The organism is Candidatus Margulisiibacteriota bacterium, from assembly GCA_041661965.1.
GTDB lineage: Bacteria > Margulisbacteria > WOR-1 > O2-12-FULL-45-9 > XYB2-FULL-48-7 > XYB2-FULL-45-9.
Map to the genome: position 1 here is coordinate 143,162 of JBAZTH010000003.1, position 57,671 is coordinate 200,832.

Annotated in this window: 48 protein-coding genes and 1 tRNA gene (1 of these 49 cut by a window edge); 41 read left to right on the forward strand and 8 right to left on the reverse strand. The window is 52.0% G+C overall.

Annotation, left to right across the window (positions count from 1 at the left end; translation table 11 throughout):
* From WC772_06520 to serA, 4 genes are all read left to right on the forward strand, one after another.
* On the forward strand, positions 1-4,037 hold a 4,037-nt coding region (locus WC772_06520; GenBank protein ID MFA6170407.1), incomplete at its 5' end, for a tail fiber domain-containing protein.
* Between the two features lies 1 nt (position 4,038).
* A complete protein-coding gene (locus WC772_06525; protein MFA6170408.1) occupies positions 4,039-6,570 on the forward strand; it encodes a tail fiber domain-containing protein in 2,532 nt (843 codons plus the stop codon).
* Positions 6,571-6,573: 3 nt separating this feature from the next.
* Positions 6,574-7,503 carry a hypothetical protein gene (locus tag WC772_06530; protein MFA6170409.1) on the forward strand — a complete coding sequence of 310 codons (930 nt, stop codon included), beginning with the start codon at positions 6,574-6,576 and terminating at the stop codon, positions 7,501-7,503.
* A 94-nt stretch (positions 7,504-7,597) separates the two neighbouring features.
* Positions 7,598-9,175 (forward strand): phosphoglycerate dehydrogenase, encoded by a 1,578-nt coding sequence (gene serA / locus WC772_06535; protein ID MFA6170410.1) that lies wholly within the window; start codon positions 7,598-7,600, stop codon positions 9,173-9,175.
* Between the two features lie 87 nt (positions 9,176-9,262).
* On the opposite strand, the gene WC772_06540 is transcribed toward serA, so the two are convergent.
* On the reverse strand, positions 9,263-9,730 hold the full coding sequence (locus WC772_06540) for a transposase (GenBank protein ID MFA6170411.1): 468 nt from the start codon (positions 9,728-9,730) through the stop codon (positions 9,263-9,265).
* A gap of 54 nt (positions 9,731-9,784) precedes the next feature.
* Complete coding sequence (locus WC772_06545) at positions 9,785-11,137, reverse strand: sigma-54 dependent transcriptional regulator (protein ID MFA6170412.1); 1,353 nt, start codon at positions 11,135-11,137, stop codon at positions 9,785-9,787.
* A gap of 272 nt (positions 11,138-11,409) precedes the next feature.
* Between WC772_06545 and WC772_06550 the strand changes: the two genes are divergently transcribed.
* Genes WC772_06550 through WC772_06580 form a run of 7 tightly spaced genes read left to right on the forward strand, consistent with a single transcriptional unit; the run spans position 11,410 to position 17,893 of the window.
* Complete coding sequence (locus WC772_06550; protein ID MFA6170413.1) at positions 11,410-13,053, forward strand: ATP-binding protein; 1,644 nt, start codon at positions 11,410-11,412, stop codon at positions 13,051-13,053.
* The gene (gene recO, locus WC772_06555) at positions 13,020-13,526 is read left to right on the forward strand and encodes a DNA repair protein RecO (GenBank protein MFA6170414.1); all 507 of its coding nucleotides are present in this window, start codon (positions 13,020-13,022) and stop codon (positions 13,524-13,526) included. The genes WC772_06550 and recO overlap by 34 nt, the downstream gene beginning before the upstream one ends.
* Positions 13,520-14,719 (forward strand): MFS transporter, encoded by a 1,200-nt coding sequence (locus WC772_06560; GenBank protein MFA6170415.1) that lies wholly within the window; start codon positions 13,520-13,522, stop codon positions 14,717-14,719. Before recO ends, WC772_06560 begins: the two co-directional genes overlap by 7 nt.
* On the forward strand, positions 14,719-14,952 hold the full coding sequence (locus WC772_06565) for a hypothetical protein (GenBank protein ID MFA6170416.1): 234 nt from the start codon (positions 14,719-14,721) through the stop codon (positions 14,950-14,952). The genes WC772_06560 and WC772_06565 overlap by 1 nt, the downstream gene beginning before the upstream one ends.
* Complete coding sequence (locus tag WC772_06570) at positions 14,949-15,818, forward strand: radical SAM protein (protein ID MFA6170417.1); 870 nt, start codon at positions 14,949-14,951, stop codon at positions 15,816-15,818. Before WC772_06565 ends, WC772_06570 begins: the two co-directional genes overlap by 4 nt.
* Complete coding sequence (locus WC772_06575) at positions 15,815-16,981, forward strand: glycosyltransferase family 4 protein (GenBank protein MFA6170418.1); 1,167 nt, start codon at positions 15,815-15,817, stop codon at positions 16,979-16,981. Before WC772_06570 ends, WC772_06575 begins: the two co-directional genes overlap by 4 nt.
* A complete protein-coding gene (locus tag WC772_06580) occupies positions 16,982-17,893 on the forward strand; it encodes an SDR family oxidoreductase (GenBank protein MFA6170419.1) in 912 nt (303 codons plus the stop codon). It abuts the gene before it with no gap.
* On the opposite strand, the gene WC772_06585 is transcribed toward WC772_06580, so the two are convergent.
* From WC772_06585 to WC772_06595, 3 genes are all read right to left on the reverse strand, one after another.
* Positions 17,890-20,364: an ATP-binding protein gene (locus tag WC772_06585; GenBank protein ID MFA6170420.1), complete on the reverse strand. Its 2,475-nt coding sequence runs from the start codon at positions 20,362-20,364 to the stop codon at positions 17,890-17,892. The genes WC772_06580 and WC772_06585 overlap by 4 nt on opposite strands.
* Before the next feature lie 4 nt (positions 20,365-20,368).
* Positions 20,369-21,625 carry a beta-ketoacyl-ACP synthase II gene (fabF, locus tag WC772_06590; protein MFA6170421.1) on the reverse strand — a complete coding sequence of 419 codons (1,257 nt, stop codon included), beginning with the start codon at positions 21,623-21,625 and terminating at the stop codon, positions 20,369-20,371.
* Positions 21,626-21,886: 261 nt separating this feature from the next.
* Complete coding sequence (locus WC772_06595) at positions 21,887-23,398, reverse strand: HAMP domain-containing sensor histidine kinase (protein ID MFA6170422.1); 1,512 nt, start codon at positions 23,396-23,398, stop codon at positions 21,887-21,889.
* Between the two features lie 76 nt (positions 23,399-23,474).
* Here WC772_06595 and WC772_06600 point away from each other — a divergent pair, with 76 nt between their 5' ends.
* The 11 genes from WC772_06600 (at position 23,475) to aroF (ending at position 36,116) form a co-directional block, all read left to right on the forward strand.
* On the forward strand, positions 23,475-24,569 hold the full coding sequence (locus tag WC772_06600; protein MFA6170423.1) for a glycosyltransferase: 1,095 nt from the start codon (positions 23,475-23,477) through the stop codon (positions 24,567-24,569).
* A 19-nt stretch (positions 24,570-24,588) separates the two neighbouring features.
* Complete coding sequence (locus tag WC772_06605) at positions 24,589-25,860, forward strand: S-layer homology domain-containing protein (protein ID MFA6170424.1); 1,272 nt, start codon at positions 24,589-24,591, stop codon at positions 25,858-25,860.
* A 52-nt stretch (positions 25,861-25,912) separates the two neighbouring features.
* Entirely contained in the window at positions 25,913-27,331 is a 1,419-nt protein-coding gene (locus tag WC772_06610; protein MFA6170425.1) for an S-layer homology domain-containing protein, read from the forward strand.
* Positions 27,332-27,461: 130 nt separating this feature from the next.
* Positions 27,462-28,322 (forward strand): hypothetical protein, encoded by an 861-nt coding sequence (locus tag WC772_06615; protein MFA6170426.1) that lies wholly within the window; start codon positions 27,462-27,464, stop codon positions 28,320-28,322.
* Positions 28,319-30,562, forward strand: coding sequence for a hypothetical protein (locus WC772_06620; protein MFA6170427.1), 2,244 nt, complete (start codon positions 28,319-28,321; stop codon positions 30,560-30,562). The genes WC772_06615 and WC772_06620 overlap by 4 nt, the downstream gene beginning before the upstream one ends.
* Positions 30,563-30,822: 260 nt before the next feature.
* Positions 30,823-31,698, forward strand: a complete 876-nt coding sequence (locus WC772_06625; GenBank protein ID MFA6170428.1) for a hypothetical protein — start codon at positions 30,823-30,825, stop codon at positions 31,696-31,698.
* Positions 31,673-32,368 carry a hypothetical protein gene (locus WC772_06630; GenBank protein ID MFA6170429.1) on the forward strand — a complete coding sequence of 232 codons (696 nt, stop codon included), beginning with the start codon at positions 31,673-31,675 and terminating at the stop codon, positions 32,366-32,368. The genes WC772_06625 and WC772_06630 overlap by 26 nt, the downstream gene beginning before the upstream one ends.
* A 1-nt stretch (position 32,369) precedes the next feature.
* Positions 32,370-32,918: a biotin--[acetyl-CoA-carboxylase] ligase gene (locus tag WC772_06635; GenBank protein ID MFA6170430.1), complete on the forward strand. Its 549-nt coding sequence runs from the start codon at positions 32,370-32,372 to the stop codon at positions 32,916-32,918.
* A complete protein-coding gene (locus WC772_06640) occupies positions 32,902-34,689 on the forward strand; it encodes a tetratricopeptide repeat protein (GenBank protein MFA6170431.1) in 1,788 nt (595 codons plus the stop codon). Before WC772_06635 ends, WC772_06640 begins: the two co-directional genes overlap by 17 nt.
* Positions 34,690-34,748: 59 nt before the next feature.
* Entirely contained in the window at positions 34,749-35,093 is a 345-nt protein-coding gene (gene aroH, locus WC772_06645) for a chorismate mutase (GenBank protein ID MFA6170432.1), read from the forward strand.
* 3 nt (positions 35,094-35,096) lie between these two features.
* On the forward strand, positions 35,097-36,116 hold the full coding sequence (gene aroF, locus WC772_06650) for a 3-deoxy-7-phosphoheptulonate synthase (GenBank protein MFA6170433.1): 1,020 nt from the start codon (positions 35,097-35,099) through the stop codon (positions 36,114-36,116).
* On the opposite strand, the gene hflX is transcribed toward aroF, so the two are convergent.
* The gene (gene hflX / locus WC772_06655) at positions 36,058-37,194 is read right to left on the reverse strand and encodes a GTPase HflX (protein ID MFA6170434.1); all 1,137 of its coding nucleotides are present in this window, start codon (positions 37,192-37,194) and stop codon (positions 36,058-36,060) included. The genes aroF and hflX overlap by 59 nt on opposite strands.
* A gap of 40 nt (positions 37,195-37,234) precedes the next feature.
* Here hflX and WC772_06660 point away from each other — a divergent pair, with 40 nt between their 5' ends.
* From WC772_06660 to WC772_06710, 11 genes are all read left to right on the forward strand, one after another.
* Positions 37,235-37,630 (forward strand): response regulator, encoded by a 396-nt coding sequence (locus WC772_06660; GenBank protein MFA6170435.1) that lies wholly within the window; start codon positions 37,235-37,237, stop codon positions 37,628-37,630.
* A 20-nt stretch (positions 37,631-37,650) separates the two neighbouring features.
* A complete protein-coding gene (locus WC772_06665; GenBank protein MFA6170436.1) occupies positions 37,651-39,318 on the forward strand; it encodes an ATPase, T2SS/T4P/T4SS family in 1,668 nt (555 codons plus the stop codon).
* Entirely contained in the window at positions 39,311-40,537 is a 1,227-nt protein-coding gene (locus WC772_06670) for a type II secretion system F family protein (protein ID MFA6170437.1), read from the forward strand. Before WC772_06665 ends, WC772_06670 begins: the two co-directional genes overlap by 8 nt.
* A gap of 100 nt (positions 40,538-40,637) precedes the next feature.
* Positions 40,638-41,063 (forward strand): hypothetical protein, encoded by a 426-nt coding sequence (locus WC772_06675; protein MFA6170438.1) that lies wholly within the window; start codon positions 40,638-40,640, stop codon positions 41,061-41,063.
* A gap of 46 nt (positions 41,064-41,109) precedes the next feature.
* On the forward strand, positions 41,110-41,487 hold the full coding sequence (locus WC772_06680; GenBank protein MFA6170439.1) for a prepilin-type N-terminal cleavage/methylation domain-containing protein: 378 nt from the start codon (positions 41,110-41,112) through the stop codon (positions 41,485-41,487).
* Between the two features lie 117 nt (positions 41,488-41,604).
* A complete protein-coding gene (gene recJ, locus WC772_06685; GenBank protein MFA6170440.1) occupies positions 41,605-43,293 on the forward strand; it encodes a single-stranded-DNA-specific exonuclease RecJ in 1,689 nt (562 codons plus the stop codon).
* Positions 43,294-43,464: 171 nt separating this feature from the next.
* Positions 43,465-44,742 carry a phosphoribosylamine--glycine ligase gene (gene purD, locus WC772_06690; protein MFA6170441.1) on the forward strand — a complete coding sequence of 426 codons (1,278 nt, stop codon included), beginning with the start codon at positions 43,465-43,467 and terminating at the stop codon, positions 44,740-44,742.
* Positions 44,732-45,304, forward strand: coding sequence for an RdgB/HAM1 family non-canonical purine NTP pyrophosphatase (rdgB, locus tag WC772_06695; GenBank protein ID MFA6170442.1), 573 nt, complete (start codon positions 44,732-44,734; stop codon positions 45,302-45,304). Before purD ends, rdgB begins: the two co-directional genes overlap by 11 nt.
* A gap of 98 nt (positions 45,305-45,402) precedes the next feature.
* Positions 45,403-46,860, forward strand: coding sequence for a saccharopine dehydrogenase C-terminal domain-containing protein (locus WC772_06700; protein ID MFA6170443.1), 1,458 nt, complete (start codon positions 45,403-45,405; stop codon positions 46,858-46,860).
* On the forward strand, positions 46,861-48,003 hold the full coding sequence (locus tag WC772_06705; GenBank protein ID MFA6170444.1) for a type III PLP-dependent enzyme: 1,143 nt from the start codon (positions 46,861-46,863) through the stop codon (positions 48,001-48,003).
* Between the two features lie 4 nt (positions 48,004-48,007).
* Positions 48,008-48,081: transfer RNA gene (locus WC772_06710), tRNA-Arg, on the forward strand.
* A gap of 67 nt (positions 48,082-48,148) precedes the next feature.
* Here WC772_06710 and WC772_06715 read toward each other — a convergent pair.
* Complete coding sequence (locus WC772_06715; protein MFA6170445.1) at positions 48,149-48,850, reverse strand: response regulator; 702 nt, start codon at positions 48,848-48,850, stop codon at positions 48,149-48,151.
* A gap of 160 nt (positions 48,851-49,010) precedes the next feature.
* Here WC772_06715 and WC772_06720 point away from each other — a divergent pair, with 160 nt between their 5' ends.
* From WC772_06720 to WC772_06750, 7 genes are read left to right on the forward strand one after another with little or no spacing between them, the layout of a single operon-like run.
* A complete protein-coding gene (locus tag WC772_06720) occupies positions 49,011-50,717 on the forward strand; it encodes a proline--tRNA ligase (protein MFA6170446.1) in 1,707 nt (568 codons plus the stop codon).
* A 1-nt stretch (position 50,718) separates the two neighbouring features.
* A complete protein-coding gene (gene purF, locus WC772_06725; protein ID MFA6170447.1) occupies positions 50,719-52,095 on the forward strand; it encodes an amidophosphoribosyltransferase in 1,377 nt (458 codons plus the stop codon).
* 22 nt (positions 52,096-52,117) lie between these two features.
* Entirely contained in the window at positions 52,118-52,306 is a 189-nt protein-coding gene (locus WC772_06730) for a hypothetical protein (GenBank protein ID MFA6170448.1), read from the forward strand.
* Between the two features lie 11 nt (positions 52,307-52,317).
* Positions 52,318-53,301, forward strand: a complete 984-nt coding sequence (gene purM / locus WC772_06735; GenBank protein ID MFA6170449.1) for a phosphoribosylformylglycinamidine cyclo-ligase — start codon at positions 52,318-52,320, stop codon at positions 53,299-53,301.
* 3 nt (positions 53,302-53,304) lie between these two features.
* Positions 53,305-53,907: a phosphoribosylglycinamide formyltransferase gene (gene purN / locus WC772_06740; protein MFA6170450.1), complete on the forward strand. Its 603-nt coding sequence runs from the start codon at positions 53,305-53,307 to the stop codon at positions 53,905-53,907.
* Positions 53,904-55,484, forward strand: coding sequence for a bifunctional phosphoribosylaminoimidazolecarboxamide formyltransferase/IMP cyclohydrolase (gene purH, locus WC772_06745; GenBank protein MFA6170451.1), 1,581 nt, complete (start codon positions 53,904-53,906; stop codon positions 55,482-55,484). Before purN ends, purH begins: the two co-directional genes overlap by 4 nt.
* A gap of 11 nt (positions 55,485-55,495) precedes the next feature.
* Positions 55,496-56,734 carry a hypothetical protein gene (locus WC772_06750; protein ID MFA6170452.1) on the forward strand — a complete coding sequence of 413 codons (1,239 nt, stop codon included), beginning with the start codon at positions 55,496-55,498 and terminating at the stop codon, positions 56,732-56,734.
* Here the strand turns inward: WC772_06750 and WC772_06755 are convergent, their stop codons facing one another.
* Entirely contained in the window at positions 56,735-57,247 is a 513-nt protein-coding gene (locus tag WC772_06755) for an L-threonylcarbamoyladenylate synthase (GenBank protein ID MFA6170453.1), read from the reverse strand. It abuts the gene before it with no gap.
* Between the two features lie 35 nt (positions 57,248-57,282).
* Between WC772_06755 and WC772_06760 the strand changes: the two genes are divergently transcribed.
* Positions 57,283-57,671, forward strand: the 5' portion of a protein-coding gene (locus tag WC772_06760) for a polysaccharide deacetylase family protein (GenBank protein MFA6170454.1). It continues 358 nt past the right edge of the window; only the first 389 of its 747 coding nucleotides appear in the window; the start codon lies at positions 57,283-57,285; its stop codon lies off the right edge, out of view.

Below are 57,671 nucleotides of genomic sequence, written 5' to 3' on the forward strand. Positions count from 1 at the left end.
ACGATTATCTTTTAACTTACACGGCGACCGGTTTGGCCTGGGGTTCGCCGGGCGGGACCGGGACGGTGACGCAGGTTGATACCGGGAGCGGTTTGACCGGCGGGCCGATCAACACGACCGGAACGGTTTCGATCGCGGCTGGCGGAATTACCGCGGCTCATTTAGGGACGGGGGTTGTGACGGCGGGGGCGATTGCCGCCGACGCGGTGGTGACGGCTGGGGTCTCGGACAGCGCGATCACCGAACCGAAGCTAAATGTCGCGAACGCGGCGGTCAACGATTATCTTTTAACTTACACGGCGACCGGTTTGGCCTGGGGTTCGCCGGGCGGGACCGGGACGGTGACGCAGGTTGATACCGGGAGCGGTTTGACCGGCGGGCCGATCAACACGACCGGAACGGTCTCGATCGCGGCCGGGGGGATTACCGCGGCTCATTTAGGGACGGGGGTTGTGACGGCGGGGGCGATTGCCAATACAGCGGTTACCCCGGGAACCTACACCAATTCCAACATTACCGTCGACCAACAAGGCCGATTGACCGCGGCCGGCAGTGGAACGGCCGGTACGGTTTCCGGTTCCGGTAGCGCCACCAGATTGGCTTTTTGGACTGACACTACGACCTTGGGTTCGGATGCCGATCTGTACTGGGACAATGCGGCCAAAAGGTTGGGAGTGGGGACCAGCGCACCGGGCCACAAGTTAACGGTCAGCGGCGATGTTTCATTTGAGGGGCAAATTATCGGCGGCAATGTTGACGGCGGTAATCCGCGGATTGCCTACGGCTATCTGGCAAACGCGAGCGGCGGTTGGGGTACGATCGCGATGGGTTATAGGCCAACCGCTTCCGGTTTGACCTCGGTGGCGATCGGGCAAATGCCTATTGCCGGCGGCTACAGCGGGGTAGCTATCGGGTTTGCTGTTTCTGCCGGAGCCGATTATTCGACCGTTTTGGGGAGTCGGATTGAGACCATCACCGGAGCCGATTACTCTATGGGCATAGGACTGGATAATACTCTCGGCCGACAGATAACCACTCCGAATACTATGGCGATCATGGGGGGGAAGGTTGGGATTGGAACTTTAACTCCCGGGGCGGTTCTTTCTGTTGCCGGGACAATTGAATCAACTACTAATGGTTTTAAATTCCCGGACGGAACAATTCAAACTACAGCCGCAACCAGCGGGAGCAGCCCCGATCTGTCCGGCTACGTTCAACTTGGACCGGCGACCGGGCAAACAACAAACGGAGTATACGCGATCCAAGTGAAGACGACCAATGCGAGCGGGATCGGTATTTCTGTCGAAACGACTGCCAATACTAGATATGGAATATATGGACGGAATAATTCAACTTCCAATGGCGGCGTAGGAGGGCTTTTTAAAGGGGGGACGATTTCAGCTGGAGGGGTAAAATCTATCGGGGCCAAAGGCGAATCCGGCAGTGGTAATAATTATGGTGAGATTGGTCGAGAGCCGCCGACTATGGTCGAAGGAGATGACGCTTTTAGCGCTGGCGTTCATGGTTTTTCTTCGACTATTGCGGGGCGTGGGGTTAGCGGGAAAGCTGATGGTTCATCAGGCATGGGTGTTTACGCTCTTGCCCAGGACGCGAGCGGCGCCAATTATGGTCTTCGCGCGAAAACCAATAGCAGTAATGGTTATGCCGTTTACGCTGAAGGCGGCCGCAACTATTTTCAGGGGAACACCGGGATCGGGACCGATAATCCGCAGGCTTTGCTTCACGTGCAAGGGAACCTAAAAGTGACCGGAACAATTGAAGGAGCTAGTCCGGTGAAGTTTGCCGGTGGAATCAGATTGGCCAACGAAGCTGATGCGACTGCCGGCAATATCCGTTGGGACGGTTCGAACTTCCAGGGGCATAACGGCAGCAGCTGGCTAAATTTGGATAGCGGAGCGGATTTAAGCGGCTATGTCCAACTCGGCCCGCCTACGGTTCAATCAACGACTGGCGCCACCGCGGTTTACGTGGAATCAACCAACGGCGGAGGAATCGGAGTCAATGCGAACGTTACCCAGCTTAATAGCGCCGGGATTTGGGGGACGGCAAATAATAGCGGCATTGGGACAAGTTACGGCGGCTATTTCAGCTCGGCGGCCTCGACCGGTTACGGCGTTTATTCTGCCGTTTCGCACGCGACCGGAGTTAACTATGGTCTTTACGGCGCGTCCGCCAGCGCCAATGGGTTTGGATCTTCCGGAACCAACAGTAGTTCGGGGACAAGCGGGTATTTAGCCGGACCGAGCTATGGCGCTTACGGCTCTTATAACGCGACCAATTACGGTTATCTTGGCAGTAGCGTTTATGGGGTTTACGGAACAAGCTCGATTTACGGAGTCTACGGCAATGGGACCGATCGGGGTGTTTACGGCAACACCGGCACCGGCTATGGAGTATATGGCGACGCGACCACGACCGGAGCGGTTTTAAATTACGGCGGCAGATTTGTCGCCGCCGGCGATCTCGGCTTGGGGATCAGCGGTTACGCGTCCTCGACGGCCAATAGTACCAACTACGGCGGTTACTTCCAGGCGAACGGCCAGACCGGCCGTGGAGTCTATGGTTTGGCTAATAATGCGACCGGTGCTAATTATGGCGTTTACGGGACAACTAACAGCGGCAGCGGTTTTGGTGTTTACGGGGTTTCTAGTACCAGTACGATCCGTGGCGGCTTGGGGGTTGAAGCAGGAAAAGGGGCGATGGGAGAGACCACAAGAGTACGGGGCTTTTTGGGCGACAGCGCGCCGAATGGGGATACTTATCATGCCGGGGTGACCGGGATAGTGCTGGGAACTTATTTAAACAGTGACGTGGCGGTCGCGGCGTACAATGAAAATGTTAGCTCCTACGCTTCGTTGGGTGGGGTTCATAGCGGTGTTTACGGTTCGCATCAATTGAAGGGGGTCAGCGGTGAAGCCTGGGATACGACCGGAACAAATTACGGCGGTATTTTTACCAGCTATAGCGCCAGCGGTTACGGTGTTTATGGTCGGGCGACGGCAACCAGCGGGACCAATTATGGCGCTCATGGCGTTACCAGCAGTCCCAGCGGTTATGGGGTCTATGGTTATAATGCCAGTACCGCTAATGGCGGAACTGCCGGTTATTTTAAAGCGGGGTATTATACTCCAAACTCCACTGACCTGGCGAGAGGGTTGCTGGTTGAAAGCCGCTCCAACAGCATGACGGTTGAAGTGGTTAGAGAATACACCATTATGGATGGGTCCGGCGATCACATCGCTGTGAGGGCGCTGAATGCCAGGGCGGCGACCTCGGGCATTGTTACCGCCGGGGGGTACTTTAATGCGATTGGTGGTGGAGCCGGGTCTTCCTACGGGGTGATAGCCGGTTCTTCCGGCCTGACCGGGGCGGGGGTATACGGAGGAACAACAAGCAGTAACCTTGCGGCTTACGGGGTTTATGGTGAATGGTCGAACTCTTCCCGCTATGGGATCCTGGGCGCTAGTTTATACGGCGTCGGCGGAACATATGATGGGGCGACCGGTCCCTATGGCTGGCTGGGAACCGCTAATTCCGGTCTCTATGCTTATGCCGCGGCTCCAAAATGGGCGATTAATTCTGACGGCCGGGTGCACATGGCGAACCTTAGTCCAGCCGGGGCGGGGACGGTCCTGGTCATTTCCGCCACCGGTGAAGTCTATCCGCAATCGTCCAGTCAGCGCTATAAAAAAGATATCGTCGAGTATCGGATCGACGTCAAAAAAGTTGGCCGGCTCCGGCCGGTCCGTTTTCGCTGGAAAGAAACCACCGCTACTCCGAATGTTCTTGATTTTGGTTTGATCGCTGAAGAAGTAGCGGAAGTCTATCCGGAATTAGTGGGCAGGAATCAATACGGGTCCCCGGAATCGGTCGCTTATGAAAAGATCGGCGTGATCCTGATCAAAGCGCTGCAGGAAAAAGACCGGGAGATCGAGGCGATCGCGGCTAAGAACCAAATGTTGGAGGCTAGATTGAAAACTTTGGAAGAAAAAATAAATAAAAATGGAGGAAATTGAAATGTTAAAGCGAAGTCTGATGATCGGGCTAATAAGTTTAGCGATAATAAGCGCCGCGGCGGCGGTCCCGCAAAAAATGAACTTCCAGGGGCGGTTGACCGATCCCAGCGGCAATCCGGTCACTGCCGCGATCGACGTGAAATTTTCGATCTTCGACGCCGCGTCGGGCGGGACGGAACTTTGGACCGAGACGATCTCCAGCCTGACCCCCGACCAGGGCTTGGTCAATCAGGAGCTTGGCTTAACCAGCCCGATCGCCGCGTCGGTCTTTAGCGGTGAGACGAGGTACCTGGCCGTCAAGGTTGGGGCCGACGCTGAAATGGCTCCCCGCATTCCGCTGGCGACCGTTCCCTTTGCTTTTCGGGCGGCGACCGTGGATACGATCCCTTCGGGACAGGCGGTGACCAGCCTTGCTTCCAGCGGCGCGACCGCCTTGCGTGACGCCGTAACTTTATCGGGCGGTTCCGGGATCAGCTTGATCCAGGCCGGACAAAATATTCAGATCACGGCGGTTTCCACCGCCGGCGGAACGGTAACCCAGATCGATACCGGGACTGGCTTGACCGGCGGGCCGATTACCGCCAGCGGCACGGTTTCAATTGCCAACGGCGGCGTGGCCGCCGCCCAGCTGGCAACCGGGGCGGTTACGGCGGATGCGATTGCCGACGACACGATTACCGAGCAGAAAATAAACATGATGAATGGCCCAACCAATAACTATCTCCTGACCTACACGGCGACCGGCCTGGCCTGGGGTTCGCCGGGCGGGACGGGGACGGTGACGCAGGTTAACACGACCGCGCCGATTACCGGCGGGCCGATCAACACGACTGGGACGATTGCCATCAACCAGGCCGGAGCGGGGCAAGACGGCTATCTTTCCAGCGTTGATTGGAATACATTCAATAATAAGCTTGATTCGGCTGATTTGAGCGGGTACGTCCAGCTTGGTCCGGCGACCCAGCAATCGACGACGGCGGCTTACGCGATCAATGTTAAAACGACCAACGCTAGCGGGGTGGGAATTTCTGCTGAAGTTAATACTGCTTCCGGCAGAGCGATCTCCGGCATTAATAATTATTCTACCGGTGGAATGGGTGGATATTTCCAAAGTGGTCAGATATCGGATGGTACTTTATCGATCGGGGTAAGAGGTGCGATCCCTGGGAGCACGACTTATGGTGAATTGGCCCACTATATTAATATTGTCGATAGCGGGACGACGAAAACCGGGGTTTACGGGTATACCTCCGACAGCGGGAGCGGGGTTTATGGGAATGGCGACACTGTTGGTGTTCTTGGTAAAGCGAGAAATACGACCGGCAGAGGGGTTACCGGAAACGCGGACACGACAACCGGCACAAATTACGGGGGGTATTTTACTTCCGCTTCTAACGCCGGCTATGCCCTCTATGCCAACGCGCAAGCGGTCTCCGGCGTTAATTATGGATTGTTTGGACAAACCAGTAGCGCGGCCGGTTACGCGTTATATACGCAGGGAGGGATGAATTCTTTATGGGGGAATACTTCGATCGGGACCGATAATCCGCAAGCGACCTTGCATGTTCAAGGCAATGTGAAAGTGGTCGGGACGATAGTCGGCGTTTCCGTTGAGACCGACAGCCGGGACGGGGCGACGATCACGGCCAGGAATAATTCAACTTCCGGGACCAGCGATTTTGGCCTGGCCATAATCGGGAAAACCAGCCTCGCCGACACCTACGGGGCGCTTGGTTATGAGGACGTTGGGGTTCCGGTTTACGCGGGTGTTTATGCCCAAGCGGTTGATAGCGATAGCTACGCCATTTACGCGAAATCCTCTAGCACTGCTTCCGCCGCCGGTTATTTTAGGAATCTTGCGAACAATCGCCGGGCGATCTTTGCGATAACGGAAGCGGGTACAGGGACGAATTACGCGGTGAGCGCTCAATGTCAAAACGCGAGTGATTACGCGATCTATGGGACCGGCGGCAATGGCGGAACTGCTTTATACGGCACAACCACGAGCCTTGGCTATGCTTTGAAGACCGGGACCGGGATGGTCCATTTGGCCGGCTTAACCGGGGTCGGGACCGATAATCCGCTGGCCCAGCTTCACGTTATGGCCTCAAGCGGGCCTCTGGCCGTATATACTAACGGACGGGTGAAAATGACCAACTTATCACCGGCCGGAGCGGGAACGACGCTGGTTGTTACCAGCACGGGCGAAGTTGTGCCGCAATCTTCGAGCCGCCGGTACAAAAAAGAGATCGTCGACTACCGGCTCGATCTTTCAAAGTTAAATGAATTAAGGCCGGTTCGCTTCAAATGGAACGACGTTTCCGCGACCCCCAATCAGCCCGATTTCGGTTTGATCGCGGAAGAGGTGGCGCAGATTTATCCGGAATTAGTCGCTTTGAACCAAAATGGTTCGCCGGAATCGGTTGCTTACGATAAGATCGGCGTGATCCTGATCAAGGCTTTGCAGGAAAAAAACCGGGAGATCGAGGAGTTAAAGGTCAGGCTTAAAGCCCTTGAGGAGAAAGTTAAATAAGCAATGCGCAAAGCGTTTGGCATCCTTATGGTTCTTATAGTGTCGGCGGTTTCTCTTTTTGCCGTCCAAAGCGACAACTATAAACTGCCGCAGAACATTATTGATTCCGGCGGCCGAAAAAGCAGTTCAAGCGCCTATGTATTGCAGTCTAAAGCGGCGATCGTCAGCCAGTCGGGCGCCGTTGGGGCGACCGTGGTTTTTTACCCCGGATTTTTCTTTCCCTTGACCTTTACGGTCCCCAATCCACCCGCTTTCGTTAGGACCGGAGAATTTTCTTTGGCGATCCTGACTTATAACCGGGAAAGCGGCGTGGTTCTCACCCAGACCGATAAGATCTCCGCCCGGCCGAAGTTCAAACTGGTAGTCACCGACAATCTGGGGATCGATCTTAATTCGATTGCCGTGACCTTCAATAATAAAGTCGTTATTAGCAATAATAATCGCGCTTCTTTTGTCGATTCGGCCTCTTCCGAATCGACCCTAATCTCGACCCTGCTCTACGACCCGGCCGAATTGTCTCCCGGAACCTATACTTTGCAGGTTGACGCCCGTGATGACCAGGACCGCCGGCTTTCGAAAAGCTACGAACTGACCGTTGACACTGGTCCGGCCAAAGTTGAATCGCTGATCGTGACCCCGGGGACTTTTTCACCCGCTTATCCGCCGGTCGCCGGCAAAGGGGTGATGGTCGCCTTTAGTGTTTCCAAGGACAGTGATGTCAACGTCGTGATCTACGGACCGTCCGGCCGCGGGGCCGATTGGAACCGCCGGATGGTCGCCCATGCCGGTTATAATCAGATCGAATTCAGCGGGATCTCCGACCTCTCCGGCCAGCCGCTGGCGAACGGCGTTTACGTTATTAAGATCATTAGCGAAGGCAAGGAGCTTGGTAAACAATACCTGGTTGTTTTTGACGAACGCAAGCGGAAATGATTAATTGCGCGGTTAAATAATGCGGGAATACCGCGGATTTTCATATGTTATAATATTTCAAAAGATCGTTTTTCTATGAATGGAGGGCTCCTTTATGAAGGTATTAGCAGCGGATAAGTTGGAAGAGATCGGTTTGAAAATGTTCCGCGACGCCGGGATCGAGGCCGAGATGAAGACCGGTCTCCCGGAAGATGAATTGGTGAAGATCATCCCCGAATACGACGCTCTCGTTGTCCGTTCCGAGACCAAAGTCACCCCTAAAATAATCGAAGCCGGAAAAAAACTGAAGATCATCGGCCGGGCCGGGGTCGGGGTCGACAATATCGACCTGCCGACCGCGACCAAAAACGGCGTGATCGTCGTCAATTCCCCGGAAGGGAACACCGTGGCCGCCGCCGAACACACTTTCGCGATGTTGCTTTCCATGGCGCGGCTGATCCCGCAGGCGCACGGCAAGCTGAAGAGTTGCGTTTGGGACAAGAAGTCGTTCAAAGGGGTTGAGGTCCTAAACAAAACTTTGGGGGTCGTCGGGCTCGGGAAGATCGGCCGCCGGGTCGCTTCTTACGCTCTCGGTATGGGGATGAAGGTTGTCGCTTCCGATCCGTTCGTGACCGAAGAATATGCCAAAGGGTTGGGGGTCGAGCTGAAAAGTTTTGACCAGGTCATCAAAGAGGCCGACTTCATCACTTTTCATATTCCGAAGACCAAGGAGACCGCCGGCCTGGTCAACGCCGAGCTGATCGCCAAGATGAAAAAAGGGGTCCGGCTGGTCAACGTCGCCCGGGGCGGGATCATTAACGAAAAAGACCTCTACGACGCGCTCAAGAGCAAACAGGTCGCCGCCGCCGCGCTCGACGTTTTCGAAAAAGAGCCGTGCGAATCGAGCCCGCTTTTTGAATTGGATAACATTATCGTCACCCCTCACCTTGGCGCTTCGACCGTTGAAGCCCAGATCAACGTTTCGGTCGACGTTGTCGAACAGATCATTGAGGTCCTAAAAGGGGGGGCGGCCCGTTCGGCGGTCAATATTCCGTCGATGAAGCCGGAGCTTCTGGCGCCGGTTAAACCCTTTATGAGCATTGCCGAAAAGCTCGGCGGCCTGGCGGCCCAGCTGGCCGATGGTCCGATCTCCAAAGTGACGGTTGAATATTCCGGCGAAGTGGCCGAAAATAATGTTTCGCCGTTAACTACGGTTGTTTTGAAAGGGCTTCTTTCGCCGATCCTGGAAGTGGTCGTCAATTTTGTCAACGCCCCGCTGGTCGCTAAAGAACGGGGGATCGAAATTGTTGAAAGTAAAAGCAAGGAAGCTAAGGATTTTGCCAGTCTGATCAAAGTTAAGGTCGCTACTCCCAAAGGGGAGCGCTCCGTCAGCGGCACGATCTTTGTCGGCGCTGGCGATCGGCTGGTTGAGATCGACAACTACCGGGTTGACGCCGTTCCCGAGGGGTACCTGCTGATCCTCTCCAATATCGATAAACCGGGGATGATCGGCAAGATCGGGACTTTCCTCGGTCAGCAGAACATCAATATCGCGGCGATGGATGTCGGCCGGGTCAAGGTCGGGGAAAAGGCGGTCATGGTCATTAACGTTGACAGTGCCGTTCCGGACAAAGTTTTGGCGGAGATCACCAAGCTTGAAGGGATCTTCGGCGCGAAAATGGTCAAGATTTAGCTGTTTTGCAAAGAGGCTAGTATTATAATCGGTAAAAATTATTAGAAAATGTAGGGCAACGGCTTGTCCGTTGCCGGTAATAAGCAATTACCAGCTATCAGGCATCCCAAGAAACTCATAGTCTTGCCACTTAGATACTAATGTTTGCTTAACAGGGTTATTCAATATGTATTGTCCGATAATCTCTAAATCTTCTCTCTTTCTTACTATGTGATCATAAAACCGTTTTTGCCATAATTTTCCGGAAATTCCGAAATTCCAAGCAAGCCTAGACGTTTTACTTTTAAAAGCACCGACAAAATTTGAAATTGATATCCTTTCCACCGTTGGGGCTAATAACAAATGAAGATGGTTTGGCATTAGGCAATAAACAAAAATTTTAAAATTTGCCGTTTTCTTTTGTTCTAATAGCTGTTTAATAATTAAATGGTTTAAATTCCTATTAAGAAAATATGGCTCTTTGTCTTTGGCGCAGATAGTTATGAAGTAAGGTCTCTCGGTACTATAATCAAAGCCTTTTACTCGGATCATTTTACGTTGTGGGTTGTTTTCCATAATTACGCTTTGCGGCAAGGGATAAACCCTTGCCCTACATTGGCGCGAAAATGGTCAAGATTTAGCGATCCCGAGCGAATCGATCCTCGAATTCAGGGTTGAACGAGGGATCCCCAGAAGCCTGGCCGCTTTGGAGCGGACATTGCCGCTTTCTTGCAGCGCTTTTTCGATCATTTCTTTTTCGTACTGATCGAGCGATTCGATCAGGTTGGCTCCCGGCGCCAGGGTGGGGATGATCCTTTCCATGGTGATCGGCAGATCGAGTTCCTCGATCTGCTTGCCGGAAGAGAGGACGACCGCCCGCTCGATAATGTTCTGCAGTTCGCGGACATTCCCTGGCCAGTCGTATTTTTGCAGATTATTAAGGGCTGCTTCAGTCAAGCCTTTGATCTCCTTCTTGACCTCTTTGTTGAACTTCAGGACGAAGTATTCAGCCAATAGTTTGATGTCCTCTTTTCTTTCCCGGAGCGGGGGGAGCGGTAAGGGAATTACGTTCAAGCGATAAAAAAGATCGCTTCGAAATTGCCCCTCTTCGATCGCTTTTTGAAAGTCGATATTGGTCGCTGAAATTATCCGAACGTCGACCTCGACCCCTTTCTCGCTGCCCAGCCGTTCGATGAGCTTGTTTTCCAGGACTCGAAGCAATTTGGATTGCATGGCGGGGGACATACAGCCGATCTCATCGAGAAAAAGAGTCCCTTCGTCGGCCAGTTCGAACTTGCCGAGTTTTCGCTCATGGGCGCCGGTAAACGATCCTCGTTCGTGGCCAAAAAGTTCCGATTCAAGAAGATTTTCCGGGATGGCGGCGCAGTTGACGGCGACGAACGGTTTGGCCGCGCGCCGGCTTTTCTGATGGATCGCCCGGGCGACCAGCTCTTTGCCGGTCCCCGACTCGCCGTTGATCAGGATCGTGCTGTCGGTCGGGGCGACCTTTTCGATCGTGGCGAAAACTTTTTTCATCGCCTGGCTCCGGCCGATCAGGTTGCAATAGGAGGTCGTCTCCTTAAGCATTTCTTTAAGATAAATGTTTTCCTTCATCAGGGCGTGTTTCTCCAGCGCCTTTTCGATCGTGATCAAGAGCTCATTGACTTCAAAAGGCTTGGGGATGTAATCGAGGGCGCCGAGTTTCATCGCCTCAACGGCATCGGCGATATCGCGGGAAGCGGAGACAACGATAATTTCGGTTTCCGGAAAAAGAGGCCGGACTTTTTTCAGGAATTCCAGGCCGTCCATCCCCGGCATTCGCAGGTCGAGCAGGAGCAGGTTTGGGTTAAGTTCAGCCAGGAGTCTTTCTCCTTGTTCGGTCGATTCGGCCATGGTCAACGTGTACTTTTTTTTCAGGATCGACTCATAAGTCTTGAGCATGTCTTTTTCGTCATCGATTGCCAGGATTGAATAGGCCTTCATTGGTTAAACTCCTTTTTGTAAGCTTAACATGGATAAAGCAATTTTATTGCCAGCCTGGATCCCTCCCACGGCTGTATATATAATGATAAGGGAGTGACGAGAAGTCGTCAATCTGCATATTTGAATGGGCAAGAAGCTGAAGCCCAGCGATCCTTTACTTAACCGTGCAATTCCCTCCTCCGGCGGGCCGCAGCAATATTGCCGCGGTTTCCTGGTTTTTTTTAACCGCCCCGATCCGATCGGGGCGGTTAAATGGGAGTTGCCGCGTATTTGTGAACGGATATGCTAAAATAACTACCATGGACTTTAATACTTGTTCTATTTTGTTGGTTGCGATCGCTTCTTTTTTTCTGGGAATTGCCGCTTTCATTTTAAGCAAAGAGAAGGCTAAGCTCCCTTTGACCTGGTTGTCGCTCTCGATCGCCGCTTGGTGTTTCGCGCAATTTATGGGGGCGGTCGTGATCGGTCGGGAAGCGGTTCTTTTTTGGACCAGGTTTAATGTCGGCGCGGCGGTCTTGATCCCGGTCTGCTTTCTCTGGTTTGTTTTGGTCTTTACCGATAAACAGGATAAGCGGCTAATGACGGCGGCCTTGCTGGCCGCGCTTCTTTTGCTCGGGTTTGACCTGACCGCTTGGTTTGTCAGGGATGTCGCGCCGGTTTTTAACCTTCGTTATTACCCGGTCCCGGGGCCGGTCTATCCGTACTTCGGTTTTTATCTTCTCTTGTTCTTTTCACTCGGGTTTGTCAAGCTTATTAAGTACCTGGCAATCTGCGGGGAGGCAAAAAAGAACCAGGTTAAATATGTCTTGCTCGCTTCGATCATTGGCTTTACCGGCGGGATGACCGCCTTCTTTCCGATCCTTAATCTTGATCTTCCCGTCATCAGTCATTATTTTATGCCGCTCTACCTGGCGTTGATCCTCTACGCGATCGTTAAACATAATCTGCTCGATATCAAGGTCGTCATTTTTCAAGGCTTGGTCTATTCTTTTCTGACCGTTTTTTTCACGATCTTTTATGTTTTGGGCCTGGTTATATTCAGCCAATATTTTTCCCGGGTCGCTCACGCCGATAATTGGATTGCCCTGCTGGCGGTTGTTTTTACTTCGGTCCTTATTTTCCAGCCGCTGCGCGATCTGGTCCAGAAAGCCATCGACCGGATATTTTTCCGGGGCGAATTCTTTTATCGTCAGAAGATCTCCGACCTCTCGGCCGAGAACAAGAACCTGTTCCAGCGGCTCCAGCAAGCCGATAAACTGGCCTCGCTGGGGACGATCGCCGCCGGAATGGCCCACGAGATCAAAAACCCTCTGGCGGCGATCAAAGGACTAACCCAGGTCCTGCCGGAAAACCTTCAAGACCGCCAGTTCATCTTGGATTACGCCGAGATCGTGCCGCGCCAGCTTGACCGGATCAATAAATTGGTCGACGATTTGCTGGCTTTCGGCCGGCCGGCGAAAATGACTTTTCGCGAGATCGATCTGGCCAAACTGCTGCGCGATACCTTTAAGCTCTTGGCCGAAGAATGCCGGCAAAAGGGGATAACGGTGCGGCTCGAACTTTTGCCGACGCCAATCGAAGCTGACGCCGGCCATCTTGGGCAGGCGGTCCTTAATGTCCTCCTTAACGCGATCCAGGCGATGGCTGAAGGAGGAGAACTTTTCGCGCGCTTGACCGTCGGCGGAGAAAAAGCGACGATCGAAATAGCCGATACCGGGGAGGGAATAGCGGCGGATAAGCTGGCCCATGTTTTTGATCCGTTTTTTACGACCAAAGGGACGGGGACCGGAATGGGCTTGGCGGTTACCTATCGAATCATCAAAGACCACGGCGGCGAGATCACGGTCGACAGCCGCCTGGGGGAAGGAACGACTTTTAAAATATGCCTGCCTATAAAGCAAAAGCGATCAGCATAAGGAACAAGCCGTTCGCCGAGGCGGACAAGCTGGTCACAATCTTTACCCGTGAACACGGCAAGATCAGGGTGCTGGCCAAAGGGGCCAGGCGGGTTCCCTCCCGTTTCGGCGGGCCGGTCGAAACCTTCAGTTATGCCGACTATTTGCTGGCCAAAGGACGATCGCTCGATATCGTTTCGCAGTGCGAGGTCCTGGAGTCGTTCCAGATGGTGCGGGATGATCCGGCCGGGCTGAAAGCGGGGATCTATTTTCTCCGGATCATCGACGCGGCGACGGCGGAAGGCCAGCCGAACGAAGAATTGTTCGATCTTCTGCTGACCGGCCTTTGCCGTTTAAAAGAAAAGGCCGATCCGCAGCGGGTTGTGGTAGAATTTGAAAAAGCCTTTATGCGGATCGAAGGGATCTACCGCGAAGGTTTTGATCCGAAGTACTGCATCAGCGATCACGTAGGGAGAGATATCAGGGAATGGTAAATAAAACCGGTTTTGGCGTGATCTTTTCCAACTTCGGCTTCATGCTGTTGTGGGTGGGGCAGTTAACTTCCCAGCTGGCCGACCGGATCTTCGTTTATGTCCTGATGATCATCATTTATCAGCAGACCCGTTCCAATCTCGGCGTTTCTCTGCCGCTTCTGGCTTTTGGTATTCCGTCGGTCATAGTCGGCCCTTGGGCCGGAGTGCTGGTCGACCGTCTCGACCGCAAGGGGATCCTCATCGTGACCGCGGTGCTGCGCGGTCTTTTGACCCTCTTGATCATTCCGTTCCTGGCGGCGCCGCTCCAGCTGATATTTTTGATCAGTTTGCTCCTCTATACCATGGCGCAATTTTTCGCGCCGGCCGAAACTTCCTCGATTCCGGAGCTGGTCGATAAGCCTAACCTGATCATCGCCAATGCGCTTTTCATGATGACCTGGATGGCTTCGTCGGTCGTCGGCTTCGGTCTCGGCGCGCCGATCGTCAACCTTTTTGCCGAAAAGAATACCCTGATCGCTTCGGCCGGCCTGTATTTTATCTCCGCTGCGGCGATCCTGATGATCCCCATCAAGGCCCGGCCGGTCGCCGCTAAAAGCCATGTTTGGAAGGACCTGGTGGTCGGTTTTGAGTTTATTCGCCGGAACGGGGTGGTCCGGTTTTCCCTGATCCAGCTTTTTACCGCCGCTTCGGCGATTGCCACTTTGTCGCTATTGGCGATCTCTTACGCCGGCGACGTTCTGAAGATCGGCGAACGAAATTTCGGTTATTTGATCATCGCCGTCGGCGTCGGAATGCTGATCGGGATGTTCACCCTGGAGCGGATCAGGCACTATCTTAAAATGGGGACGATCGTCACCTTGAGCTTTCTTTTTTCCGGGGGCTTGATCGTTTGGCTGGCAATGGCCAGGAACCTGCACCTGGCTTTTGTGCTGATCACTTTGCTCGGGGTCGGCAATATTTACATCACTTCGACGATCCAGACGATCCTCCAGCACAAGATTCCCCGACAGATCCGGGGGAGGGTCTTCGGCGTTCAAAACATGCTGGTCAATTCCGCTTTTACCCTGCCGGTCGTTCTGTTCGGCTGGATCGCCGATCTTTCCGGGATCACCTTTTCAATGGCGGTCCTGGGCTGGGTCCTGCTGGCGGTTGGGGTTGTTGGGATCCTGATCCCCAAAGTGAGGCGGGTTTGATGGGGATAGTCGAGCTGGAGTTCTCCTTCGAGTGTCTGCGCCGCAATGTCATTACCAAGATCAAGACCGCCAAGGAACGCTGGCAGGAAGCTTGGGATAAATACCGGGGGGACGCAGCGGCCGAAGCGGAGCTGGTTGCCATCAAGCTGGAGATCCAGCTGCAGGAAAAAGAAGCCGCGACCGAACTGCTCAAGATCAGGAACGAGATCGAACGCCAAAAGAAGCTTGCATGAAAACTTGCCATTATTACGTGACTTTGAACTGCAACGACGCTTGTGAGTTCTGCCGGGTCTGGACCGAAAAGGAACAATTCCAAGAGACGGCCGACCACGCCCTGGTTTTTAAAGAACTGCGGATCCGCGGCGGCAAAAAACTCTTCATTACCGGCGGCGAGCCGCTCCTCCGGGCCGATCTTCCCGATATTCTCCGCCAGGCGCGCCGGCAAAATTTCTGGGTCGGCCTGATGACCAACGGGATCCTCTATCAGGAGCGGGGAAAAGAGCTCAAGGGCTTGGCCGACGCTGTTTTTTTTGCCTTGGATTATCCGACCATGGAAGAGCATGACCGGAGCCGGGGAGTGGAGTGTTACAGCCAGGTTATCCCGGCGATCGAGTTTGCCCGGGGACTGGGAGAAAACGTTATCATTCAGTTTACCATGACGAGAGATAGTGTCCGTTTCCTGCCGGAAATGGTCGATCTGGCCCAAAAAATGGATGTTTATCTTAACCTGTCGCCGGTCTATGATTTTTACGGGACTCAAGGGTTCAAGTCCGAAACGCTCGACTACATATTATATTACGCGAAACGGAAGAAGGTCCTGGTTAATCGGGCGGCGATCGAATTTGTCAAACAAGGCGGGAACAATTTGCTGCTGCCGCGCTGCCGGGCGGAGGAGTCGACCCTGACCGTCATGCCGGACGGGGAATTTGTCGCTCCCTGTTTTTATAATCGCGGCGGCAGGCAGGGGCGGGAAGCGGTCTGTTCGTCTTGCATGCGCTGGCCGTATATGTTACCATCGTTTAGCCAGAGAGTCGATCGCTACTACTGGCTGGGTCTTTATTCCAGGTTTGACGCTTGGAGAAAAGGAGTTAACTTATGAAGATCGTGATGCTTTCCCCTTATTTTTATCCTCACACCGGCGGGACCGAAAAATATGTCAGGGATCTATCGACCGCTCTTATTAAAGAAGGGCACGAAGTGACGGTCATCACCAACAATCTGCCGAAGGCAAAAAACGCCCCAACCCATGAAACCTTGCCGGAAGGGATCAAGGTCATCCGGCTTGATGCGATCGATATGTTCAGTTATTTGCCGGTCAGCACCCAGTTCAACCTTAAAATGCTGGAAGGGTTTGATATTGTCCATGTCCACGTGCCGGCTTTCAGCTTTCTCCGCTCGGTCGCCGGTAAAATTAAACAGCCGCTGGTCGTAACCTACCATTGCGACGTCACCGTTTCCGAAAAGTATTTCGGCGTTCCCGTTCCGCAATGGCTTGTGCCGTTATTCGAAGGGGCCAACAATGCTTACGCCAGAATGCTGTTGGCCAAAGCGGGGACGATCTACAATACGACCGAAACATATGCCGAGACTTCGCCGGTCATGAAACATGTCCCGCACCGGGTCATTCCGATCGGGATCTTTTCCGACAAGATCGACGAGATCCAGAAAAAGCTCAACTTGACGCCGGACAAGAAAAATCCCCGGCAGATCCTTTTCCTTGGCCGCCTGGCGGGAAATAAAGGGTGCGACTACCTAGTCAAAGCGATGCCCAAGGTCCTGGCGAAATATCCGGACACCAAACTGGTCATCTGCGGGGATGGGGAAGAAAAGGCCCACATCCTGGACCTGGTCACCCAGCTGAATGTCGGTCCGGCGATCACCTTTCTCGGAACCGCGACCTTCGAAAAGCTGGTCGAATTGTACTATACTTCCATCGCCTATATTTTCCCGTCGATCAACCGGTTGGAAGCGTTCGGCATTGTTCAGTTGGAAGCAATGGCCAATTACACCGCGATCGTCGCTTCCGATATTCCGGGCCCGAACGCCGTCATGGACGTCGGCCAGTCCGGCTTACTGGTGCCGAAACAGAACCCCGACGCCCTGGCCGACGCGATCTGCCAGATCCTGGCCGATCCCGAAAAGGCCAAAGCGATGGGGCGCCACGGTCGTCAGCAAGTCGAAACCAAATATAGCTGGAAGACCATTGTTCAGCAGGTCATAGGGATCTATCAGGAGCTATTGACCAAGAAACGAGCCGGGTAAATGCGGATCCTGGTTACCGGCGGAGCCGGCTTCATCGGTTCCAACATAGTCGATCGCTACCTTGAAGCGGGGCACGAAGTCGCCGTCCTCGACGATTTATCCACCGGCAAAGAAGCAAACTTAAATCCCCAAGCGGTTTTTTTCCGGAAGGACCTGCGCGACCGAGACCTGGCCGCCGCGGTCTTGGATTTTAAGCCCGATATCGTTAACCATCTGGCGGCGCAAATCGATGTCCGCAAATCGGTCATTGATCCGATTCATAATGCCGACATTAACGAACTGGGGACCTTAAACCTGCTGAACGCCGCCCGCGATGCTAAAATTAAGAAGATTATTTTTTCTTCGACCGGCGGCGCGCTGTACGGTGAGGTCTCGGAACCGGCCGGGGCGGCGGAGGAGCACCCGATCGAACCGATCTCCCCCTATGCCATCACTAAGCGCTCCGTTGAGCTCTATCTGCACGCTTATTCCCAGCTCTACGGTTTAAAATATACCGTTCTGCGTTACGGGAATGTCTATGGGCCGCGCCAGGACCCGCTGGGTGAAGCAGGGGTCATCGCCATCTTTTGCGGTAAAATGCTCAAAGGGGAGACGCCGGTCATCTACGGTGACGGGAACCAGTTGCGCGATTATGTTTACGTCAGCGACGTGGCGGATGCCAACCTGCTGGCTTTGAATAAAGGGGATAATCAGATCTTTAACGTTGGGACCGGACAGGGAACTTCGGTCAATCAGCTTTTTGCTTTCCTTAAAGAGATCTTGAAATTCGACCGGCCGATTGGTTATGAACCGCCCAGAGCCGGTGAACTTTTCCGCAGTGTTCTTGATTGCCGCAAGATCGGCCGGGAACTCGGCTGGACCCCTAAGTTTGACATGAAAGAGGGCTTGAAAAAAACCGTTGCCTGGTATTAGATTAGCGGTAAAGTGAAAGTAAACCGCGAACCGTGCCCGATCCCATCCGATTCCGCCCAGATCCGCCCATTATGCGCTTCGATAATTTCTTTGGCGATCGCCAGCCCCATACCGATCCCGCCGGTCGCCCTGGTGTAAGAGCTGTCGACCTGATAGAAGCGTTCGAAGATCTTGTAATAATGGCTTTTTTCCAGACCGATGCCGGTATCGCTGATTGAGATCTTGACCAGCTTGTCTTGCCGCTGCAGGCTGACCGCCACTTCCCCGCCTTTGGGGGTGAACTTCAGGGCGTTTCCCAGCAGGTTGTCCATGACCCGGATGATCTTTTTCCGGTCGCCGAGGATCGCCAGATCGCCGTCGGAATAATTAAAGGCAAACGCGATCCCCTTGGCGGAGAAGGACGCGGCCGAATTATCGACGCTTTCTTTGATCGTTTTTTCCAGGAAAAACGGCTCTTTTTCGATTTCCAACGGCTTGCCCGCCTCAATGCGCGAAATGTCGATGATCGATTCGATCAGATCGTGGAGATGATTGGTGTTCTTCAGCACTGTTTCCAGTACTTCTTTTTGCTTCGGATCGAGCGAGCCGATGTTCCCTTGCAACAGGAGCGAGACGTAACCCTTGATTGGGGTCAGGGGGGTCCGCAATTCATGGCTGACGGTCGAAAGAAATTCTTTTTTGGTTTCGTCGACTTTCTTGAGTTCGGAAATATCCTTAAGAATGAGCGACAGGCCGATTATCTGCTCGCCTCCTTTGATCGGCGAACAGGTCAATAAAAGAGGGTAATTTTCAATGTTCTTGACTTTTTTATAGATCTCCATTGCCCGGACAGTTTCTCCGTTCAGGATCCGGCCGACGAAATCGCGGGTTTCGCCTTCGGTCAGGAAGGAGGGATAGCCATTAAGCGTTTCTTTGGGAGTCAAGCCGAAGATCTTTTCGGCCCCGGCGTTCCAGGAAAGCACGCGCCCGTCAAGGTCAAGGGTAATGACCGCGTCGTCGGTGTTTTGGATGATCGAGTTGAGATAGTCCTTGGTCTCGATGACGTCCCGGTAAAGTTTCGCGTTTTCGATGGCGATCCCGGCTTCGGAGGCCATGGTCGCGATCAGCTCGATATCTTCCGCCGTGTAGGGCTCTCCCGAAAGTTTTTCTCCGAGGGTCAAAATCCCGACCAGTTTGTTTTTGACGAAGGAGGGGACGGCGAGCGCGGCCGAAAGCCGTTCCATTTCCGCGGCAATAGCGGCATATTTTTCCATCTCTTCTTTGTTTTGGGTCGCGTTGAAATTTTCCCTGATGTCGTCGATCGTGACTTGCTCCTTGGTTTCGATTAGATAAGCGACCAGGGGGTTGGTCCCCGGCAGGGCCAGCCCGTCGAGCGACTTGGGCAGACCGTTTGTCTTTTCCAGCAGATAGTGATCTTGTTTGTCTTCAAGCAGGAGGACGGCGGCGGTCTTGATGCACATTACCTTGATGACGGTTTGATCGATCAGGCGGAAGAGGACCTTTAGGTCGGTCACGGAAGAAAGGGCGTGGGTCACTTCACGCAGGACCTTGCGGTATTCGATGGTCCGGCGGAAAAACAGCTGGTCGGTGATGTTCTGAAGATAGTCGCGCAACGGAATAAAGGTCAGGGCGATGATCAGGGCGGCGGGGAGGGCGGTCGTGATCGAATAGTGCCCGTTAAAGATCTCCCGGAAGAGGAGCTCAAAGCTCAAAATGATCGCCAGGTAGATAAAAGTGATGCCGGTGGTGACGAGCGAATAAGCGGTGGTCTTTTTGATCGCCAGGGAAAGGTCCATCAGGCGGTACTTTAATATGGCATAAGCGAGGATCAGAGCGTAAAAAGCGTTCGTTATCGTCCAGAGCGGATATGTTTTAATCCCTATAAAATTGGGGAAAGACGAAATCCCGCCGAGCGTAGCAACAAACGAAGCCAGTAAAATATATTTGATTTGGTTTTTTTTGTGAGTTGTGGTGTGGGTGGCCCGATAGGCCATGATCAATCGTATATGCCCGCCGATGACCAGAATCACAAAAAAGGCCAGCCAGATAGGGAAAACCGGACCGGGGATCGAAAAATAGCCAAAATCAAATAACCGCAAGTCCTTGGTAAAATAAGCGGTTGGAGAAAGAAGCAAAAAGATCGCAGAGACGGCATAAGCCGCTCCCAAATAAAAATGATCGAATTTTGTCACGCCGACCGTCATAATTACGACCTGGATGAACAGGATTGGAATGGAAATTATAGCGAGATTAAGGACTCGGACCCAGATAAAAGCGGTCTCGACGTTTTGCGGGATCCCAAGCCCGAAGACGCACAAACTCCATAGGCCAAGACTTAAGATGTAAAGGGCCAGTGAAAAAACAGTCGGGTTGCGTTTGGTTTGGTCCTCGATCGCGATCGCGATGATTACGGAAACCAGCAGCGTGTTGAAGATGGTAGCTAAAAGGGCCGAGACCATGACAAAATTCATAATATTATTCCTGATATTTTTTTACTATCGTTGATGCGTTCTTGGACCCGAAGCCGATGGAATTCACCAGCGCGTAATTAACGGTCAGACTTTTTCCTTTGTTCGGCGTATAGTCCAGATCGCACTCCGGGTCCGGATTCTCAAAGTTGATGGTGGGCGGGATATAGTTTTCTTTGGCGGCCATGACCGCAGCCACAAAGTTTCCCGCCGCCGCGGCGCCAACCGCGTGTCCGATCATTGATTTGATCGAGCTGATCGACAGTTTCTTGGCGTGATCGCCGAACGCGATCTTGATTGCCTTGGTTTCGTTTTTGTCGTTCAGCGGGGTGGACGTGCCATGGGCGACGATATAATCGATTTTACCGGGAACCAGTCCGGCGGTCTTTAGCGCGACCTGCATGGCCCGGGCGGTTTGTTCGGAATCCGGGGCGGGGGCGGTCATATGGTAAGCGTCACAGGTTGACCCGTAGCCAACCATCTCCGCGTAGATCTTGGCGCCTCTTTTCAGCGCCGATTGAAGTTCTTCGAAAACAAAAAGCCAAGCTCCTTCGCTCATGACAAATCCGTCGCGATCAAGGTTGAACGGCCGGGAAGCTTTTTTGGGATCATGGTTCCTTTTGGTGGAGAGAGCGTTTATCCGGCAGAACGATCCGACGATTGCCGGCGTTACGCAAGCATCGACCCCGCCAGTTAAAACAGCATCGACCGTTCCGGCCTTGACGGTGTTGTACGCCAGGCCGATCGCGTCGTTCGAACTGGTACAGCCGTTGGAAACCGCGATGTTTGGGCCTTTGATCCCAAGCTGAATCGCAATTTCTGACGGTATCGCGCCGCAAAAAACCGAGATTGCCGCGTAAGGATTGACCTTTTTTAGCCCTTCTTTGAAATAGACCGACATTTCATGTTCCGCAAAACCCATGCCGCCGGCGCCGGTTCCAATAATACAGCCGATGTTGGTGGCGGTTTTATCGTTTATCGGTAACCGGCTATCGGCCATTGCTTCTAAACCGGCCGCGATCCCCATATGGGTGGAACGGTCCATTTTTTTGATCTTTTTCAGCGGAACATAGTTTTCCGCCTTAAAATTTCTAATCTCTGCGGCAACCTTCGAAGGATGTTCGGAGGTGTCAAAAAAGCTGATATTATCGACACAATTGAGACCGGTTTTCAATCCTTGCCAGAAGGCTTCTCTGCCGATACCATTAGGGGCGACTACTCCGATTCCAGTGACGACAACTCGGCGCTCATTAGGCAAACTCATAATTTTCCTTTCTATTGACCAAACATCTGTGCAAGCATAAATGATATTTGGCCTGATTTCAAGCTATTTCTATCATTAATATTGGGACTGCTGAAAAAGTCTATTCTGGAAGCCTGAGACCTGCCTACCGGCAGGCAATATCCCGCCACGGCGGGCAGGCGTCTCGGCTTCCAATTTAACCGCGCAATTAATTGCGCGGTTAAAAAACCGCTACCCGCAGGTTTCCGTTTCTCATTGACAGCCTTTTTCAGCAGTCCCATATCATAACGTATTGATCGGCAGGGTGAAGGTTACCTTGGTCCCCTTGCCCAATCCTTCCGAGTCGGCGGTGATCTTGCCGCCGTGAAGCTCGATCAGTTCTTTGGAAATTGCCAGCCCCATTCCCATTCCTCCGGCATTCCTGGTAATTGAGCTGTCGACCTGAAAAAACTTCTCGAAGATCTTGGCCAGATTTTCCCGGCTTATCCCGATCCCGTTATCGACGACTTCGACTTTTACTTCAGAGTCGCTGATGAAAGCGTTGACGAAGATCTTGCCGTCTTCCGGGGTGAATTTCATGGCGTTGCCGAGCAGATTGGTCAGGACCCGTTTGATCTTGATCTCATCGCCGACGATCGTCGGCAGGAAGTCGGAGATGTTGGAAATGATTTCGATATTTTTTTCCTTGGCCTGGATCTTCAGCGCTTCGATCGTTTTTTCCACGGCGCTTTTGAAAGACATCGGCGCCCGGTTGAGCGGGATCGGCTTGCCGATCTCGAGCCGCGAAATATCGAGGATGCTGTCGATCATGGAATGGAGGTGATCGCTCTGGCGGGCGACGATCTCAATGGTTTTATTCTGTTCGGGGGAGAGAGGGCCGATCTTTCCCGCTTGCAACAGCGCGACGTACCCTTTGATCAGGGTCAGGGGGGTCCGCAGTTCGTGCGAGATCATCGAAAGAAATTCGGTTTTCATCGAATCGACCTCGCGCATTTTTTTGATGTCTTCTTTGAGATCTTTCATCATGTGCAGGATCGCCTTGCGGCTGTTTTCCAGCTCACCGGTCCGCTCCTTAATCTTTGATTCCAGCCCCGTCTTGGCTTCTTCCAGTTCGGCGGTCCGTTCCCTGACCCTTTTTTCCAGATCTTTTTTGGCGTTTTCCAGGTCGCCGGCGATGTTCATCAGCGCCTTGCGCGCGTTTTCCGATTGGACCTGGGAAGCGCGGGAATCAAGGATGCTTTTTTCGATCTGGATGTTCAAAAAAGCGCCGGCGCCGGCGGAAAAATAGTAAAGCGCGGCCAAACTGCCGAAATTATCAAAATAAAACCTGGAATCGTGAAACATCCCCTTCATCACGTGCGGGTTGAACAGGTCGGGAACGATCATGGAGTATTCCAGTAAAAAGAAAGCCGCCACCAAGATAAAGGCCAGGGTGGCGTAGCCCAGGGCGAGGGGCAGGTTCAGCATTCCGCCGGCAAAGAAGATCGTGATCATCGGAAGAAAAACCCAGCGGCTTTCGATCCCGCCGAGAAAGTAAACGACGTAACCGGAGACCGCGATGTCGATCAGCAGGGAAAGCATGATTTGTTTGGCCGGGGTTGTTTTGGCCGCGATAAAGCGCTGCAAGTATAAATTGGTCCCGGCGCCGACCAGAAACAGCAGGCCCCAGGCCGCGAGCTCGGGCGAAGAAATGATCCGGAAGAAAAAAAGCGAAAGAAAAATCGGCGCGGCCAAGGAGATTAGGCCCCATTTGACGCGAACGTAAGCTTGCAGCTTTTCGGTTTGATTATTCATTACAATACGACTAAAAGTGATTCTACTCTGCGGCCGATATTATTTCAAGTCGTCATATGTTATAATGCCTCCGGTCATGAAAAAGAAAATCCTGTATATTTTTTCCGACACCGGGGGCGGCCACCGCTCCGCCGCTAACGCGATCATCAAGTCGGTCGATTGCCTCCGCCCCGGAAAGTATAACCAGGAAATGGTCGACGCTTTTGCCCAATGTTCCGGCTTCCTCAATGTTTTCGCCAAGCTTTACTCGCCGGTGATCAAGTATTCCCCCGAATTGTGGGGACGGCTTTATTACTGGCTTGACGACCAGAAAAAGCTGGCCCAGTTGGAAAAGCTTTCCCGGCCTTTCATCTTAAAAGAACTGACGAAACTGATTGCTGTTCGCAAGCCTGACCTTATCGTTTCTGTTCACCCGATGGTTAACCATCTGACGGTCCAGGCGATCTTGGGCAGCGGCCTGAAAGTTCCTTTTATCGTGGTCATAACCGATCCGGTGACCCTGCACCGGGCCTGGATCAAGCCGGACGTCGATCTGGTCATCGTTGCATCCAAGGAAGCGAAACGAAACGCCATTAACTACGGCATGCCGGAGAAAAAAATAAAAGTGATCGGCATGCCGATCGACCCGAAATTTATCCTGTCCCAGAAAGCCGCCGTTAAAGCTGCCAAGTTCACCATTTTGCTGATGGGGGGCGGGGAAGGGGCCGGTAAGATGGGTGATATCATTAAAGAATTCGACCGGGCGAAGTTTGACGGTAAATTGATCGTGATCTGCGGCCGGAACAAGAACCTGGAAGAAAAACTGAAGAAACAGGCTTCCGGCTTCAGTTTTGAGCTTGAAGTTATCGGTTTTACCGATCAGGTTCCGGAAGTGATGGGCCGTTCCGACCTGATCATTACCAAGGCCGGGCCGGGAACGATCGCCGAAGCGCTGGCCAAAAATCTGCCGATCATTATTACCTCCTGGCTTCCCGGGCAGGAAGAGGGGAACGTGGAGTTCGTGGTCAAAGGGAAAGTCGGCCAGGTCAGCCGGGACCCGAAAAAGGTCGTCGAGCTGGTCCGGCAGATCAGAGAGAGCGGCGAATACGAGGCCATGAAACGGAATATAAAAAAGATCAGTCGGCCCGACGCGGCGCTTAAGATCGCGCAAGAGATTTTTAAATTTCTTTAACGGCCGGCGGGAGATGGAAATGAGATTAAACTGGCTGATCGCGGGGCTCCTGGTTTTCGGCTGGGCCGCGCCGGTTATGGCGGCCGGCGGGACCGATGATGATTTCTACCTTCGCGACGTGCCGCTGGGACACTACGCTTACGAATCGGTCTACGATCTGGTCAGGTTAGGTGTGACCAAAGGGTTCCCGGACTCGACTTACCGGGGCGGCAAACCGATCTCCCGCTTTGAGCTTGCTTCTTTCCTCTCTAAATATAATTATTCCGAAGATAAGGTCCAGGCGGAGCATGAAAAACTATTGGCGGAACTGCGCGCCGAGGTCAATCTCTTGAAACAGCCGGAAAAAAAGGACGGCCGCCTGGTCGTTAACGGCGAAATTACCGGCGGTTTTAAGTCCGGTCAGGCCAACGGGGCGGAACGGAGCCTCTTTGACTACCGGTTAAAGCTTGATCTGGAGCGGCAACTTGATGAAAATGCCCGGATCCGGGTCGGTCTTGATACGATGGACAACGGGTTTAACGGCGGGAACCGCGATTTGGTCAGGGATTTGCTGGAGATCGAAGGGGTTTACAAATTCGACGCCTCGGCCCTGATCTTCACTTCCGGACCCGGCGACGTTCTTCATTTGAGCGCGTTCCCCTCCGAGAACGGCGAGGTCTATCGCCGAATAAAGCGGGGCGTTAAATACCTCTCCAGTTACCGTAATACCGGCTTCGGCATCGAATACCTGGCCCGCGGCAACGATCCGGCCGGGACGATCGCCGATGAGGAGCTGGCCCTGCCGCTGGTCCAGAATTTTCGCGGCGTAAAAGTCGGCCTTAATCCCCGTTTCTTTTCAAACAGCGGAGATAAAGCGGTCCATCTTGATCTGACCCTTCGGGCGGGGCCGACCCCGAACCTGCGTTACAGTCTGCTTTTGGGGATCGGCCGTTTGGCCGGGATCGATCAGGGGTTGTACGTCAAAGGCGAATTATTGCTCTGGAACAAATTGACCCTTGGCGCCCAAAAGATCGGCGCCGGCCATCGGGAAAAAGGTTTTTATCCGATCTATGATTCTTTTAATCGGTTGTTGAGCGACGGCGCGTATGATGTTAGTTTCCGGTTCGACAACGATTTTCCGGCCTGGTACCTGGCGCTGGCCGGGGATCATATCGGTCCCGGTTCAAATCGGATCGCGGAACTGACGCTGGGGCGGAAAACCCCGGCGGGCGCGCTGGAATTTAAATACCGCCTTGCTTATGAAGCGGTTGATTCCACTCTGTTGCAACTAGGGTTGAGAAGTGTTTTTTAGCGTTGTTTTGCTTGACTTAACGGGAATAATTGATATACTGAAAAATTAACCAATGAAGCATAAAATTGCGATAATTATAGTTGTTTTAGGGTTTCTAGCCGGATCGTCATCGGCACAAACCAGTGAGGTCAAGATCTTGGATCTCCCCAATTATCATTGGGGCTACGCCGCGGTCTACGATCTGATCAGGCTGGGGGTAACCAAAGGTTATCCGGATGGGACTTACCGGGGGAATAAACCGATGACCCGCTATGAAGCCGCCCTCTTTCTTTCCAAGCTGTCGGAATCGTTTGCCGGGAAAGACTTTTCCGCCGACCTGAAAAATCTGCGCGATCAGATCGTCGCGCTCAAGCGGAAGCCGAAGGTCAAGGACGAGTTGGAAGTGACCGGCAAATACGTCAGTAAGTGGGAAACCGGCAACCTTCTGGCGACCAATGGGGCAAAGCCCGGGACCCTGGGGAACTATCGGCTGGTGGTGACGGCGTCGCGCGAGTTCAGTTCCGATGCCGCGGTCAAGGTTAATCTCGACACCATGGATTACGGCTATTATGACGACGGGACCGGCGCGGCCGGCCACGGCAAGCTGGCGCCGGAGCTTATGGACATTGAATCGCGTTTCGCGGTCGCCCTGGCGCCCGATTCTTCTCCCTTGGAGGTCAAGGTGACTTACGGCCCCGGGCCGAAAAGGCATCTGGCCGATCCGACCGGCGCCATTCCGAGCGAGATCGGCATGACCTATATCCGGCCCGACAGCGGGGTGCTGGCTTCCACCAAAGTCCACGGCGCTGAACTAAAAGGGGGCTTTTATTCCCGCCAGATCGCCGGCGGCGACTATTTTCAGAACGATAACAGCGGGAAGGCGACCTCCAGCTTGTTGACCGGAACGGTCGGATTCGATCTGAACAGCGTTAAGCTTGATTTTACCGGCGATTACATGTCGCTCGGCAGTTTGTCGACCGATAACCGGACCATGCGGGCGAAGATCGCCGTCACCGCGCCGCTCGGCGAAAAAGTTTCGGCCAGCGGCACGATCGGTTTCGGCTCGGAAAAGAAAAAAATGATGGTTGCCGGGAGCGTTTCGCTGAACGACCCCTGGGATACCGGCACTGTTTTTACCGTCCAGGCGGCGAAGATCGGTTCGGAATACATCAGCCCGGCCTTTACCGCCGATCGTTTTGATTTCGCCGGCTACGACGGGTTCAACCGTCCGCTGGAGAACGGGACCGTCAACGTCGGCGGAAAGTTGGTACAGCTGGTTGCCGATAACGCTAAACTTTTCGGCCGCGGCGATATCCGAATGGGGAGCGACCTGAAATATGCCGGGGACCGGGCCCGGTTCACCGCCGAAGGGGGAATCATTTACAGCCTGTCGCCGAACGTCGATTTTGACGCCGCTTACCGCGTTCACCAGGATATGGAACTTAATGATGCCTCTGATCTCGCTTCAGTTGGTTTGATGTATCGCTTTTAACCCACCTGATTCCTACTGACGAAATCTCGCCACCTTATAAGAAAAATTGGTTGCAATTTCAAGCGGAAACAGGCGATAATATCTTGTGGAGAATAGATTGCTTATAAGGAAGGAAAGGAAGGGAGAAGAAATGACGATAAAAAAAGTGACGGGGTTGGTAATCTTGGGAGCGACTCTTTTTGGATTGGCGCTGGTTATGGGTGGGTGTGGGAGTAGTTATTGGGATGAAGTCATTTATACCAAGCCTAATTGGACCCCGGAAGGATTGATTTATGCGACAAAGACCGTTTATCATCACAGGGAATATGGCATGGGGACGAATGAATATTTGGGCGAAGATACTTACTATGTAACCATGGATACCGATGGTAACAATGAGACAGCGACCGCCTATGATAGTTACCCATATTATTCTCCCAAAGGCACTTATGTCGCTTTTATTAGTGGTGAAACAATAAAAATTGTTAGAAGGACAGATAATCAGCAAATTTATGTATTCTCTCCAGTTACAGAAAATATATCTCAATTGGATTGGGGGCCGGATGAGGATAAATTGGTTTATGTAACGTCTAATAATAATACCTTCTCAATAAGAATTGACGGAACGAATAATACACATATATATGATAATTCATTGAGCGCTATTTGGGTAAATACGAATACAATTGCATTCGAAGATAAATCAAGTACTGAGGGAATATCTCTTTCTGTTATTAGTGAAAATGGTGCGAATTATAAAAAACTTAGGATTGGCTATAGTTTGCAGAAACACTCAGAAAATCAGATATTTTATAATTTCGGAGAAGATATTAGAGTTATTAACTTAGATGGCACAAATGACTTACTGCTGTTTTCTTCATATAAAAAAAGCGAACCTAAATTGTCTCCGGATAAACTATTTGTTGTGGGAGGGAAGGGGTATGACACTACGGGGAATGGTGGTATTTGGATTATTAATATTGATGGGACAAATTTAAAACAGCTTAAATGAAAATAAGGTTCTTTGTTCTTCTCTTTATATTTTTAACGTTATTCCATAGCTCAGGAAAAGCAATAGAGCAGCAAAATGTTTTATACGCGAAAAACTATCTATTAATTCTTGTGCATGGGGTTGGCGATGACTATGCATGCTTAGCGAAGATTAGAGATCATCTGATTTCAAACGGATTGGATGGATATGTTCATATATATCAATTTTCTGATCCCTTTTTAAATATTGAAAAAGAAGGCAGGGAGTTTGGAGATAGAAATTACAAGGAAAGACCCGAAGTATGCGTTAATAGGCCTGATGATAAAAAGAATGACGTTATTGATCAAGAAACAAAAAATAGTGATTATGAAAAGCATTATTGGAAATTAACCAAGCGACCAGACAAAACGGTTAACAGTTGGTTGGAACAAGGGAAAAATGATTTTATTGAATGGTTTAAGGACCCAAAAAGAAATAAAAACAATCCCAGCGGGAGGGCGCCGATTGATTCAAGCGGGCCAGATAATGAAATTCCTAAAAAATATATAATTATTGCTCATTCAATGGGCGGACTTGCGGTCCGTTCATATATCCTAGGAAAAGACCAACGTGGCAACCGGTATTATCAAAATGACATTGAGAAGTTAATAACAATTGATACGCCTCATAAAGGGAGCGGCGCGGCGTCATTTGCTAAGAGTCATGATAATACTTTTACAAGCTCCGCCATTTTAAGTTTGGGATGTCTGGGCTTGGCTGTGGCAAATTCTATGGCGCCAGGTTCAAATGACAATCTTACTTATTTTTTTGCCGCCATGTTTGGAATCTCCTGGATGAATGAATCCGTTGCAGAGGCGATAATTAATCACATGGAAAGGCATCGTAGCCCAGCGATGGATGATTTAATCCCTTCGAGTGTGTTTTTGCAGTCGTTGAATAGTACAAATTATGGCGATGATTATGATGAGATAAAGTATAGGCTCATTGGAGGGAATGGAGTGCCAACTCCTTTGATGGGAGACGAGGCAAGCCTATTAGTATGTAGATTCAACCCAATATCCTTGCTGATAGGAAGCATAGGACAAATCTTTTTTAATCCGCATTTAGAGACGTATGAAGGTCGATTATTGGGGGCGTACGCGACAACTCTTTCAGGTTATCCCATCTATGAAGACGGGGATATGGTAGTGGATAGATTTAGTCAGATGGGGGAAGGGATAGCCAATATTACAAACCCAAAAAGATATCTTCATACATTTCGCAGCCCATCTTTGGGGGCGATTGAATTCGCAATCCCTCCAGGAGCGGACTATTTTCTTGGTTTTCTTCCGGGGCCGGCCAAGGTTGGTTGTTATATTGGGTTCGTTATGGCTGCGGCTGAAACATTTGTTGCTGATGAGTCAGTAAATCCGTTACAATTTCTTTATGCGCATAAAGAAATGATTGATGAGGTTGTAGGCCATGGCTCTCCTATATTATTAGAGCAAGCGCTCTTTGATGCCCCGGTGTCTGGCAGTTCTAGTATCAAAACAATAAATCCTCAAGGTTTAATGCTTGCCACCAACCAAACAAAAGAAGCGGACGGTAAAATAACAATTTTAAGCGCTTATCATCCAGTGGAAGTTAAGGGGTATTCATACGATAATCGATCAAACACAAATGTGCCGATTGTTATTGATGGACAAGAACAAAAGATAACGGCGATTATGGTCAAAGAGGCCCCTACCAAGATTAGCGGTGTCTTGCGCGATTTTATGCCGAGCAAAATGCAGTATTTTCAATACTCCGAAAATTTCGCGGCCTGGAAGCCGGTTCCCAAAATGGATGAGTGGGGGAACTTTGAAGTTGATGGGCTCAAATTAGCCGAAGGCCAGAATGTTATCGCGTTTAGAGCAAAGAATAAAGTTGGTTATGAGTCCAACCAACTCTTAAAGGTCATCCTTAATACCATTCCGATGCAGCCGAGCCAGTTTAAGCCTCTGCCGGAATATTACGTTGCCATTGCCAATCCCGAGATCTCGGTCGAGTTCAATAAATCGGAATATACCGGTGATTACGATTCGGAGAAAATTACGATTAAAGGAATGACCTTTGACGGGGAAGAAGTAGCCCCGCAGGTCGAATCGACTATGGAAGCCTACCACCCGTGGGCTAAAGCAAGTTATAAAGCCAACGGGTTAAGCGACGGGGAGCATAAAGTCGCCGTCAGAGCAGAATCAAATGTTGGGGTTACCCAGGTTTATCGGCTATTCGCTTCCTAGGCTTCTTACTTGGTCTTTACTGGGTGTCCATTTTCTTTTTCAACAGCGAAAAAGAAAATGGACGAAAAGAAAACGCCGGCGCATTTCGATTTTTCTTAAGGTAAGCGAAATGCGCGCCCATTCGGAATTTGAATAAATCAATGGTTAGTGGCGAAATTTCGCCACTTAATAATGAAAATCGATTGCAATTGTCGACTGATATGGCGGATAATGTTCTGTGGCAATGAGATTGCTAAAAGCAAGAAAGGGTGGTTATTAAAATGACGATAAAAAAAGTGATGGGGTTGGTAATATTGGGGGCGACTCTTTTTGGGTTGGCGATGGTGATGGGTGGGTGTGGGGCGACTGTCCATGAGAGCTCCGCTTATTATTATCCCAACTGGATGCCTGATGGAAGGATAATTTGCTGTAAAGTAACAAGCCGATGGAGCGAGGCGATATGGGGGAGGAAAGAAGAGGGTGATACAAATTATATTACAGTGATGAATGCTGATGGGAGTAGCGAACAGAACTTATTTGAGGTCGGGGATTTAGTGAAAGAAATAACCTGCTCGCCTGTTAGCGGGAAACTTGGTTATGTAGACGGGCCACATAGTGAGATTGCAATTTGTAATTATGATGGTAGCGGTTTGTATAAAGTATCAGGCGTAACAGGCGTAAATTATTTTGACTGGTCTTCGGACGCCACCAAAATTGCTTATACAGCCAGTAATAATTTATATGTAATTAATGCTGATGGGACAGGGAATACGATGATTGTGAATAATTCGGAGGCGGTAGCCTGGAGGGTGGGAGAAAAAATTGTTTTCTCTTTTGCAGATAGCGCATCGAGCAAAATCTATGCCATAAATATTGATAGCTCTAGCAAAGAAATAATTGCAAGTGTTGGGTCTGATCCACAGATAACTGTTTCAAATAAAGTTGTATATTCGGGATATGGCTTGCAGGTGCGTCAGGTTGGCATTGATGGAAGTGGAGATGCATTAATATTTGATGGATATCAAAGATCAACGCTCAAGCTTTCTTATGATAACACCAAACTAGTTGGTGGCGACTTAATCACTGGCGGAGGGAGTTGGATTGGTGGAATATGGGTAACGGATATCAGTAATGGAAATTCGACTAGAATCAGATAAGCACAAATTATTTTTGTCAATAATTATGGTTTTTTGGCTTGTTATTGCTGGACGCGGCTATGCTAATGAAACGCCAGCATACATAGATACTACGCCAGCAGTCCGAACCTCTCCAAATTATCTTGTAATATTAGTGCATGGGATTAATTCTTCTAGCCGTTTTTATTGTGGAAAAGATGTTGGAGGAGGGAAGGGAGAAAACGGGAGCGAGTTGATAAATGAGCCTGATGACGGGGCAGATTATGGCGACCTGAAAGGATATCTGGAAAATAATTTAGGGTTGAAGGGTTATGTTTATTCATATACTTTTTCTCAACGAGATGGCCATATTGATTTAATGGCACGTGAGCTTGGAGATCCGAATTGGGACAACAAAGCGTATCTTGAGGGGGGCTGGCTGAACCTAAAAAATGCGGCAGATATAGCGCCAATTAAAACAAAGATAACCGATACTATTAATGGTGAAAAAACCGGCCGTGGCAATTCCTGGTTTAAACAAGCGCGAGAGGATTTTATTGCTTGGTTTAGTGATAAAAAGAAAAATATTAATAATCCGACAGGCAGGCCGCCAACAGAAGCAGAAATCCCGCATAAATATATTTTGGTGTCTCATAGTCTTGGGGGTTCCTCGAACAATGTTCATCGAGTCTCCCTTTCCGGGATGTGGTAGCATGGTCATTGGCAGAGAGCTCTTCCACTATCCTGAACTCGATTCAACCAACGAAGAAGCCCGCCGGCTGATAAAAAAGGGGAAAAGTGAAGGGGTCGTAGTGATCGCCGATCGGCAGACGAAGGGGCGGGGGAAGCCCGGTAGCGGCTGGTTCTCGCCGTCCGGCAACCTTTATTTCTCCGCCATCCTCAAACCGTACCGGAGCCCGAGCGATTTAGCTCCGCTGACCTTGTTCTCGGCTCTGGCGGCCCGCGCGGCGATCCTTGACCTGATTGATCTGCCGGTTGTGATCAAATGGCCGAACGATCTGTTGGTCCATGGCTTAAAGGTTGCCGGCATCCTGGTCGAAGGAGTCGGGGACGGCCATTTAATCGTCGGGATCGGGATCAACGTTAAGACTTCCGCCTGGCCGCCGGAATTAGGCGGAAAAGCGACTTCGCTGTTAATGGCGACCGGCAAAGAAGTTTCGCTTGAGTGCCTGACCGCCCTGCTGATCGCGCGGTTGAACGAAAATTACCGGACTTTCCTTAATCATGAAAAAAATATTTAATCCCGCTTTGGCCGCGGCGATCGGGCTGTTGATTTTGGCCAGCTATCTCCCGTCGCTCGGTAATCAATTCGTCGATTGGGACGACGACGTGATGCTCTATAATAATCCGACCATCACTTCTTTTTCCGCCGAAAATATTAAGCAATGGTTCACGGCCCCGCATTACGGGATGTATCATCCGCTGGTCCAGCTGACTTACGCCGTGGAATATCGGTTCTTCGGCTTGCAGCCGTTTGTTTATCATTTGGACAACCTCTTGCTGCACGCCGCTAATGCCGGCTTAATTCTCATTTTTCTCTGGCTTTTGACCGACAGCTTGCCGCTGGCTTTTGGCGTCGCTCTCCTCTGGGGGGTCCATCCGGTCCACGTTGAGTCGGTCGCCTGGGCGACCGAAAGGAAAGACCTTCTTTTTGCTTTCTTTTATTTTATTTCGCTGATCTTTTATCTCCGTTATTTGCGGGGTCGAGGGAGGGAGTTGCTGTTTTCATTCGGTTTTTTCTTGCTGGCGCTGCTGGCCAAACCGATGGCGCTTTCCCTGCCGCTGGTCCTGCTCCTTTGCGATCAATATCGCGGCCGGAAATGGAGCCGGCAATTACTTTGGGAAAAGGTCCCGTTCTTCTTACTGGCGCTGGTTTTTGGCCTGATCTCGGTCTGGGCTAAGCAGGCGACCGGCGGGCTGGTCGTGCCTGAACCGCCAATGTCGATCGTCAATGTTTTCGTCGCCAGCTATCGCGTTCTATTTTACTACCTGCCGCGGATGATCGTGCCGCTCGGCCCGACCGGACTTTATCCTCTCGGCTCCTACGTGGTTGAGGGCTTAACCCCGCTGCCGCCCGCCTTTATTGTTGCTCCTTTTATCCTGGTCCCGCTGCTGGGCCTGTTTTTTTGGTGGGGGCGGAAAAGCCGGGAATTGGTTTTCGGCGGTTTGTTTTTCTTGATCACGCTGGCGCCCGTGATCATGCTGATGATCCCCGGGGTCTTTGCCGACCGTTACGCTTATTTAAGTTCGCTCGGTTTTTATTTTATAGCCGGCTATTTCGGCCTTCTGATTTACAACCGGGCGCCGGGCCCGCGCCGCGTCCTGACAATCGGCGCGGTGCTGGTGGTGTTGGCGGGCGGCGCCTTGACCTGGCAGAAGTGCGGGATCTGGCATGACTCGATCAGTTTATATGACGAAGTTTGCCGCTGGTATCCGCGGGTCCCGGCCGCTTTCCAGCACCGGGGACAGGTTTTGGCCGATCGGCGCGAGTCTGCCCGGGCGCTGGCCGATTTTAATTATGCGCTTGAGCTTAACCCGAAATTTACCGCCGCTTACAATAGCCGCGGCAATCTCTATTTTTCGCAAGGGAACAACAAGTCGGCTTACGCCGATTTTCTGAAGGCGGTCTTGTTCGGGCCGCAAGATTCCTCCGCTCATAATAATCTTGGCTATATGTTGACCCAAATGGGTAAATACGACCGGGCATTCCGCCATTTGAACGAAGCGATCAGGCTGAACCCAGACAGCGCGGAGGGCTTCCATAATCGGGGAAATTATTGGCTGGCCCGCAAAGATTATCGACTGGCAGTCGCTGATTTCAGTTCGGCTCTTCGGATCAAGCCCGGGTTGGCTTTGACCTATTTTAACCGGAGCATCGCGAAGTTTAATTTAGGCGACTATCAGGCCGCGTATGATGACGCGCTGGCGGCCCAAAGCCTTGGTTTTCAAATTAAGGCCAACGATTTGCAGCTCTTGCTTCGGGAATTAAATAAAAATAAACCGCGGACTTAAGTCCGCGGTTAGACGGTTTATATTGAACAACCCGCTTTTTTTTGTTAAAATCAACTATTATGAGAGGCTTAAGAGGGGCGACTACGGTTGCCAATAATTCCAAGACGGAGATCCTGGCGGCGACTAAAGAACTGTTGACCGAAATGGTCGGGGCCAACGATTTGAAGATCGAGGAGATCGCTTCGATCATCTTAACTTTGACCGCCGATCTGAACGCAGTTTTTCCAGCGGAGGCGGCCAGGGAGCTTGGCTGGAATGATACCGCCTTGCTTTGTGCCAGAGAGATCGACGTTCCCGGAAGTTTGCCTAAATGTATTCGGGTGCTGATGCACATTAATTCAGTTAAAGAACAAAAAGAATTGCGGCACGTTTATCTAAAAGAAGCGGTTAACCTTAGGAGGTAAGCGATGATCATTATAATGAAACCGGACGCGTCTGATGAACAGATCAACGCGGTCTCGGAAAAGTTAAAAACGCGCGGCTTTGGGATCCATCTCTCCAAGGGGACCGAACGGACCGTTATCGGCGCGATCGGCGATAAAGTGTCGTTGCAGCTGGAAACGATCCAGATGCTCCCCGGCGTTTCCGAGATCGTTCCGATCCGTAAACCGTATAAACTGGTCAGCCGCGAATTCCGGACCGAAGACACCATCATTAAAATAAACGATAAAGTTTCGATCGGCGCCGGCCAAACGATCGCGGTCATGGCCGGGCCTTGTTCCGTCGAAGGGGCGCAGGAAATGAATGAAGTGGCCGAAGCGGTCAAAAATGGCGGCGCCAATATTCTGCGCGGCGGGGCCTTTAAACCGCGGACCTCTCCTTACAGTTTTCAGGGGATGGGAGAAGAGGGGCTGAAGCTATTGGCCGATGCCAGAAAGAAATATGGCTTGCCGGTCGTGACCGAAGCGCTCGATACCAGGGACGTGGAACTGGTCGCCCGCTACGCCGATATCGTTCAGATTGGAGCGCGCAACATGCAAAATTTTAGTCTGCTCAAGGAAGTCGGCAAAGCCGGCAAACCGGTCCTGCTCAAGCGGGGGGCTGGTTCGACCATCGAAGAGTTGTTGATGTCGGCGGAATATATCATGTCGGAAGGCAACCACCAGGTCATGCTTTGCGAGCGGGGGATCAGGACTCTGGAAACCTATACCCGCAATACCCTGGACCTTTCCGCCGTGCCGGTCATTAAGAAGTTGAGCCATCTGCCGGTGATCGTCGATCCGAGCCACGGCACGGGAAAACGGGACCTGGTCGGACCGATGGCCAAAGCGGCGATCGCCGCGGGAGCCGACGGCTTGATCATCGAAGTGCATCCGCATCCGGACGAAGCCTTGTCCGACGGTCCGCAATCGCTGACCCCGGAGATGTTTAAGGCTCTGATGGGGGAATTGAAGCTGGTGGCGCAGGCAGTAGGGCGTCGAGTTTAATCAGCAGATCATCAAATCCGGTCTTGTTTTTAGCGGAAATAACCACGGCCGGCCGATGCTTTTTTCGGTTCTCCTCTGATAGCGGTTGTTCTGTCTTATCCTCTTTATTAAAGACCGTCAGGATCGGCTTGTCGGCGCTGCCTAATTCTTCCAAGACCTGATAGACCGACTTGATCTGTTTTTCAAAATAAGGGCTGGAAGAGTCGACGACGTGGATCAGGAGGTCCGCCTCGGTCACTTCCTCCAGGGTCGCCTGGAAAGCGGTGATCAGCGTGTGGGGGAGCTTCTGAATAAAGCCGACGGTGTCGGTCAGGAGCACCGTCCGGCCGGACGGCAGATATAATCTTCTGGTCGTCGGGTCCAGCGTGGCGAAGAGTTTGTCTTCCGCTAAAACGTCGGACTTGGTCAGGGCGTTGAGCAAAGTCGATTTGCCGGAATTGGTGTAGCCGACTAGGGTAATGATCGGCATTTGACTGCTGCGCCTTTTGGCTCTTTTTAACTGGCGTTCGCCGCGTAACTTTTCGATCAGTTTTTTTAGCTCCGCGATCTTGGCGCGGATCGAGCGCCGGTCGGATTCCAGCTTGGTTTCGCCCGGGCCCCGGGTCCCGATCCTTCCTCCCTGGCGGGATAGGGCTTCCCCCTGGCCGACCAGGTGGGTTAGGAGAAAGGTTGTCTGGGCCAGCTCGACCTGGAGTTTCCCTTCGCGGCTTTTGGCGTGCAGGGCAAAAATGTCGAGGATCAGTTCGGTCCGGTCGATGACCTTGATCCCCAGCTCTTCTTCTAAGTTCCGGATCTGGGCGGGGGAAAGCTCGTGGTCAAAAATAACCAAGTTGGCTTCGGAGGCGATGACCGACGCTTTCAATTCGTCCAGTTTGCCCGAGCCGATAAAATAACCCGGATCAACCTTGGTCCGTTTTTGGACCATCGATCCGACGACGATGGCGCCGGCGGTTTTGGCCAGTTCCGCCAGTTCGGCCATGGTGATCGAAAGCGCGATCTCTTCTTTTTGGAATTCCACGCCGACCAGGAATGCTTTTTCCTGGCTGAAAATGGCAAATTCATTTGTTTTAAATCCCACTATTCCTTATTCTAACACATATGTTATAATCCCCACAGTTATGGCGGAAGAAAAGAAAATTAAAGTTCTGGTTGTCGATGACGAGCCGGATGTCGTTTCCCTGCTGGAAGTCCTTTTGAATTCCTACGGTTACTCGGTCATTTCCGCCGCCGATGGCCAGCAAGCGCTGGAAAAGGCCAGGACGGAGAGGCCCGACTTGATCATTCTTGACGTCATGTTGCCTAAACTTGATGGCTATAAGGTCGCCCGAATGCTGAAATTCGATGAGAATTTTAGCAAGATCCCGATCATCATGCTGACCGCCAAAGTGACCGATAAAGACAAGGAAACCGGGATCGAGACCGGAGCCGATGTTTACCTGACCAAGCCGTTCGAGACCGATAAGCTCTTAGCTTCGATCGAAACTGTTTTGCGAAAATACAGTCAGAATCCGTAGGGATTAAAAGGAACCATAAAATGGCCGACAGAAGCAAGTCACTACGTGAAAGTTTGGTCAAAAGCGGTCTGCTGACCGAAGCGCAGGTCCAGGAGGCGATCGAAGACGCCCGCCACACCGGCGACACGTTGATCAAAAGCATCCTCCGCAACAACTTCGTCGCCGAAGATCTGATCGCGACTTTTCTGGAAAAAGAAATGGATTTTCCCCGGGTCGATCTTTCAACTTATTTGGTCGACCAAAAAGCGGTCAATTTATTGCCGATCGGCGTGGCGAAAAAGTATCATCTGATCCCGCTTTTTAAGGTCGGCGAGGTTTTAACGATCGCCATGGTCGATCCGTTTGACGTGGTCGCCCTTGATGAGGTCCGCTCAAAAACGAAGTGCGACGTCGAACCGATGGTTTCGACCCCGAAAGATATCGACTCGGCGATCGCCCAGTATTACGGAGTCGCCGGCTCGGTTGACGACTTGATCAAGGGGATCTCGCCGTCGGAAAGCAGTCCGATCCCTTCGGCCGTCAAGGACGAAGAGGGGCCGATCTCCAAACTGGTCAGCCTGCTAATCTTCCGGGCGATCACCGAAAAGGCGTCCGATATCCATATCGATCCGAACGACAAGAATGTCCGGATCCGTTACCGCATTGACGGGATCCTGCATGACGTTTCGACGGCCCCGGTTTATCTGCAATCCCTGATCACGACCCGCATCAAGGTCATGGCGAAAATGGACATCGCCGAGTCGCGGGTCCCCCAGGACGGACGCTTCGAGATCAGGATGGAGACCAAGGTCGTCGACGTCCGCGTTTCTTCTTATCCGACGATCTACGGTGAGGCGATCGTCATGCGCTTGCTCGATAAAAGCAAAGTTCTCTATGCCCTGGAAGAATTGGGCTTTTCTCCGCTGATGCTGGAACAGTACAAAGGCCTGGTGGAGCGTCCATACGGCATTATGCTGGTGACCGGGCCGACCGGTTCCGGAAAAACCACCACTCTTTATTCGACCCTTAACAATATTATTACGCCGGAAAAGAACATCATGACGATCGAAGATCCGGTGGAGTACGAACTGGCCGGGACCAGGCAATCGCAGGTCAATCTTAAAGCGGGGATGGACTTTCCCCGGGCGCTCCCTTCGATCTTGCGCCAGGACCCGGACGTTATTTTGATCGGCGAGATCCGCGATCTGGAAACCGCCAAGGTTTCGATCCAGGCGGCGTTGACCGGTCACTTGGTCTTTTCAACGCTCCACACCAACGATGCGGCCGGCGCCCTTAACCGTTTGGCCGACATGGGGATCGAACCGTTCCTGATCTCTTCGGCGGTCGCCGGGGTTATCGCCCAGCGCCTGGTCAGAAAGATCTGCCAGCATTGCAAAGAACCTTATGTTCCTTCGCCGGAACTGCTGCGCAAGCTGGGGCTGGACGTGAATTCAAACCTGACTTTTTATCACGGGAAAGGGTGCAAGGCCTGCCATAACCTCGGCTACGAGGGCCGTTTCGGTATTTATGAGATCTTAACGATGAACGACAAGATCAAGGATTTGGTCATTGCCAAAGCGGCAACCCACGAGATCAAGAAAGCGGCGCTGGAAAGCGGCATGAAAGCCCTGCGCGACGACGGCATGGAAAAAGTTCTGGCCGGCAAGACCACGCTTGATGAGGTCTTGAGGGTGACCCAGCTTGACTGATTTTAAATATAAGGCCCGCGATCGCTACGGGGTTTTATCCTCCGGCGAGGTTAGCGCTGAGAATGAAAAAGTTGCCGCCCGGTTGCTGGAAGGGCAGGGGTTGATCCCGATCAGCATCATAGACCCGAGCGCGATCAGCGTTACTTTTCAACTGGAAAAATGGTTTTCTTCCTTCCAAAAGATCAAACCGGAAGATATGATCACCCTGACCCGTCAGCTTTCCTCGGTCATCGACGCCGGGATCCCGCTATTGGAAGGCCTGGAAGCCGTTTCCGAACAGATCGTCAGAAAAAGATTGAAGTTTGCCGTGCAGAGAGTGCGCAAAAACATTGAAGGCGGGGACACTTTTTCCGAAGCGCTGGCCAGAGAAAAGGATGTTTTCTCCCCGCTGATGATCAACATGATCAGGGCCGGAGAGCGGGCCGGCATCTTGCCGGAGGTCCTGGACCGGGTTTCCAATCTGACGGAAAAAGACATGCAGACCGCCGATAAGATCAAGACCGCCACCCGTTATCCGCTGATCGTTCTAGTAACGCTGTGCATCGCTTTTGTGATCATGAATATTTTTATCATCCCTAAATTTGCCAGCTTTTTCGCTTCTTTCAAGCTTGATCTCCCCTGGGCGACGCGATTGTTGATGGTGACCAACGCGTTTATCATGAACTTCTGGCCCTGGGTTCTGATCGCCGTTGCCGTTCTTAGTTACACCTTCAGCCGGGTTTTATCGACCGAACGGGGCCGCTATCAATGGGATAAGTTCATGCTTTCCGCGCCGGTTTTCGGTCCGTTGTTCATTAAGATTTACCTCTCCCGTTTCGGCCGGACTTTTTCGGCGATGCTGGCGGCCGGCGTGCCTGTTTTGGAAGGGTTGTCGATTGTTTCTGCGACTATCGGCAACAAAGTTATCGCCCGGGTCGTGCTTGATGTCCGCGATCAGGTGGCGCAGGGAAAAAGCCTGGCCGATCCGATGCGCGGCAGCCATCTTTTTCCGCCGATCGTTATTTCAATGGTGACCATCGGCGAAAAGTCGGGAACGCTGGAAACGATGCTGACCAAGTTGGCTAATTATTTTGACCGGGAAGTCGACTACACGGTCGATAATTTAACCCCGCTCCTGGAACCGATCCTGATTTTCGGTTTGGCGATCATGCTGCTCTTTTTCGCGCTCGGCGTTTTTCTGCCGATGTGGGATATCGTCAAGATAAACAAGTCCTTTTAATTCCTATTGACAAAAGACGGCCAACGATTATAATTGACTCGGCGAGGCGGGTGGGGTGGCGAGAATATCTTGAGAATATCTGAAAAGGGAGGCCCTAATTATGGATTGGTTGTTACTTATCGCCGCGGTCAGTTTGCTGTTCGGTTTTTTCTTCATCTGGGGTGATTGGCTGGTTAAGCTGAAAGAATACTTGGAAGAGCCGGTTGGTTCAATTGACGATAAAATGCTCTCCGCCCGCAATCTGGTCGGTTTGGTCCTGATCCTGATCGGCGCTTGGGTAATTTACGAGGCGATCGTTTATCCTCAACTCTGGTTGTTCTATGTAGTCGGCTTATTATTGCTGGTCTTTGCCGGTCTTTATCTTTTTTCTCCTAAAACACTGACCAAGCTCTCCGCCGTTTCCGATCGGATTGTTTTGCCGATTGACACTATTGTTATGCGGATGAAAAAGTTTATCGGGGTCCTGCTGATCCTGGCGGCCGGTTATCTTTTTTACGCCGCTTATTTGGCCAGTAGAATAAAATAGGGCCTTAGCCTTAAGAGATTTTAAATAAAAGGGGGTGAGTTTCAGAATGAAAAAAGGTTTTACACTTATCGAATTGATCATGGTGATCGTGATCCTCGGTATCTTAGCGGCGACGGCGCTGCCGAGATTCGTCAACTTGTCCGATCAGGCTAAAGTAGCGGCGGCCCGTGGATCGCTTGGTTCGATCCGCGCGGCGGTGGCGATTGCTTATGCCGAAAACGCGGCTAACGGCGTTTCTCCGCTGATCCCGGCTTCGATCGAGGCGACAATGTTCGCCGACGGCGCGATCCCGAATGAGCCGATCTCGAACAGCACTGCTGTGACGGTAGCTTCGGGCGAGCCGACTGGTTCGACCCCTGGCTGGCGGTATGACAGCTCGAATGGTCGCGTCTATATTAATGACGTCAACTATTCACAGTATTAATTAATATATGTTCTGAAAAGTATAAAGCCCTCCCTTGCGGGAGGGCTTTTACTATTTCCCCCTCGCCTTTGATCTCCGTTTGAAACCGCGGGAAACATGCGATATACTGAAAATTCAATGAGAAAATGGATCGTGCAGACGGTAGATGAGCAGAAAGCGGACGAATTAGTAAGACAACTCGGCCTTCCCAGGCTGCTGGCCCTCCTTTTGGTCGCCCGCGGAGCAGGGGAGGCTGATGAAGCGGCGAAATTTCTGGCGCCGAAGATCTCTTCGCTGCAGGACCCTTTTTTAATTCCCAATATAAAAACGGCGGCGGAACGGGTCTTGCTCGCGAAAGAACGGGGAGAAAAAGTCGTTGTTTTCGGCGATTATGATGTCGACGGCGTGACCGGGACGGCGATCGTGGTTCAGACCCTTAAATTGCTCGGGCTGGAAACCAGTTATTATATCCCGCATCGCTATAATGAAGGTTACGGTTTATCGGTTGAAGCCGTTAAACGGCTGGCTGCTTCCGGGGTAAAATTGATCATTACAGTAGATTGCGGCGTTTCCAATGTTCGGGAAGTTGCCACCGCCGGCGAAGCCGGGGTCGAGGTTATTGTTACCGACCATCACAATTTGCCGCCGGTCCTTCCGGCCGCGGTCGCGATCGTTAATCCCAAAATGATGCCGGGCCATCCGTCCCGGGACCTGTCCGGTTCCGGGGTTGCTTTTAAGTTTGCCTGGGCGCTGCTGCGCACCGCCGGGATCAAAGACAGTTTTTTCCTGACCGCCTTGCTTGACCTGGCCGCGCTGGGGACCTTTTCCGACGTGGTGCCGCTGACCGGGGAGAACCGGGTCATTGCCAAAAGCGGCCTGGCTTATATCGACGGCCGGCAAAGGATCGGCCTGAAAAAATTGGCCGAAGTCGCTAATCTCAACGGGGTGATCGGCGCCGACCAGATCTATTTCGGGCTGGCGCCGCGGCTTAACGCCGCCGGAAGACTGGAACACGCCGGCAAATCGGTCGATTTGCTTTTGGCCGACGATCCGACGGTCGCCAGGCAATTGGCCGAAGAGATCAACCGGATCAATATTAGGCGTCAGGAGATCGGCGCCAAGATCAAGGCGGAAGTCTTTTCCCGCCTGCCGGCAATCGATGAGGGCAAAGCGATCGTTATGTCGGGCGAAAATTGGAACCCGGGGGTGATCGGAATCGTCGCTTCGCAGGTCGCGGAGACCCGGTTCCGTCCAGCTGTGCTGATCGGCGTTAACGACGGGATCGGCCGGGGTTCGGCCCGGTCGGTCGGCAAGCTGAACATTTTCGATTACCTGGCCAAATGCCGCGATCTCTTTCTTGATTTCGGCGGCCACGCCGGCGCGGCCGGTTTCAAGATCAGCGCGGAGAAGATCCCTCTTTTTGAGAAGAAATTCCTGGCGGAAGTCGCCGCCGGGATTACCGACGAAGAACTAGCCCCCGTCCTGATGATCGACGCCGAAGTCACGATCAACCAGCTTTCTCTTTCTTTGGTGAAAGAACTGCAGCGTCTGGCGCCGTTTGGCGAGCGGAACCCGGTCCCGGTCCTGATGCTGCGGAACCTCGCTTTATCGAATTTCCGGGTACTCGGCAACGGCAACAAACACCTCAAGGCCAAATTCAACTTTGGCGGAGCGGAGGTTGAAACGATCGGGTTCGGGATGGGAAGCTTGGGGGAACGCCTGGATTATTCCAAGCGCTACGATCTGGCCTTTAATCTGGAGAGCAACGAATGGAACGGTTTTGAGTCGGCCCAGCTTCGTTTAATCGATCTGAAAGAAAGTGAGTAGTCGCTGGAAACCTGCGACAATATCCCGCCATAGGCGGGCAGGCGCCGCGGGTTCCAAGTTTTATTTAACCGCGCAATTAATTGCGCGGTTAAATTGGAAGCCGGGGTGATCTTGCCTCAGGCTTCCATAGTTAAGCAATTCTTAATGTTATAATTAAAGAGAGGTTTTTACATGAAAATATTAGTCATTGGTTCCGGTGGCCGGGAGCATGCGCTGGTCTGGAAGATCGCGCAAAGTCCGTTGGTTGAAAAGATCTACTGCGCGCCTGGGAATCCAGGGACCGCTCAATTTGCCGAAAATATTTCCCTCTCGGCTCACGACATTACCGGCTTAAAAAAATTCGCTCTTGAAAAAAAGATCGGGCTGACCGTGGTCGGTCCGGAAGTGCCGCTGGTCGCCGGAATTGCCGACGAGTTTGCCGCCGCCGGCCTTAAGGTTTTTGGCCCCAGCCGGCAGGGGGCGCAGATCGAAGGAAGCAAAGTTTTTTCCAAGAATTTTATGACCAAATACGGCATCCCGACCGCCCAGTCGGGAACTTTTCGCCGTTTGGACGAAGCTGTCGCCTATGTTAAGGAAATGGGGGCGCCGATCGTCGTTAAGGCCGATGGCTTGGCGGCCGGTAAGGGAGTGGTTGTTTGCCAAACGGAAGCCGAAGCAATTGACGCGCTGAAGCTGATCATGGAGAAAAAAGAGTTTGGCGCCGCCGGCGATCAGGTCGTGGTCGAGGAGTTTTTAGCCGGTGAGGAGGCCTCGATCCTCGCTTTGACCGACGGGAAGTCGATCTTGCCGCTGGCTTCGGCGCAGGACCACAAACGGGTATTTGACGGTGATCAGGGGCCGAACACCGGGGGAATGGGGGCTTATTCGCCGGCGCCGATCGTGACCGAGCATTTAATGTCGGAGATTGACGTGACGGTCCTCAAACCGTTCATCGATGGGATGCGGCAGGAGGGGATCAGTTATAAAGGGATTATTTACGCGGGGGTCATGGTCACGAAAAAAGGGCCGAAAGTTCTGGAATTCAATTGCCGCTTCGGTGACCCGGAAACCCAACCGATCATGATGCGGATGAAGTCCGACCTGGTGCCGATCATGGAAGCGATCGTCGATGAAAAACTAGACGGAAAAATGATTGAGTGGCACGAGGAGGCGGCCGTTTGCGTCGTTCTGGCGGCCGGGGGATATCCCGGGAAGTATGAAAAAGGTATTGAGATCAAAGGACTCGATCGGATCGATCAATTAGATAAGGTGATGGTTTTCCAGGCCGGTACAAAAGATGAGCAAGGAAAGATCGTTACGGCCGGAGGGAGAGTTCTTGGCGTGACCGCGCTGGGCGATTCGATCAAGTTCGCGATCAAGAAGGCTTATCAGGCGGTTGATTTGATTAACTTTAAAGGGATGCATTTTCGGAAAGACATCGGCAAAAAAGCGCTGAAGTATGAACGGTAGAAGCCCGGGTGAAAAAATTATTGTCGCCACAACCAACCAGCATAAACTGCGGGAGATTGGGGAAATCCTGGGGATACTGGTTACGGGACGCGGAATACGGGTGAAGGAAAACGGGAAAACCTTTGAAGCGAACGCGATCAAAAAAGTTAAAGCGATCAAGCTAAAACCTGGCGAGATTGCCATTGCCGATGATTCCGGGCTGATGGTCAATTGTCTCGGTGGTCGGCCGGGGGTAAAATCGGCCCGCTTTGCCGCGCCGCCGACCCCGGAGAACCTTTGCCGCAAACTCCTTAAAGTGATGAAAGATTGCCGGGAGAGAGGAGCCAAATTTGTCTGTGCGATCGCGGTCGCTTTTCCGGACGGCCGGATCAGGGTGGTCAAAGGGATCGTTCACGGCCGGATCGTTCGTGAAATGAGAGGGGCGAAGGGGTTTGGCTATGATCCGGTTTTTCGCCCCTGCGGTTACCCAAAAACCTTCGCCGAAATGTCTCCGACCATGAAAAACCGCCTGTCTCATCGTGGTTTAGCGCTGAAGAAATTAAAAGAATTATTATCCATTTAACCGCGCAATTAATTGCGCGGTTAGAATAAATTATTCGCTGGAATTTTATTGCCAAAGCTAATTTCTTTTGTTACAATGAGAAAATTCTGGAGGTAATAATGAAAAAACAAGTGAAATTCAAAGGGAAAATCTTGATCATCGGCTGCGGCTCGGTTTCACAGTGCGCTATTCCGATCGTTTTGAAATTGATCGATGTTCCGGCCAAAAATGTGACCATTATGGATTTTGCCGATAATCGTAAGCGGGTCAAGGATTCCTTGAAGAAGGGAGTCAAATACGTTATCGACCGGGTGACAAAAGAAAATTACCAAAAACTTTTGGCTAAATATGCCGGTCCGGGCGATTTGATCATCGATCTGGCCTGGAACATCGATTGCCGCGCGATTACCACCTGGTGCCGGGAAAATCAGGTCCTCTATGTCAATACTTCCGTCGAAGAGTGGGATCCGTATAAAGATGAACAGCGGAACGATCCGACCAAATATACCCTCTATGCCAGGCACATGGAGATCCGTAAGATGATCGAGGATTGGGGGGACAACAACGGGACGACCGCGATCGTCGATCACGGCGCCAACCCGGGACTGGTCTCTCATTTTACCAAGCATGCTTTGATCGGGATCGCCGATAAGATCATTGAAGAGAAACCGAAAGATAAGCGGGTGCCGGAATTGAAGGAATATCTGCGAGTCAAGGACTTCTCCCGTCTGGCGATGCTGACCGGGGTGAAAGTTGTTCACATTTCGGAGCGGGATACCCAGATCACCGATCAGCCGAAACAGGTCAATGAGTTCGTCAACACCTGGAGCATTGAAGGTTTTTATGAAGAAGGGGTCGCGCCGGCCGAACTTGGCTGGGGAACGCACGAGCGGTATGTGCCGGAAGGAGCCTTCTTCCACGAGACCGGTCCGCGCAATCAGATCTGCCTTCGTACCTTGGGGATGAGGACCTGGGTCCGTTCCTGGGTGCCGCAAGGGGAGATCACCGGGATGGTCATTCGCCACGGGGAAGCTTTCAGCATTTCCGATCGGCTGACCGTTTGGGAGAACGGGAAAGCCATTTACCGCCCGACCGTTCATTACGCCTATTGTCCGAGCGATTGTGCCATTGTTTCCCTGCGCGAGCTGGAGATGCGCCAGTTCAAGATGCAGGAAAAACAGCGGATCATGTCGGATGAGATCATTTCCGGCCGCGACGAGCTCGGCGTCCTGCTGATGGGGCATGATTTCAAGTCGTGGTGGTGCGGCAGTCTGCTTGATATCGAAACTTCCCGGAAACTGATCCCGCACCAGCAGGCGACTACTATGCAGGTGGCGATCTCGGTCGTGGCCGCGTCGATCTGGATGATCAAGAACCCGAAACGGGGCTTCCTGATGCCGGACGATCTCGATCACGAAGAGATCCTGAAGATCGCTAAACCGTTCATTAAGCCGTTCGTTTCGAAAGCGGTCGACTGGACGCCGCTCAAGAACCTGAACATTAAATTTACCAAGTTCGATATGGAGCTGCCCAAAGTTGAAGACGTCTGGCAGTTCAAGACATTTTTGGTGAAATAATTGAACAACAAGGACCTGCATAAGTACGCGAAAAAGCACGGGACGCCGCTCTTTCTGCTCGACCACGAAGTGATTCGCGAGAATTACCGCCGAATGCGGCGCTTCCTGCCGCGGGTCGGGTTGTATTACGCGATCAAAGCCAATTCCGATCCGGAGATCATCCGCACCCTTTATCCGCTCGACAGCGGCTTTGACGTTGCTTCGCTCCAGGAGTTTTATTCGGTCCTGGAGAACGTGCCGCAAAAGGACCTGCGGGGGAAGAAGCGGAACGCCTTCATTTGGGACAGGATCATCGTTGCCAACACGATCAAACCGGTGGAGACGCTGAAAAAGATCCGCAACTTCAACACCCTGATGACTTACGACAACGCGGAAGAACTGGCCAAGATCAAAAAGTATTGCCCCGATGCCGGCCTGATCTGCCGGATCAAGGTCCAGAACGTCGGTTCGATGGTCGAGCTATCGAGCAAGTTCGGGATCGAACCGGGGGACGCTCCCAACCTGATCGAACAGGCCTTTGACCTTGGCCTATCGGTCGAAGGGGTTAGCTTTCACGTCGGCAGCCAGTGCTGCAACATCGATAATTACATTACTGCCCTCGAAGCGTCGGCCGAGATCTTCAAAGAGGTTGCCGCCCGCGGCCACAAAATGAAGGTCCTTAACATTGGCGGCGGCTTTCCAGTTCCCTATGATGAGTCGGTCCCGGAATTTGAGATCTTCGCCGGAAAATTACGCAAAGAACTTGACCGCCTTTTTCCAAAAAAGATCGAGATCGTGGCGGAGCCGGGGCGCTATCTGGCAGCGACCGCCGCTCATCTGGTCGTAAAAATTATCGGCAAGGCGGTGCGCGACGGCAAAACGGTCTATTACGTTAATGATGGGGTTTACGGCACTTTATCCGGCGTGATCTTCGACCATTGTCCTTATCATTTCCATTCCTTCAAGAAGAGAGGGGAGAAAAAGATCTGCGCGGTGGTCGGTCCGACCTGCGACGCTTTTGATACCGTCTCAACCAGTGAGATGCTGCCGGAACTGCAGATCGGCGATTTGTTATACGTCGAGAATATCGGGGCTTACAGTATCGCGTCAGCGACCAATTTTAACGGTTTTCCTAAAGCTCAAGTCGTTCATCTCAATCAGTAAAAATGCGCCCGTAGCTCAGCTGGATAGAGCGTCTGCCTTCGAAGCAGTAGGCCACAGGTTCGAGTCCTGTCGGGCGCATTTTATATTGCAGGGTCGCTTGCCCCGATCGCGAATAGCGCATCGGGGATCCCTGCCGGGCGCAAATTTATAGGATAGCTTTCAAGATATCACTGATAATAAATGGTTTTGGAAAAAACCGTTCAGCGCCGTTTTCCCTTGCCGCCCGCTCTCTTTCAGCGGCGCAATCGCCGCTCATGACAAAAACTTTGCTTTGGGGGTAGGTCCTGGTTATCAGTTCGGTTAATTCCAGGCCGTTCATCCCTGCCGGGTCCATATCGACATCGGTGATAATAAGATCAAAACGTCCGTTAGCCAAAAGCGGGATCGCTGCCTCGGCATTTCCCGCTTGAGTGACGGTCAGGCCCCGCTTGGTCAGTACTCCTGCTAAGAAAGTCCGCAATATCGGATCGTCATCGACGACCAGGACATTTTTAACGGCTGTCGTTTTCCTATCTAAATTGATCGGCGCGACAGGCGGGGTGAAAACGGTTGTTTTCGATGAAGGGACAAAAATCGCCCTGATGTTGGCCAGTGTCGCGGTTAATTGTTCGCCTGCTTTAACGATCGTTTCAAGATCCTCTTTAAGAGTTTCAGGGTCTCCCGTTTTCAACTCATCAAGGGCGATCCTCGAGGTGACGGTAATTAATGATAGGGTATTGTTCCCGTCATGGACAAGTTTTCTAACCGCAAGCACTTTCCCGGCTAAATCATTACGAGCTCTAGCGGCTCTTTTTTGGGCGATCTCTAATAACGAGACTGCCTTCCCTTTATAAATTCGGCTGATCATGTTGGTTTTCTCCTTTTTAAGTATCTTATTGCTATTTCGATCATTATTGAGACAAATTTCATTATTTTTAGTAAATATAGGGAAAATTGATGGCAACAAATTGGTTGAAATGTAGGGAAAAAAGGGGTATAATAAGGGGTCAGTAGGGGGGGAAGCAGAGATGAGAATGTCGCAGGTGGTGGCGCCGACTCTTCGTGAGGACCCATCCGAGGCGGAAGTCGTATCTCATAAACTAATGCTCCGTGGCGGCTTTATTAAGAAGCTGGCGGCTGGAGTCTACACCTTTTTACCGCTTGGTTATCGCACTTTACGCAACGTTATCCGGATCATCAGGGAAGAAATGGACCGCTCCGGCGCCCAGGAAGTCTTAATGCCTACCATTATACCGGCCGAGCTTTGGCAGGAGTCGGGCCGCTGGCCGGTCTACGGTAAAGAGCTCTTCAGGATCAAAGACCGGCACGACCGGGAGTTTTGCCTTGGCCCGACCCACGAGGAGGTCATAACCGACCTGGTCCGCAATTCTATCCGTTCATATAAGCAACTACCAGCCAATCTTTACCAAATCCAGACCAAGTTCCGGGACGAAGTCCGCCCCCGTTTTGGCTTGATGCGCGGCCGGGAATTCCTGATGAAGGACGCTTATTCCTTTCATACCAGCGTGGAAAGCCTGGAGAGCGAATATCAGAACATGTACCAGACCTATTGTCGGATCTTTGACCGGATGGGGCTTAAATACCGGGTCGTGGAGGCTGATTCCGGCTTGATCGGCGGCGGTTTCTCCCAGGAGTTCATGGTCCTGGCCGAGACCGGCGAAGAAGAGATCTTCCACTGCAATAAATGCAATTATTCCGCCAGCCGCGAATCAGCCGGTGTTGGGAAATTTAAACTTCAAACTCCAAACGTCACCCAAATCATGGAAGATGTTTTGACCCCGAACGCTAAAACTATTGAAGAAGTTTCTTTATTTCTAAATATTCAACCGGAACAGATGATCAAAACGATGATCTACGAAACGGAGGCGGGGGCGGTAGCCGCTTTGGTCCGTGGGGATCACGCGATCAATGAAGCGAAACTTAAAAAAGTCCTTGGAGCAGAGGACTTGCGGCTGGCTAATGAGGCGGTCATTAAGAAAGTGACCGGCGCCCCAGTCGGTTTTGCCGGCCCGGTCGGCCTCAAAGGGGTCAAGATTGTCGCCGATAACGCGGTTGAACTGATCCCGCTGGCGGTCTCCGGCGCCAATAAAGAAGACCACCATGTGGTAAACATCGTTTACGGCCGCGATTTTAAGGCCGACCTGACCGGTGACATCCGCTTTGCCGTCAAAGCCGATAACTGTCCCCGCTGCGGTGAAGGGGTCTTTGATGTTTCCCGGGGGATTGAAGTCGGCCATATTTTCAAGCTGGGGACCAAGTATTCGGACAAAATGCGCTGTGTCTATCTGGATGAGAACAACCAGGAAAAAGTCATGATCATGGGTTGTTACGGGATCGGCGCCTCGCGGACCGTTGCCGCGGCGATCGAACAGAACAACGACAAGGACGGGATGATCTGGCCGACCCCGCTCGCTCCTTTTAAAGCGGCGATCGTCCCTGTTAACGCCGAGGAGCCGGAACAAAAAGCGGTCGCCGAGAAGATCTACAATGAATTACAGGCGCGGGGCTTAGAACCCCTGCTTGACGACCGGATTGACCGGATCGGCGTGAAGCTGAAAGATATCGACCTCTTCGGGATCCCCATCAAAGTCATTGTCGGACCGAAAGGATTAAAAGAGGGTAAAGTCGAGGTTAAACAGCGACGGACCGGCGAAATGGAACTGGTCCCGCTTGATCAGGTTACGGAAAAGTTGGCTCAATTAATAGGGGGCTAAATTGAAAGAAGCGTGCGGCGTTTACGGGATCTATTCTTATAACGGCGATCCGCTGGCCAAATTGGTTTATTACGGCCTTTATGCTCTTCAGCATCGGGGTCAGGAATCGGCCGGGATCTTTGCCTCGGACGGTAAAGAGTTCCGCGGCCACGTTGGAATGGGGTTGGTCAATGTTGTTTTCAACGATGAGATCATCAGTAAAATTACCGGGCATATCGCCCTTGGCCATGTCCGCTATTCGACGACCGGCTCGTCGGCCCTTTGTAATGCCCAACCAATCGTCATTCAGTCAAAGTGGGGACCGTTTGCCCTGGCCCATAACGGTAACCTGGTCAACACCGACGAACTAAGGGGCCAGCTCTCCGGTTACCAACTTAAGGGGGGGACCGACTCTGAATTGCTGGCCGCGCTGATTGCCACTTCCGAAGAAAAGAGCTTTGAGGCGGCGCTCCTCGCCACGATCAACAAATGCCGCGGGGCCTTCTCGATCGTGATCATGACTCTTGATAAACTTTACGGTTTTCGCGACCAGCAGGGGGTCCGTCCGTTATGCATCGGTCGGAAGGGTGATTCTTACATTATTTCTTCCGAGACCTGCGGACTGGATGTTATCGGCGCCGAATTTGTCCGCGAGATCAGCAACGGGGAATTAGTGATTATCGATAAAAATGGCTTGCAGTCTAAGACCTGGAGCCGGGGAGAGCGGCCGGCCCTTTGTGTTTTTGAATTTATTTACTTTGCCCGTCCGGACAGTTTAGTTGAAGGGCGGAGTTTTCACGATGTCCGGGTCCACCTGGGTAAATATCTGGCCAAAGAACAGCCGGCCGACGCCGAAATGGTTATCGCCATTCCCGATTCGGGGATCCCGGCGGCGATTGGTTTTTCCAAGGAATCGAAGATCTCTTTTGCCGACGGCTTGATCAAGAACAGGTATATCGGCCGGACCTTCATTCAGCCGACGCAGAGCCTGCGGGAGATCGGCGTTAAAATGAAACTGAACCCGATCCGGGACGCCATCCGGGGCCGGAAAATGGTCGTGATTGACGATTCGATCGTGCGCGGGACCACCTCCCGGCAGATCGTCCGGTTGCTGCGCGAAGCCGGAGCGCGGGAGATCCATTTCCGGGTCTCATCGCCTCCCATTACCTGTCCCTGTTTTTACGGGGTCGACATGGCGACCCGCTCGGAATTGATCGCCGCCAATTTGTCGGTTGAAGGGATCAGGAAGTATATTGAAGCGGATAGTTTGGGGTACTTGAGCATCCATAGTTTGGTCAGGGCGGTTAACCTGCCGAAAGAGCGGTTATGCCTGGCCTGTTTGAACGGCGAATACCCCGTTAAAGTTCCGGAACGGCTGGAAAGCCTGAACTTTTCTTAAAATAACCAAGGAGGTGACGGAAATGGGCGAACATCCAAAATGCGAGAAATGCGAAAAAGGGGTCTTGGTCCCGCTTTCGGATTTCAGCAATAACGCGGTTTCCATCAAGTACAAGGCTTGGGCCTGTACTAATAAAGATTGCCGGTTCTTCATTGTTCTGCGGGGCGGCGACGTCTACTACGGAACAGCGACTGCGGAAGCGGCGAGATAAAGGGGCTTAACATGATTACATATAAACAAGCTGGCGTTGATATCGAGGCCGGGTACGAAGTTGTTCGGCGGATCAAGAAGGTGGCTAAAGGGATCGGTCTTTTCGGCGGGCTTTTTCCGTTCGGCAAACAGTACCTGGTTGGGGCGACTGACGGGGTGGGGACCAAACTAAAATTGGCCTTCATGATGGGGAAGCATGACACGATCGGGATCGACCTGGTGGCGATGAACGTCGATGACGTGGTGGCGATGGGGGCCAAACCGCTCTTTTTCCTGGATTACATCGGCATTCAAAAGGTTGAGCCGAGCGTAGTCGAGAAGATCGTCAAAGGGGTAGTGGAAGGGTGTCGTCAGTCCGGCGTCGAACTGATCGGCGGGGAAACTGCCGAGCTGCCCGATATGTACCACAAAGGGGAGTACGACCTGGCCGGGTTCGCGGTCGGGGTTGTCGACAAGAAAGCGGTCATTAATGGTTCCACGATCAGGGAAGGGGACAAGATCATTGGTCTCGCTTCTTCCGGTCTCCACAGCAACGGGTACACTTTGGCCCGCAAAGTGATCTTTGAAAAGGGGAGCATCGGTCCGAGCGACAAGATCGACGATTTCAACCGTTCGATCGGCGATGTTCTTTTGACGCCGACGAAGATCTACACGCCGCTGATCCTGGAACTGATCGGCAAGTTCAACATCAAAGGGATCTCGCACATTACCGGCGGCGGTATTCCGGAAAACCTGGGGCGGGTCTTGCCGCAAAAGCGCCAGGCGGTGATCGAGCTGAATTCCTGGGAGATTCCCAGGATTTTCAAGCTCCTCAAGAAGCTCGGCGATATTGACCATAATGAAATGTACAAGACCTTTAACATGGGGATCGGCATGATCCTGGTCGTTTCCGCCAAAGAAACCGACAAAGTCATGCAGCACCTGGCGAATAAAAAAGAGAAGGCTTTCCTGATCGGTGAGATCTCCAAGGGGAACCAGGAAGTAATAATTATTTAAGCGATGCTTAAACTAGGGGTATTAATTTCCGGTAACGGCTCGAATTTGCAGGCGATCATTGACGCGTGCGAAAGCGGCAAGGTCCCGGCGAAGGTCGCGGTCGTAATTTCTAATAATCCCGACGCTTTTGGCCTGAAAAGGGCGAAGAAGCACAATATCCCCGCCGTGGCGATCGATCACCGGACTTATGCCGACCGGAACACCTATGAACTGGAGATCGTGAAAGTCCTCCAGCAGCATGGGGTGGAACTGGTCTGCTTAGCCGGTTATATGCGGATCGTAGGAGAGGTCCTGCTCCAGCACTACCGCGGCAAAATGATCAATATCCACCCTTCGCTCCTGCCTTCTTTTCCCGGTTTGCACGCCCAGCGGCAAGCGCTGGAACACGGCGTGCTGATCACCGGCTGCACCGTCCATTATGTCGACGAAGGGTGCGATACCGGGCCGATCATCATCCAGTCGGCAGTCCCGATCAAGGAAAAAGACGACGAAGTGGTCCTCTCGGACAGGATTTTACAGCAAGAGCACCAGATCTATCCGGAAGCGATCCGGCTGATCGCTGAAGATAAATTAATTATTGAGGGGAGAAGAGTGAAACTGAAATGAAAAAGAGAAAAACTGCCGCCGCTAAAAAAGAAAAACGTTATGCCCTGATCTCGGTCTGGGACAAGACGGGGTTGGATAAATTTGCCAAAGAATTGACCGCTCTTGGCTTCGAACTGATCTCTTCCGGCGGGACGGCGGAATATCTTAGGAATGCCGGGATCAAAGTGACCGAGGTTTCCAAGCTGACCAAATACCCGCATATGCTCGGCGGTCGGGTCAAAACTCTTCATCCGATCATTCACGGCGGAATTCTTGCCGACAGGACCAATCCCGACCACGTTAAAGAGCTGAAGAAATTTAAGATCAATCCTTTTGACCTGGTGGTTTGTAACCTTTATCCTTTTGAAAAGGTGATCTCTAAAAAGAAATTTACCCATGAAGAAGCAATCGAGAATATCGACATCGGCGGGCCGTCGATGGTCCGCGGCGCCGCCAAGAACCATAAAAACGTTGGGGTCGTCGTCGATCCGTCCGACTACGGAAAAATAGTCGATGAATTGAAAAAGAACGGGGTGCTTTCCCTGGCGACCAAAGAAAGCCTGGCCCTTAAAGCTTACAAACATACCGCCCAATATGACGCGCTGATCGTCTCGTATTTGTCGGGCAAAGTGAAGGAAGAGAAGTTTCCTAAAGAATTGTCGCTCCAACTGGAAAAGATTCAGGACCTTCGTTACGGCGAAAATCCTCACCAGCAGGCGGCGTTTTACCGCGAAAAAGGGGCCGGACGGGAAGGGGAACTGGTCAACGCCAAACAACTGCACGGTAAAGAGCTCTCATTTAATAACATCGTCGACATGGAATCGGCCTGGAATGCCGCCAATTATTTTGTTGAGCCGACCATTTGCATTGTTAAACATAATACTCCCTGCGGTTTGGCCAAAGCGAAGTTATTGGTCGAGGCCTATAAATTGGCCCTGGCGTCCGATCCGGTCTCGGCTTACGGCGGGATCATTGCCGCTAACCGCCGGATCGATGAAGCGACCGCTAAGGAAGTCGCCAAGCTCTTCGTGGAAGTGATAATTGCTCCTGCTTACACACCACAAGCGCTCGCCATTCTGAAAGAGAAGGCGAACATCCGGATCATTGAGATGGGAATGAACTCCGTTAACAAGCCTTTTAAAGGCTTAGATTACAAACGGGTCAGCGGCGGCCTGCTGGTACAAGACGCGGATGCCGCCCAGCTCGCGGTCAATGAGGTGAAAGTCGTGACCAAGCGCCAGCCGACCGTGGCCGAGCTGGACGACCTTTTCTTTGCCTGGGGAGCGGCTAAATACGTTAAATCGAACGCCATTGTCCTGATCAAGGACGGGGCCACTGTCGGGGTGGGCGCGGGCCAGATGTCGCGCATTGATTCCGTCGATATCGCCGTGAAGAAAGCCGGCGAGAAAGCCAAGGGCTCGGTCTTGGCATCCGACGCTTTCTTTCCCTTTTCTGACGTCGTCGAAGCGGCGGCGAAGAACGGAGTAACCGCCATTATCCAGCCGGGCGGAGCGAAACGGGACCAGGAATCGATCGACCTGGCCGACAAACACAAGATCGCGATGGTCTTTACCGGCCGCCGGCATTTCCGGCACTAGGAGGAAATGAAATGACAAATGATTCGGAAATAAATAAAATCGCAAAGCGATTCAGCCATTTGACATTTGTCATTGGATATTTGTCATTCGTTTTGCTTTCTTTCCCCGCAATAGCCCAAACTATACCGATCACCACGAACATAACTTCATCCACCAGCGGGCCGACCACCTTAAATTCCAACATTGGCGGGATCAGTCTCAGCTATACCAAAGTCGGGACCCGTGATGTCACGACCCTGACCTGGCGGCCGGATTTTAGGTACGGTTTTTGGTCGACCGGTTTTGACGTCAACCTTGCCCTGGGAGAAAACAAGACCCCCGATTACCAGAACGTCGTCTTCCGCTATGTTGAATACGATGATACCAAAAAAGGGCTCCGTTACGGCGTCCTCGATGGTGTGACCATCGGTCACGGTTTGATCATGAAGAATTACACCACCCGCAAAGGACCGGCGATCCTGCTCAATAACGAACAACTCGGGTTCAGAGGCTATCTCGACTTTGATCGATACATTGTCCGGGGAATGGCGACTAAGGCCAACCTTTATTACGCCAGGGTGGAAGAGCGGGTCAATCCGCTGCTGACCCTGGGCCAGTACTACGTGACCGATACGACCGGGCGAGCTGTTAATTTGCCTGTCGGGCCGAAGCAGACTCCCCCGGTCTCGGCGGTCGGCGTTGACGCGCTAGTCCCTCTGCCGCTGAACTTTGAAGGTTATGCGGAGGCGGGCCAGCTTTTGAACCACGGCTCCGGCCTCTCGGCCGGGCTTTCCTGGGCTTACGATCTGATGGTTGCGAACGCTTCGTTCGGGGCCGAATACCGGATCTTTGACAAGGGTTTTGTCCCCGGTTACTTTGGCTCGGAATACGAGTTTAACCCGATCGACCTCGCGTCGGTCGAAGCGGTCGCTAAGCCGCGCAACGGTTTTCTGGTCCAATTCGGACTTAACGCCTTAGGACTGGCTAAACTTAGTATGGCTTACGAAAGTTATACTGATAGTAATTCCGCGCTTTCCGCAGACCTGACCGCTAAATTAACCGAGCAGGTCTTTGTTCGCGGTTATTACAGCCAGCCCAATTTTGTCGATTTTCGCTCACTCTCGCTGGAGCAGGGGGCGATTATGGGGGCGGACGTCGCTTATAAGCTGAATGCCTTTACCAGTCTGATCACCCATTACAAGAAGCAATTCAATTCTTCGACCGGCCAGGTGGAAGAAGCGCAGTATTATGAGATCTCGTTGAGCTTTTAACTAACGAATAATTTTTGGCTTTGGGCCGGTTAAATCGATGATCTTTGACGGCTTTCCCAATTTAGCTTCGCCGCCGTCGATCACCAGGTCGAGCTCCGGCAGGGCGGCGATCACTTCCAGGGCGGTTAGCGCCGGTTTTTCCCCAGACTCATTGGCCGAGGTCGATGCCAGCGGGCCGGTTTTCTTCAATAATTTCAGAGTTAACGGATGAGCCGGGATCCTGATACCGATAGTTTTCTTTCCTTTTAAGGCTGGTAGGACCAGGGTGAGGGGGCCGGGCCATTCTTTCTTGGCTAGGACGAGCGCGGCTGGATTGAACTTCGCAAGCTTTTTGGCTTCAGCCAACGACGGGACTAGGACTTGTAGCGGCTTATTTTTAGGTCGGCCCTTTAACTTGTAGATCTTGTTGATCCCCTTACGACTTCCTAGCAAAGTCCCGATCCCATAGACCGTTTCGGTCGGAAAGGCGATCACGCCGCCGCTTTTCAGGATAGAGAGCGCTTTATTGAACATGTTATAAGTATAACATGTGATAAAATATCAAAACTATGCGTCAGCTGATCGCTTTAGCTTGTCTTATTGTTTTATTCGGCCACTCTTTAGAGGCCCAAATGATCATCCGGGGGAGAAACCCCAAGCTGATCGCCTTGACCTTTGACGATGGGCCATCGACCCCTTATACTGAAAAAGTCCTGGCGGCGCTGAAAAAGGAAAAAGTCAAAGCGACCTTCTTTATGATCGGTAAAAAAATCGTCGCCCAGCCGGACCTTCTGGATCTTGTGCTTGCCGATGGCCATGAGATCGGTAATCACACTTATTATCATTCCCGTTTGAACTGGCTGACCGAATCGAAATTGCTCGACGAGATCAAACTGACCAGCCAGATCGTCAGCGGCTATTCCAACGGCAACGTTCGGCTCAATCTCTTTCGTCCGCC

Bases quoted from the DNA above. Each gene is read 5' to 3' on its own strand.
- WC772_06525 (MFA6170408.1), top strand. From the start codon at position 4,039: ATGTTAAAGCGAAGTCTGATGATCGGGCTAATAAGTTTAGCGATAATA.
- WC772_06530 (MFA6170409.1), top strand. From the start codon at position 6,574: ATGCGCAAAGCGTTTGGCATCCTTATGGTTCTTATAGTGTCGGCGGTT.
- serA (MFA6170410.1), top strand. From the start codon at position 7,598: ATGAAGGTATTAGCAGCGGATAAGTTGGAAGAGATCGGTTTGAAAATG.
- WC772_06540 (MFA6170411.1), bottom strand. From the start codon at position 9,730: ATGGAAAACAACCCACAACGTAAAATGATCCGAGTAAAAGGCTTTGAT.
- WC772_06545 (MFA6170412.1), bottom strand. From the start codon at position 11,137: ATGAAGGCCTATTCAATCCTGGCAATCGATGACGAAAAAGACATGCTC.
- recO (MFA6170414.1), top strand. From the start codon at position 13,020: ATGCCTGCCTATAAAGCAAAAGCGATCAGCATAAGGAACAAGCCGTTC.
- WC772_06560 (MFA6170415.1), top strand. From the start codon at position 13,520: ATGGTAAATAAAACCGGTTTTGGCGTGATCTTTTCCAACTTCGGCTTC.
- WC772_06565 (MFA6170416.1), top strand. From the start codon at position 14,719: ATGGGGATAGTCGAGCTGGAGTTCTCCTTCGAGTGTCTGCGCCGCAAT.
- WC772_06570 (MFA6170417.1), top strand. From the start codon at position 14,949: ATGAAAACTTGCCATTATTACGTGACTTTGAACTGCAACGACGCTTGT.
- WC772_06575 (MFA6170418.1), top strand. From the start codon at position 15,815: ATGAAGATCGTGATGCTTTCCCCTTATTTTTATCCTCACACCGGCGGG.
- WC772_06580 (MFA6170419.1), top strand. From the start codon at position 16,982: ATGCGGATCCTGGTTACCGGCGGAGCCGGCTTCATCGGTTCCAACATA.
- WC772_06585 (MFA6170420.1), bottom strand. From the start codon at position 20,364: ATGAATTTTGTCATGGTCTCGGCCCTTTTAGCTACCATCTTCAACACG.
- fabF (MFA6170421.1), bottom strand. From the start codon at position 21,625: ATGAGTTTGCCTAATGAGCGCCGAGTTGTCGTCACTGGAATCGGAGTA.
- WC772_06595 (MFA6170422.1), bottom strand. From the start codon at position 23,398: ATGAATAATCAAACCGAAAAGCTGCAAGCTTACGTTCGCGTCAAATGG.
- WC772_06600 (MFA6170423.1), top strand. From the start codon at position 23,475: ATGAAAAAGAAAATCCTGTATATTTTTTCCGACACCGGGGGCGGCCAC.
- WC772_06605 (MFA6170424.1), top strand. From the start codon at position 24,589: ATGAGATTAAACTGGCTGATCGCGGGGCTCCTGGTTTTCGGCTGGGCC.
- WC772_06610 (MFA6170425.1), top strand. From the start codon at position 25,913: ATGAAGCATAAAATTGCGATAATTATAGTTGTTTTAGGGTTTCTAGCC.
- WC772_06615 (MFA6170426.1), top strand. From the start codon at position 27,462: ATGACGATAAAAAAAGTGACGGGGTTGGTAATCTTGGGAGCGACTCTT.
- WC772_06620 (MFA6170427.1), top strand. From the start codon at position 28,319: ATGAAAATAAGGTTCTTTGTTCTTCTCTTTATATTTTTAACGTTATTC.
- WC772_06625 (MFA6170428.1), top strand. From the start codon at position 30,823: ATGACGATAAAAAAAGTGATGGGGTTGGTAATATTGGGGGCGACTCTT.
- WC772_06630 (MFA6170429.1), top strand. From the start codon at position 31,673: ATGGAAATTCGACTAGAATCAGATAAGCACAAATTATTTTTGTCAATA.
- WC772_06635 (MFA6170430.1), top strand. From the start codon at position 32,370: ATGGTCATTGGCAGAGAGCTCTTCCACTATCCTGAACTCGATTCAACC.
- WC772_06640 (MFA6170431.1), top strand. From the start codon at position 32,902: ATGAAAAAAATATTTAATCCCGCTTTGGCCGCGGCGATCGGGCTGTTG.
- aroH (MFA6170432.1), top strand. From the start codon at position 34,749: ATGAGAGGCTTAAGAGGGGCGACTACGGTTGCCAATAATTCCAAGACG.
- aroF (MFA6170433.1), top strand. From the start codon at position 35,097: ATGATCATTATAATGAAACCGGACGCGTCTGATGAACAGATCAACGCG.
- WC772_06660 (MFA6170435.1), top strand. From the start codon at position 37,235: ATGGCGGAAGAAAAGAAAATTAAAGTTCTGGTTGTCGATGACGAGCCG.
- WC772_06665 (MFA6170436.1), top strand. From the start codon at position 37,651: ATGGCCGACAGAAGCAAGTCACTACGTGAAAGTTTGGTCAAAAGCGGT.
- WC772_06675 (MFA6170438.1), top strand. From the start codon at position 40,638: ATGGATTGGTTGTTACTTATCGCCGCGGTCAGTTTGCTGTTCGGTTTT.
- WC772_06680 (MFA6170439.1), top strand. From the start codon at position 41,110: ATGAAAAAAGGTTTTACACTTATCGAATTGATCATGGTGATCGTGATC.
- recJ (MFA6170440.1), top strand. From the start codon at position 41,605: ATGAGAAAATGGATCGTGCAGACGGTAGATGAGCAGAAAGCGGACGAA.
- purD (MFA6170441.1), top strand. From the start codon at position 43,465: ATGAAAATATTAGTCATTGGTTCCGGTGGCCGGGAGCATGCGCTGGTC.
- rdgB (MFA6170442.1), top strand. From the start codon at position 44,732: ATGAACGGTAGAAGCCCGGGTGAAAAAATTATTGTCGCCACAACCAAC.
- WC772_06700 (MFA6170443.1), top strand. From the start codon at position 45,403: ATGAAAAAACAAGTGAAATTCAAAGGGAAAATCTTGATCATCGGCTGC.
- WC772_06715 (MFA6170445.1), bottom strand. From the start codon at position 48,850: ATGATCAGCCGAATTTATAAAGGGAAGGCAGTCTCGTTATTAGAGATC.
- WC772_06720 (MFA6170446.1), top strand. From the start codon at position 49,011: ATGAGAATGTCGCAGGTGGTGGCGCCGACTCTTCGTGAGGACCCATCC.
- WC772_06730 (MFA6170448.1), top strand. From the start codon at position 52,118: ATGGGCGAACATCCAAAATGCGAGAAATGCGAAAAAGGGGTCTTGGTC.
- purM (MFA6170449.1), top strand. From the start codon at position 52,318: ATGATTACATATAAACAAGCTGGCGTTGATATCGAGGCCGGGTACGAA.
- purN (MFA6170450.1), top strand. From the start codon at position 53,305: ATGCTTAAACTAGGGGTATTAATTTCCGGTAACGGCTCGAATTTGCAG.
- purH (MFA6170451.1), top strand. From the start codon at position 53,904: ATGAAAAAGAGAAAAACTGCCGCCGCTAAAAAAGAAAAACGTTATGCC.
- WC772_06750 (MFA6170452.1), top strand. From the start codon at position 55,496: ATGACAAATGATTCGGAAATAAATAAAATCGCAAAGCGATTCAGCCAT.
- WC772_06755 (MFA6170453.1), bottom strand. From the start codon at position 57,247: ATGTTCAATAAAGCGCTCTCTATCCTGAAAAGCGGCGGCGTGATCGCC.